We start from the raw sequence: 46,720 nt of genomic DNA, 5'->3' as shown, positions 1-46,720 counted from the left end.
AGCCGCTCCTCGTCAAGGTCCTCCATCCGCACCTGGTCGACGACGAGACGACGCGCGCCGCCCTGGCTCGCGAGATCGCGGCGTCGGCCAAGGTGGACCATCCGGGCGTGGTGAAGGTCCTCGACACCGGGGAGGACGAGGTCGCGGGCGCGACCGTTCCCTGGGTCCTGACCCGCCGGCTTCCCGGCGTCCCCCTCTCCGAGGAGCTGACAGCTGGCGCCGGCCTCCCGTGGCCCGACGCGCTCGCCCTGGTGGCCGGGCTGCTCGAGGATCTCGCGGCCGTGCACGCCGCCGGCCTGGTGCACCGCGACGTGGGGCCGCGCAACGTCGTGGTCGACCGGCGCGACGACGGCACGATGACGGTCGGGCTGCTCGATCTCGGTCTTGCCGCCCCCGGGGGAGGCGACGGCGACGGGGAGCGAGTGGCCGGCTCGGCGGTGTGCATGTCGCCCGAGCAGGCCCAGGGCAGGCCGCTCGACGCGCGCAGCGACCTGTACTCGGTCGGGGCGCTGGCGTACTTCGCCCTCACCGGGCACGCGCCGTACGAACGGGCCCGGCCCGCCGACGTCCTGCTCGCCCACGTCGGGGCGCCCGTGCCGGCGCCGTCGGCGCGGCGGGCCACGGTCCCGGCAGCCGTCGACCGGTTCGTGGCACGGGCGATGGCCAAGAACCCGGCCCGACGGTTCGCGACCGCGGGCGCGATGAGCGCGGCCGTGGCGGCGCTGCTCGGCACGGGTACGACGGCGAGCGAGGGTGGCACGTCGGACGGGCCGGATCCCGACCAGACGATGACGCTGGGCCAGATCGCGGCGGACGATCCCCACCGGACGGCGGTCGTCGGGGTGGCGGGCGCGGCTGTGGCCGGGGCCGCCGCCGCTGCGGCGGCGGCGGCGGACGAGGCCGAGATCCAGCGCACGCGGCAGCTCGGAGCCGTCGACGCGACCCACGAGCTCGCCGACGCAGCAGCGCCGCCGCCCGACGCCGCACCCGGTCCGCCGACGGAGTCGCCCGAGGGGGCGGCCGCCGAGCAGTCCCGGTGGCGCAGGTTCCTCGGCCGGCGTGGGGTGATCGTCGCGCTCGCGCTGGTCCTGGCGGCCGCCGCCGTGGGTGGTGTCGCATGGTGGTCCCTGCGCGACACCGAAGGCGGGACGCCGGTCGCCCCGGTCACGCACAGCCCGTCGCCGTCCCCCACGGCGACGCCGACGACCGAGCCGACGACCGAGCCGACGGAGCGGCCCACCACCGCGCCGACCTCCCGCCCGACGTCGACCTCGACGCCCACGCCGACGCCCACCTCGACACCCACGGCCACGCCAACCCCCACGCCGACCCCCACGCGGACGTCGACGCCCACGCCGTCCAGCGACCCGACGTCGCCGGAGCCGACGCCGACCGACGAACCCACCGACGAACCCACCGACGAGCCGACCTCCGAGCCGACGCCGACCGACGAACCCACCGACGAGCCGACCTCCGAACCGACGCCCACCGGCGAACCGGCCCCGTCGACCGCGCCGACGCCCCCGGGCGACGCGACCGGGGGCGGGGCCGGCACTGCACCCTGACCGGGCAGGCCCTTCTGGGCCGGTCGTCGACCTGCGGTGAGCTGGTACTGCTTCACCAGACCCTCGGGTGAAACGCCCATCGACGTTCCGCAGCGGGTGGCGAACCCAACCCCGCTGACGGCATGATCAAGAACTACCCGCCGACCCGGACCCGGACCCGACTTCTTCAGCAACGTCGACACTTCACCGAACTGATACGCCGGTCGAGCGTCAGTGATCGAGTTTCGAACCCACGTGCCAGCGTCTGCCCGTGGCTCGCGGAATCCCATAGCAGAAGCACGACGGCGAGGGGGTAGCGGTGGTTCAGATCCTCGAACTGGAGATCAGCCGCGGCACCGATCGCCATGCCTACACCGTCCAAGTTCTTCGCTCCCCGGCCGGCGAGGCATCTGCGGAAGTCACACTCGACAGCGGCGAACTCCTCGATCGGCGCCAGAAACTTCAAGAGGCTGTCCTGCTGTCGTCGGTGAGCAGCCGCAGCACAGTATCTTCGTCCCACGAGGGAGTCGTGCGGGCTGTCGGTCGAACCTTGTTCGACGTACTGTTCGGGCCGGCTTCGATCTCCAGCCTCTACGCCGCCAGTCGCGCGTTGGCCGACGCAAATCATGAGGATCTCCGGGTCGTGCTTCGAACCGGCAGCGCGGAACTTGCCGCGCTGCCGTGGGAGGTCATGTACGACACTGACGCGGACGCATACGTGTGCCGTCGCCAGCCGCTCGTTCGACACATTCCCGTGGCCAACGCCCCTTCGCCGCTGCGCGTCCAGGGTGCCTTGCGGATCCTCGGCATCGTCTCGTCACCGCGCGGCATGGAAATGCTCGACGTGGAAAGAGAGAAGGAGAATCTGACCTCGGCACTCGCCCGACCTATCGAACGCGGGCTGGTCGACCTTCGATGGGCGCCCGACGCGACCTGGCGAACACTCCAGGACTTGCTCCTCAGTCAGGAATGGCACGTCGTCCACTTTATCGGACACGGCGATTTCGACTTTGAATGCGAGGAGGGAATCCTCGTGTTGGTCGGCACGGATGGTCGACCAAACCGAGTGGAAGCCCGGCGAATCGTAGACCTGCTCCGCCAGTCTCGCCCCATGCCGCGGTTGGTCGTTCTCAACGCGTGCTCTTCGGCGACGTCGAACTCCGAGAACCTCTTCTCCGGGACCGCGGCGGCGCTCGTGCGGGGCGGTGTCAGTGCCGTCGCGGCGATGCAGTTCGAGATCACGGACCATGCTGCGATCGAGTTCTGTCGAGGCTTCTACAACGCTATAGCCTATGGTCGCGGTATCGACGAAGCCATGGGGAGCGGGCGCGTCGCGATACTCGGATCCGGCAGGGAGACGCTCGAATGGGTCACCCCCGTGCTCTACCTTCGCGGGCTCACCTCGCAGCTCTTTTCGGTCGACCAGACCCCCCGAGCCGGTCACGAAGCCGAAGCGCTGGACAACGTCATGCAACGGGAGCCCACGGAGCATCCTTTGAAGAGGAATCGCAGCGACGAGGGCAGTCATGCTGACGACGTCAAGGGCACCGCGACCAGCGCGGGGAGCACCACTGCCACGCATGGCGCCGCGCGCAAAGGAACAGACTCGGCCGCTTCGGCGGACGCCAACAACAAGAAGAACCTCGAACTACTCAGGGCGAGAGCACGGGAACTCGCCTGGTGGAACCCTAGGCCCTCCCAGGTGGCCCTGGAAGAGATCGGCGATCTGCTCGCTGTCGCCGAGGTACCGCTTGGTGCTGTCGGCGTTCCGGGCGGCTGGGCTTCGGACATCGCTTTGGTCGTCACGGATCGGTGTCTCTACCTATGCGGACCGGCCGATTCCAAGAGGTGGCACGAGTCTTGGAACACCTTTCCCGCGTCTGCGCAGCCCACCAACAACGTCGTAAGGATTCCGATTGAGCGCGTCGAAGCCTGTGAGATTGTTCCGGAAATCAAGATCCTGAGGATCCGCTGGCAAGGCTTCGCCGCCTCCCTCAAGACTCCCGCTGAGCGCTCGGTTCTGCGTCGGTTGGCCGTCCATCTCGAGGTCGTCTTAACGCGAGCGGGCGGGACCGCTGCCTCAAACGGATGAAGCCAGGCACCGATCGTCCAGCCGCCGGCGACGTCCCGCACCGACGAACTGAGCAGCCGATCGAGGGACCTTGTCGAGAGCCACAGGAGCTGGCGCCGGTGATCGAGGGGAGCCGGCTCACCCAGAGCGAGGGAACGGTGACGACCAGCCTCGCGTGGGAGCCGTCTCGGCCAGGTCGGATTGCGGCAAGGCGCTCCGGTCACGCTGAGCCGGCACCGTCACTCGCGGCGTACCTGCGACGGGGCCTTGTCCTCGCGCCATCCTCGCCACCGCGGCTGCCGGAGCCGCCCGTCGTCGGTCCACTCGGCGAACTCGACCTCTCCGACGAGGCGCGGCGTGACCCAGCGCGCGTCCCGGGCGTCCGCCCGGGGCACGTCGTCCAGGGGCGACGTCTTGCGCGCGTCCCGGCCCAGTCGGTCGCGCAGGTCGTCCAGGTCACGGTCGGAGAACCCGGTCCCGACCCGGCCCGCGTAACGGAGCCGACCGTCGTCGTCGCCGACCCCGAGGAGGAGCGACCCGACCGTCCCGGCGCGACGCCCGTTCCCCGGCCGCCAGCCGACGACCACCACCTCCTGCGTGCGGGCGTGCTTGATCTTGATCCACGACCGGGTCCGGCGTCCGGCGGCGTACGGCGAGTCGCGGCGCTTCGCCAGCACCCCTTCGAGGCCGAGCCGCTCGCTGCTCTCCCAGGCCGCGTCGAAGTCGCCGTCGAACGCGGGCGGAACCTTGACGGCATCGTTCTCGGTCACGAGGGCCTCGAGGCGCTCGCGCCGGTCCGTGTAGGGAAGGTCGAGGAGCGGTTCGCCGTCCTGCTCCAGGACGTCGAACAGGAACACCTGCACCGGGACGCGCTTCGCCGCCGCTCCGATCCCCCGCGGATCGGCGAGGTTCATGCGCTGCTGGAGCCGTGCGAAGCTCGGCCTGCCCTGCTCGTCGAGCGCCACGATCTCGCCGTCGAGCACCGCCTCACCGCGGACGGCGCGCCCGAGCCCGTCGACGATCTCGGGATAGCCGGGGCCCTGGTCCTTCTGGTTGCGGCTCCGGAGCGCGACCGCGCTCCGCCCTTCCTGCTCCTCGACGCGAGCCAGGGTGCGGATCCCGTCCCACTTCATCTCGAACGCCCAGCTGCCCGGATCGCCCCCGCCGACGACGTCGTCGCGCTGCCCGAGCGTGGTGAGCATGGCCTCGTAGGTGCGCCGGCCCGACGCGACCTCGGCGGACGACGCGCCGCCACCGGTCGGCGCCGCTGCCGAGCGTGCGCCGACCCCGTCCTGGGACTTGGTCCGATGGATGAGCCACTGCGAGCCGGGCGCCCCGTGCTCGCCCGCACCCTCGCCCTCCTTGGTGCGGATCAGCGCGAGCCTCCGGTCGCCGTGCTCTGACCCGTGCAGGACGACGACCACCTCGTCGTCGTGCCACTTCTCCAGGTCGTAGGAGCCCGCGTCCCAGATCGTCACGGTGCCGGCCCCGTACTCCCCCTTCGCGATGGTCCCCGCGAACCCTCCGTACTCCAACGGATGGTCCTCGGTCTGCACGGCGAGGTGGTTGCGGGCCGGGTCGTCGGGCTCGCCCTTCGGCAGCGCCCAGCTCACGAGGACGCCGTCGCGCTCCAGCCGGAAGTCCCAGTGCAGGCGGCTCGCGTGGTGCTCCTGGATCACGAACGAGCTCCCGTCGGGGCGAGGCTCGGGGGCGGAGTCCGGCACCGGCTCGTCCGTCCGGGCGCGGTCGCGCTTCTCCCGGTAGGTGCTCAGCGCGTCGCGTCGACGGCGAACGCGATCGCCGTCGGCGTCGTCGCCCGCCTCGGCGCCCCGGTCACCTCCACCGGCCTTGACGCGGCCGGCTCCTGCCCCGGCGAGCGGGTCGGGGCGACGACCGATGCGGCTCAGGACCTCCTTGAGATCGAGCTGTCGCAGGTGCGGCGAACCCAGCTCCCGCCAGGTCCTGGGGACGGCGACCCAGGGCCAGGACCTGCCGCGCAGCGAGTACGGGGCGACGGTCGTCTTGCTGCCGTTGTTCTGCGACCAGTCGACGAGCACCTTTCCGCGCCGCAGCGTCTTCTTCATGTCGCTCACCACGAGGTCGCCGTGGTCGGCCTCGAGCGCACGCGCGAGCTCGTGCGCGACCTCGGTGACCTGCTCGGCCGACGCCCGCCCGTCCAGGCGTGCGTAGAGGTGGATCCCCTTGCTCCCGCTCGTCACCGGCACGGGCTCGAGCCCCGTGTCGCGCAGGATCGCGCGCGCGAGCCGGGCCACCTCGACGCACTCCGGCAGTCCCGCGCCCTCCCCCGGGTCGAGATCCAGCACCAGCCGATCGGGGTCGCGGGGCGACCCGTCCTTGCCGGCCGGGCGGGCGAACCTCCACTGCGGGACGTGGATCTCCAGCGCGGCCATCTGCGCGAGCCAGACGAGGGTCGCCGCGTCCTGGACCAGCGGGTACGTCGACGTGCCGGTGCGGTGCTCGAGGCTGCGCCGCACCACCCAGTCGGGCGTTCCTCGACCCAGGTCCTTGTGGAAGAACGGGTCCGCCCCCACACCGTCCGGCCATCGCTTGCGGGTCGCCGGCCGGTCCCGCACGTGCGGCAGCATGGCGTCCGCCACCGCCGCGTAGTATTCGACGACGTCGCGCTTGGTCGTCCCCGTCTCCGGGTACAGGACCTTCGACAGGTGCGTCAGCCGCACGTCGTGGTTCCCCACGCGGACGACCTGGGTGTCCTCGTCATCGCCGGTGAGCATCGCTCCCCTCCCTGCGGACGTCCGCCTCACCGCCCCGCACGTCTGCTCCGCGAACCTCGCGTCACCCCTCGTTCGCGCCCTGGGGCGACGTCGCGGACGTCCCGTGGGGTGCGAGCTCTGCGAGGAACCGATGGCACTGCTGGGCGCGCGCCGAGTCCTCCGCCATCACCTGCTCGAAGAAGCTCGCGATCTCGTCCTTGCCGGCGTTCCGGGCGTCGCGCACGTACTGCCCGTAGTCGTGCCCCGCCTTGAGCGAGTGGTACTGGACCGAGATGAGGTCGTACGTGACGTCGTCGAACCCAGTTTCTCCCGTTGCCATGGTTCAGCCTCCTCATGCCGGAGAACGCCGGCCTGTGCCGGCGGGGCGCACCCGTCGGCGTGGTCGGCCCACTGCTGGACCGACCTCCACCGTGCCAGGTTCGGACCTGCTCGCAAGCGACGTCCTGGCCGACCCGGTGGCGACGAGGGCGATCAGGGCCGACGGTGGACGGGTGCTCGAGAACGGGGCACGGTCGTTCGTCCACGGGAGGTCACCGATGACGGATCAGCCCGACACGCACCGTGAATCGTCCGAGCCCGCCGCGGCGCCGTTGCCGCGTACCGCACCACCTGACCCGCGGAGCCCGACCGGCGTGCCGGAGCCGCCGACAGCCCCGGACGCCCGTCGCCAGAGCGGGGAGCGCCTCACCACGGCCCAGGGGCTGCGCGTCGACGACACGGACCACTCCCTCACCGCGGGCCCTCGCGGGCCGGTCCTGCTCGAGGACCACCATCTGCGCGAGAAGATCACGCACTTCGACCACGAGCGGATCCCGGAGCGTGTCGTGCATGCGCGCGGCGCGGGCGCGCACGGGACGTTCCGCGCCTACGGGAACGCCGCGAGCGTGACCAAGGCTGCGTTCCTCGCCGAGGCGGAGGCCGAGACCGACGTCTTCGTCCGGTTCTCCACGGTGCTGGGCTCTCGCGGATCGGCGGACACCGTGCGGGACGTGCGCGGCTTCGCGACGAAGTTCTACACCTCGCAGGGCACCTTCGACCTGGTCGGCAACAACTTCCCGGTGTTCTTCATCCAGGACGCCGTGAAGTTTCCCGACATCATCCACGCGGGCAAGCCGCACCCCGACCGGGAGATCCCGCAGGCGCAGAGCGCGCACGACACGTTCTGGGACTTCATCTCCTCGCACACCGAGTCCACGCACATGGCGATGTGGGCCATGTCGGACCGCGGGATCCCACGCAGCTACCGCACCATGGAGGGGTTCGGGGTCCACACCTTCCGCCTCGAGGCGGCCGACGGTACGACGTCGCTGGTGAAGTTCCACTGGAAGCCCGCGCTCGGGGTGCACTCCCTCGTCTGGGAGGAGGCGCAGATCGCGCAGGGCGCTGACGCGGACTTCCACCGCCGCGACCTCGCGGACGCCATCGACGCGGGGGCGTTCCCGCAGTGGGAGCTCGGGCTGCAGGTCATGCCCGACACCCCGGACGAGACGTTCGAGGGCATCGACCTGCTCGACCCGACGAAGATCGTGCCGGAGGAGCTGTGCCCGGTGCAGCGGGTCGGCATCATGACCCTGCACGCCAACCCGGAGAACTACTTCGCCGAGACCGAGCAGGTGGCCTTCCACGTCGATCACCTGGTCCCCGGTATCCACGTGACCAACGACCCGCTCATGCAGGGCCGGCTGTTCTCCTACCTCGACACCCAGCTCTCCCGGCTCGGCGGGCCCAACTTCGCCCAGCTGCCGATCAACCGGCCGCACGCGCCCGTGAACGACATGCTGCGCGACGGCATGCACCAGACCGCCGTGCACGACGGCATCGTGGCGTACAAGCCGAACGCGCTCGACGACGACCGGCCCACGGCCTCGCCCGACGACGGTTTCGTCACCGTGGCGACGCCGGTCGAGGGCACCAAGGGGCGCCACCACCCCGTGTCGTTCACCGACCACTTCAGGCAGGCTCGGTTGTTCTGGCTGTCGATGACGCCCGTCGAGCAGGCGCACGTCGCCCAGGCGTACGCCTTCGAGCTCGGCAAGTGCGCCTCGCCCCGGGTCCAGGAGAACATGCTGGCCAGCCTGGCGCGGGTGGACGCCGACCTTGCGTCGCGCGTCGCGACCGGGCTCGGTCTGCCCGTGCCCGCGGGCGACGTGCCCGAGGGCGTCGAGCCGTCCCCCGCCCTGTCCCAGGTGCCGACGGAGCCCGGGCGCGTCGAGGGCCGCGTCGTGGGCGTGCTGGTGGCCGACGGCGCCGACCTCGGCGCGGTCGCGGCGCTGCGCTCCGCGCTCGGCGAGGAGGGCGTGGTGGTGCGGGTCGTCGCACCGCACGGCGGCGAGGTGGCGTCGGGCGACGCGAGCGAGCCGGTGGACCGGACCCTGCTGACGACGCGCTCGGTCGAGTACGACGCCGTCGTGATCGCCGACGGCACGGCCGGCACCCCGCTCGCGGCGGACGGCCGCACGCACGTGCTCCTCCAGGAGGCGTACCGCCACGGCAAGGCGATCGCCGCCGTCGGGGACGGGACCGAGGTGCTGCGGGCCGCCGGCGTGGCGACCGAGGCGCCCGGCGTGCATGTCCTGGACGCCGGGTCCGACGACGCCGCGCGCGTCCTGCGGCACGACCTCGGCATGCACCGGGCCTGGGCCCGTCTGGAGGCGCTGGCAGGCCTGTGACCGGGCCCGCCCGCGGTCGGTCCACGGCCGACCGCGGGGTCAGCGCCCGTCGTCGCCCGGGCGGAACTCGCGCCGGTACGTGGCCTCCGCCTCGTCGACCACCGACCGGTCGATCGACGCGACGGGAGTGGTCCCGACGAGCAGCGGCTCGCAGTCGGGGCCGCGCCCGGCGACCTGGCCCGTGAGCACCCAGGGGAACCGGTGCGGGGTCATGAGGTGGGCGTACTGGCACAGCTGCCGCGCCAGCCAGTGCTCGAGGGGCCGGTCCCACCACGCCTCCGGGGCGAGGGGGTTGACGCTGAGGCCCGGCAGCACGCACCCGCTCTCGTGGTCACGGCTCCCCGCCGCGGCGTCCGCCGCCGGGCCGGCGCTGAAGCGCACGTAGAGCGGGGACACGAGGGTGACCAGCTCCGCCACCTCGGCGAGGGAGCGCAGACGCGGCACGCCCGGGACCACTGCCTCCGCCGCGTCCTGCGCCTCCACGGTCGCCCCCCTCGTCCCGTCAGAACACGGGCTTGCCGCCGGTCACGCCCAGGACGGTGCCCGACACGTAGCTCGCGTCCGACGGCGAGGCGAGGAACACGAACGCCGGCGCGACCTCCGCCGGCTGCCCCGCCCGCCCGAGCGGCGTGTCGGCCCCGAACTTCTCCACCTTCTCCGGCGGCTGCGTGGCCGGCTGCAGCGGCGTCCAGATCGGGCCCGGCGCGACGGCGTTGACCCGGATCCCCCGCGGCCCGAGCTCCGCCGCCAGGTTCACCGTGAGGTTGTTGATCGCCGCCTTCGTGGACGCGTAGTCCACCAGCGACGTCGACGGCTGGAACGCCTGGATCGAGGAGTTGTTGACCACCGCCGACCCCTCACCCAGGTACGGCAACGCCGCCTGCGTGATCCACAGCAGCGCGTACAGGTTCGTCTTGAGCACCCGGTCGATCTCGTCGGTCGTGACGTCCTCGAAGCCCTCCCGCCGGGCCATCTGGAAGCCCGCGTTGTTCACGACGACGTCGAGGCCGCCGAGCTCGTCGGCGGCACGGCCGGGCAGGGCCCGCGCGGTGTCCTCGTCGGTGATGTCCCCGGGCAGGAGAACCGCCTTGCGGCCCGCCTCGCGCACCCAGCGCGCCGTCTCCTCCGCGTCCTCCTGTTCCTCGGGCAGATACCCGAGCGCGACGTCCGCGCCCTCGCGCGCGAACGCGATCGCGACCGCGCGCCCGATACCCGAGTCCCCGCCCGTCACCAGGGCGCGCAGCCCGTCCATCCGGCCGCTGCCGCGGTACGACCGCTCCCCGTGGTCCGGCACGGGGTCCATCGCCCCGGTGAGGCCCGGCGGCTCCTGCTGCTGCGCGGGGAAGCCCTGCTGGTCGTCGCTGCTCGTCATGGTCGTCCTCCTCTGGTCAGGGTTGACGTGGTCCTCGTCGCGGTGACGCTCGCCGGTCATGCAGTCATGCGGTCATGCCGCCGTGCGTCGGCGCGCGAGCTGCGGCTCGTGCACGTGCGGACGCTTGCTCGGCCGCACCCCGGCCAGCACGTCCTGCACCCGCCGATCCGCGACCTCCCCGAAACCCGAGCCGCGCGACAACCCCGCCATGAGCTGCGCCGCCGCCTCCCGCAACCCGCAGCCGGCCGCGCCCGCCGCCTCGGCGAGCACCCGCTCGGCGGCGGCCGCGTCCAGGCCACGGGTCGCCATCAACACACCCTTCGCCTGCTCGATCGACGCCGCCGAGACGAACGCGGAATCGATCGCCCTACGGACCTCCCGGTCCACGGCCTCCCGCTGCAGCGGGGTCGCGTCCACCACATACCCCACCACCTCCGCCGCACGCCCGTCGCGGCCCCGCCGCACCTGGCCCGTGACCAACAGCTCGCGGGTGCGCCCCCGCGCGTCCACCACCCGGTGCGCACACGCGAACGGACGCCCCGTGCGCAACGAGGCCATCGCCTCCCGCACGACCCGGTCCCGGTCGTCCGGATGCTGCCGGGCCCGCATCACCTCGAGACCCGGCTCGACGCCCCCCGGCTCGTAGCCATGCACGAGGAACACCTCGTCCGACCACCACCAACGACCCGAACCGAGGTCGACGCGGTACTGGCCCACCAGCACATGCGTCCCCACGGCGAGCGACGCCGCGAGATCATCAGCAGCCAGAGGCACACCAGGCCCAGCAGGCTCGGCAGGGGCAGCAGGGGCGGCAGGGGTCGGAGTGGTCGGTCGTCCGCTCATGGTTCGGCCTCCGTCAGTCGCTCACGAGGTCCGAAGCCGCTTCCTGACTCCGACCACTCACGCTAGCGCCGCCGCGCCGGACCAGCCACCCGGCCCGGGCGCAGACCGAACCTCAGCCCCAGGTGGTCCATGGTGCACGGCAGGGGGTCGCGCTCCAGGTAGCGGCCGCGGGCGACGTGCAGATCGAGCTCAGCCAGCCGCGCGAGACCGTGCGACGCGACCAGCAGCACAAGGTTGCGGCCCGGGCAGGACGCCGGTCCCCCGCTGAACGGGACGAGACCCCAGTCGGCGTCGTGCCGCCCGTCGAGCCAGCCCTCGGGCACGAAGGAGTCGGCGTCCGGGAGGCGCTCGGTGTCGCGGTGGAAGAAGGAGCTCACGACGACGAATCCGCTGCCCGCGGGGAGCGTGCGGTCGTCCCAGCGGGTCGGCCGGGAGGACTCCCGCAAGATCGCGAGCGTCGTCGGCCACAGCCGGACCGACTCCAGGACGCACGCCCGGGCGTACGGCAGGAGCGCCGGCCCGGCCCCGGCGCGGGCCCACTCGTCCCGCAGGCGATCGCGCACCGCAGGACGGGCGGACGCGACGGCGAGCGCCCGCAGCGTCGCCGCGCCGGCGGCGTCGAACGCGAAGAGCCAGTGCGGGACCTGCCCGGCGGCCGCGGGCCCGCCGAGGGCGACCACCCCGTCCGCCAGGGACCCCGGCGCCGGCTCGTGCAGGTAGCTCTCGACGCGCCGGTCCAGCTCGCGGCGCAGCCACGGGCGCCGCGGCCGCAGCCACGACCAGTTGCCGTCGCGGCGCAGCGCGCCCAGCACGTCGACCAGGCGGCGGTCGTCCCGGGCGCCCGGCCCGAGCACGACCTCGAGCACCACCGACCACCACGCGTCCGCGAAGGACGACGCGTCGAGCCGGCCCGTCGCCCGCGCGGTCTCGGCGAGCCGCCCCGTGGCGCGGGCCACGGCGTCCACGAACGCCGCACCGTCGTCGTGCACGGGCCGGTCGGCCTGGAGCACCGCCTCGTTGAACGGGCGCCGCTCCGAGCGGTCCTCGGGCGGGGAGATCAGGACGCCGTCGGGCTGGAAGTGCGCGAGCGCGCCACGCTTCTCCTCGGACGCCGGGGTGAACGGGTCGGGCGTGCCCGCGAGCAGGCGACGCACGTCGTCCGGATGCGTGACGACGACCAGGCGGCGCGTGCCGACGCGCAGGACGAGCGGCGCTCCGTCGTACCGCTCCCGCAGGCCCGCGAGGATCGTGCGTGCGGTCCGGTCGCTCTGGCGGCGCTCCGCCCACGCCGTCATCCGCGGGCGGCGCACGACAGCGCCCTGGGCGACGAGGGGCGCCAGGACCGACCGGACGACGCGCGCGGCCTCGGCCGGGGTCAGGTCGACGGGCGCGCGGGCGACAGGCGGCGCGGAGGTCATGCCGGCCCCGCCCGGACCGCTCCCCGGCGCCCGTCGCCCATGTCCCGGCGCGTCAACCGTTCGGCGGCGCGTCAGAGATGTCGGCGAGCGCCGAGCTCGGGTCGCGCTCGACGGCCAGGTCGCCGATCGAGACGATGCCCACCACGACGTCGCCGTCCAGCACGGGGACGCGGCGCACGGCGGCGTCGCGCATCACCTGGACGGCGACCTCCACCGGGTCTCCCGGGCCCACGGCGACCAGCCGCCCGCTGGTGACGTCCTGGACGCGCGCGTCGCCGTCGAGGCCCTCGGCGAGCCCGCGGACCACCAGGTCACGGTCGGTCACGATCCCGACGGTCTGCACGCCGGAGCCCACGACGAGCGCCCCGATGTCCTCGGCGGCCATCGCCTGGGCGGCCGTGCGCAGCGTGTCGGAGGCGTCGACCGTGGTCGGCGCTGGAGTCATGCAGTCGGCGACGGTTCTGGCAACCATCCCGGCCTCCTCCCTGCGAAGGATGACGGCGGTCTGCTTCACCGACCCGGCCACCGTGCCCCGCCGGCGTGCTGCTCGCACGCCGTCAGGACCCGGCGCTGTCGGTGAGGTCGGCGCCGGTCGTCGTCCGTGCGCAGTGGCTGCAGCAGAACGTCTGGTCGTCGACCTCGACGCCGTGACCCAGCACGGCGACGCCGCAGTGCGCGCACCGCGGCGCCATCGCGTGCGCGGCGCACTCGAACGAGTCGAAGACCCCGCTCGTGCCGTCGTCCTTCGTGATCGTGAACGTGTGCGGGTAGTCGTTCCCGCACGAGTCGCAGGTCGCCATGTCGTCCTCCGTGGCCGGTGCCGGGCGCGCCCCGTGGCGGCTCGGTCTGTCGCACGGCCCGCTGCTGGACCCGTTCCCAGCGTCAGGTCGACGACGCCGGGTCGCAACGCGCAGGGCGACCGGCGGTACCGTGCCCGGACGTTTGGCGGCTCCATTTTCACCCGGCTAACGTGTGAAGCGACGGTCAAGGAGCGGCCGGCTACAGCTCATCGTCGGAGGCCACGATGACCCCACCGCACCACGATGCTCCCCACTCACAAGTCTCGACAGCTCACCCTCAGGCCTCGGTGACCGGTGACCAGACACCGGTGGGTCAGTACCGGGTCGACCTCGCGACCGGGCGATGGTGGTGGTCCGACGAGACGTACCGCATCCACGGCTTCGAGCCCGGCGAGGTGGTGCCCACCACGGCCGTGGTCCTCGCGCACAAGCATCCGCACGACCGCGACCGCGTGCGCCGCGTGCTGGACGAGGCGCGCCGCGACGGGGCTCCCTTCGCCACCGTGCACCGCATCGTCGACGCCGACGGGAACGAGCACGTCGTGTCGATCGTCGGGCAGGGCCGGCGCGACGACGCGGGCCAGGTGGTCGAGCTCGAGGGCTACGTGCTCGACCTGACCGCGGGGGTCAAGGACCTCGCCGCCGAGCGGGCGAACGTCTCCATCCGCGCGGCTGCGGCGAGCCGTCGGGACATCGAGCAGGCGAAGGGCGTCATCAGGATGGCGCTGGATGTCGGCGACGAGGAGGCGTTCGAGGTGCTGCGGCACTACTCCAACATCACGAACATCCCGGTCCGCGAGCTCGCCGCGCGGCTGGTGGAGCACGCCCGCGGCACGTCGTTGCCGCACGAGCGGCTCGCCCCGCTGCTGGACGCCCTCGAGGACGCGACCGGACGGGTCCGCACCGAGACCACCGACCACGAGACCACCGACCACGAGACGGTCCACCGCGTGGACTGACGCACGGGTCGCTCAGCCGCCGGGCGGCGGCGGGACCGGGCGCGCGGCCAGCGCGGACGCGACGGCGTACAGGTTGTGGGCCATCAGGCGCCCGGTCCGGTGGGACCACTCGTGGCCGTGCTCCGTGTCGGGGTACTCGTCCCCGGGCCCGGGGCCCTGGTTCCAGTAGGTCCACGCCTGGCCCGGGATGGTGTAGCCGAGGTCGGCGAGAGCGCCGCTGACCTCCGAGATGACGTGGTGCGCGCCGTCCTCGTTGCCGGTGACCACGACGCCGGCGACGCGGTTGTAGGCGACGGGTGTGCCCTCGGGCGTCGTCTCGGACAGCATCGCGTCCATCCGCTCGAGCATCCGCTGCGCGAACGACGACGGCCGGCCGAGCCAGGTGGGGGTGACCACCACGAGGATCTCGGCGTCGAGGAGGCGCGCGTGGATCGGTGGCCACTCGTCGCCGTCGCCGAGGTCCGTCACGACGCCCGGCGGGACGTCGTGGTCGGCCAGACGGACGTGACCGACGGTCACGCCGAGCGTCTCGAGCGCCTCCGCGACGACCTGGGCGAGCAGCTCGGTGTTCGAGCGTTCGGGCGACCGCTTGAGGGTGCAGCTGACGAACAGGGCCTTCATGACCTACCTCCCCAGAGGGCGGGCGGGCCGATCCTGGACCCGTGCCACCGTAGCGCGGCGGCGGCTCCCCCACCGGTCGGACGGGGCGACGGTGCCCGGCCGCCGGCCCGCGACGCGCCGGGTCGAGAACCACCGGGTGAACGGCGAGGAAAGGTGCTTCACTGTCGGCGTCCGGTGAAGCAGCCCGCCGACGACGCGCCGGGGTCCCTCGAGGGCCGACCGGCCAGGCGCGGAGGCGACAGGCGATGCGACGACGAGGGCACCACCAGGGCGGGTCGAACGGGGGCCGGGCTCGGACCGGGCGACGGGGCGTGGCGGCGCTCGCCCTCGGGCTCGCCGCGGCGACGGCGGGCTGTGCGCAGGGCACCGGCGACGACGACACGGCCGACTTCTCCGGCGACGAGCAGCTCACGGGCGAGCTGTCGGTGATGGGGTTCGGGCTCGGCGACGAGATCGCACAGGTGCGGCACGACCTGGCCGTGGAGGCGCTCGACGGGCCGGACGTCTCCCTCTCCGAGGGTGAGCTGGACGTCCAGGCCTTCCTGTCCGCCGTCGCGAGCGGCAACCCGCCCGACCTCGTCGTCGCCACCCGCGACCAGATCGGCACGTTCGCGTCCCGCGGTGCCGTCGTCCCCATCGACGACTGCCTCGAGGCGGAGCAGGTCGACACGGGCGTGTTCGACAAGGAGGCGCTCTCCCAGGTGACGTTCGACGGGGCGGTCTACGGGCTGCCCGAGTTCGACACCGTGCAGATCGCCATGGCGAACGGGGATCTCCTCGCGGACGCCGGCCTGTCGATGGCGGACGTCGACGGCTCGGACTGGGACGCGATGGCCGCCGCCTCGCAGGCGCTGACCCGGTCCGAGGGCGGCAAGCTGTCCGTCATCGGCGTCGACTCGAAGCTGCCGGAGTTCCTCCCGCTGTGGGCGCGGGCCAACGGCGCCGACCTGCTCTCCGCAGACGGGCGGACCGCGCAGCTCGACGACCCCCGGGTGCTCGAGGCGCTCGAGTTCGCCCTCGGGATCTACGACGAGCAGGGCGGCTTCGCCACCGTCAAGACCTACCGCGACTCCGCCGACTTCTTCGGCGCGGGCAACCAGTTCGCGACCGGCGTGCTGGGCGCGATGCCGATGGAGACCTGGTACGTCAACGTGCTCAACGAGAGCTCGCCCGACGCGCCGCTGGCGTTCGGGCCGGTGAAGGACCGGCAGGGCGAGCCGCTCGCGTACGCGACGGGCTCGGCGTGGGCCATCCCCAGCGGCGCCGAGAACCCGCAGGCCGCCTGCCGGTACGCCGCGACGATGACCGCCACCGACTCCTGGGTCGCGGCCGCGCAGGAGCGCGCCGACGCGCGGGCCGAGAGCGGGCAGGTCTTCACCGGCATCCTGACCGCGAACACCGAGGCCGACCAGCGCATCCGCACCGAGCTGGTCGATCCGCAGGACGCGCCTGCCCCGTGGGACGCCGCGATCGACGCCAGCTACACCGCCAGCGAGCACACCTTCACGCTTCCCGCGAACCCGGCGGACGCCGCCTTCGAGACGGCTTGGCAGGACGCCGTCAACCGCGTGCTCAACGGGCAGCAGGAGCCGCGCGCCGCTCTCGAGCAGGCGCAGCAGGAGGCGCAGCAGGCTCTCGACGAGGCGTGGGCGGCGTGGGACGAGGGCGAGGGGGCGTCGCAGCGGTGACCTCCACGACGACCGCGTCGCGGGCCCCGGCGAACCCCCGGCGCCGGCGGCCCACGGCAAGCGCCCGGCGCGAGCGCAACGCCGCGTTGCGGTTCATCAGCCCGTGGATCGTCGGGTTCGTGGTCTTCACGGCGTGGCCCATCCTCTACAGCGCCTACCTGTCGCTCACCGACTACGACGTCATCAACGACCCCACGTTCGTCGGGCTGGACAACTACCGCCAGCTGGCCACCGACCCGAAGGTGGCCCTGGCCCTGTGGAACACGCTCGTCTACACGGTGGTGCAGGTGCCGGTGTACGTGCTCCTCGCGCTCGGGCTCGCGCTGCTGCTCGACCGCGCGGGGCGGTCCGCCGGCTTCTTCCGCACCGCGTTCTTCGTGCCCAAGATGACGCCGCCCGTAGCCGTGGGCGTGCTCCTCCTGCTGCTCTTCAACGGCGAGTACGGCGTGGTGAACCAGGTGCTCGGCTGGTTCGGCGTCGACGGGCCCGCGTGGACCACCGATCCCGACTGGATCAAGCCGGGCCTCGTCCTGATCTCGCTGTGGAGCGTCGGGTCCTCGGTGATCATCCTGCTCGCGGCCCTCCGGGGGGTGCCGACCGAGCTGTACGACGCGGCGCGCGTCGACGGGGCCGGGTTCTGGCGGCGGACGCGCACGGTGACGGTCCCGATGATCAGCGGGCCGCTGTTCTTCGTCGTCGTGGTGAACACGATCGCCGCGTTCCAGCTGTTCACCGAGGCGTACACCGCGTATTTCGGGGCCGGGAGCTCGACGTACCGCAACGACGCCGCGCTGTTCTACGTGATCTACCTGTTCCAGCAGGGCTTCGAGTTCCTCCACATGGGCTACGCCTCCGCGCTCGCCTGGCTCCTCTTCGTGGTCATCATGCTCGTCACCGTGGTGCAGCTCCTCGTCTCGCGGCGACTCGTGTACTACGAGGGGGACCGCCGATGAGCACCCTGCCGCGGCCCGAGAGCGCCGCCCGGCCGGACGTCGCGGACCCGGTCGAGCCCGGGGACGTCGTCGCGCCGCCCGTCGCCGAGCGCAGACGGCGCCCGCGCCGCCTCGTGCGGGCGGTCGTCCTCCTCGCCCTGGCGGCGGCCACCGTCGTGTTCGTCTACCCGCTGCTGTGGCTGCTGTCGGCGTCGTTCAAGCCGCGGGCCGACGTCTTCGACAACCGGCTGGTGCCGCGGACGTTCACGGTCGAGAACTACCTCACCGTCTGGGACGCCGCGCCGATCGGCCTGTGGCTGGTGAACACGGTGGTCGTCACCGTGCTCGCGGCGGTGACCGTGACCGTGTCGAGCGCGCTCGTGGCGTGGGGGTTCGCCTTCTTCCGGTTCCGGCTGCGGGGACCGCTGTTCGGGCTCGTGCTCGCCACGATGATGCTGCCGGGCGCCGTCACCCTGATCCCGACGTTCCTCATCTGGAACCAGCTCGGCCTGGTCGGGACGAACGTGCCGCTGTGGGCCGGCAACCTCTTCGGCAGCGCGTTCTACATCTTTCTGCTGCGCCAGTTCTTTCTCGGGCTGCCGCGGGAGCCGTTCGAGGCGGCGCGGCTCGACGGCGCGAACAACTGGGTGATGTTCTGGCGGCTCGCCGTCCCCCTGTGCCGCCCGGCGCTCGTGCTCACGCTGCTGTTCGAGGCGCAGGCCGCGTGGACCGACCTCATGCGGCCCCTCATCTACCTGCAGGACTCCGACACGTTCACCATCCCCCGCGGCCTCAAGGCCCTGGTGGACCAGTTCGGACCGGCCGGCGAGTCGCAGTGGGAGGTGGTGGTGACCGCCAGCGTGCTCACCACCGTCCCGATGATCGTGCTCTTCTTCGTCGGCCAGCGGCATTTCGTGCAGGGCATCACGACCACCGGGACGAAGGGATAGCACCATGCGAGCAGTGACCTGGCAGGGACGGGAGAACGTCTCCGTCGAGGACGTTCCCGACCCCCACGTCCAAGAGCCGACCGACGCCGTGATCCGCGTGACCTCGACGGCGATCTGCGGGTCGGACCTGCACCTGTACGGCGTCCTGGGGATGTTCCTGGACGCCGGTGACGTGCTCGGGCACGAGGCCATGGGCGTCGTCGAGGAGGTCGGGAGCGCCGCCGGGGACCTCGCCGTCGGCGACCGGGTCGTCGTCCCGTTCAACATCTCGTGCGGACGGTGCTGGATGTGCACGCGTGGGTTGCAGACCCAGTGCGAGACGACGCAGGTGCGCAGCCAGGACAAGGGCGCCGCGCTGTTCGGCTACACGCGACTGTACGGCCAGGTCCCCGGCGGCCAGGCGCAGTACCTGCGCGTGCCGCAGGCGCAGTACGGACCCGTGGTCGTGCCCGACGACGGGACCCCCGACGAGCGCTTCCTCTACCTCTCCGACGTGCTGCCCACCGCATGGCAGGCCGTCGAGTACGCCGACGTCCCCGACGGCGGCAGCGTCGTCGTGCTCGGGCTCGGGCCGATCGGCCAGATGTGCGCCCGGATCGCCCGGCACCGCGGCGCCGAGACGGTGATCGCCGTCGACCCGGTCGTCGAGCGTCGCTTCATGATCCAGCGGCACCACGTCATCGCGCTCGACCCGGGCGAGGAGGACGTCCGCGAGGCGGTGCTGGACCTCACGGACGGACGCGGCCCGGACTCCGTCATCGACGCCGTCGGCATGGAGGCCCACGGCTCTCCGCTCGCCCAGACGACCCAGAGGCTGGTCGGCCTGCTGCCCGACGCCGTCGCCACCCCGCTCACCGAACGCGGCGGGTCCGACCGCCTCGCGGCCCTCCTGGCGGCGATCACGCTCGTGCGGCGCGGTGGCACCGTGTCGATCTCCGGCGTCTACGGCGGGGCGAAGGACCCGCTGCCGATGATGCAGCTCTTCGACAAACAGCTCACCCTACGGATGGGGCAGGCGAACGTGCGCCGATGGACGGACTCGCTCCTGCCGCTCGTCCAGGACCCGGCCGACCCGCTCGGGGTGCTCGATCTGCGGACCCATCGCCTGGCCCTCGAGGACGCGCCGCGGGCGTACCGCGCCTTCCAGCGCAAGGAGGACGGCTGCATCAAGGTCGTCCTCGACCCATGGGCGAGCCCGGAGCGGTAGGCCCCCGGCGGCCCCTCCGGCCGCAAGGACGCTCAGCGGGCCGTGATGTCGTCCAGCTTCCAGGACCGGTCGAAGTACGGCTCCAGCGGACCGTAGAACCGGAAGTAGGAGAACCAGTGCTTGCCGGGGATGGTCTGCACCCAGTTCGACTCCCCGGCCTCGGGCGGGTTGGGGCCGAAGTACAGGTCGACCGAGCCGTCGGCGTTCGTCACGAGGTCCGCGTCGCGCGAGCCCCGGTCGCCGCGCTGATGGTCGTTGTCGATCAGGCACCGGGTCGTGACGTCGTACACGGTCGCGGACCAGAAGAGCTTCGCGGGGACGCCGGCCGGGACGTGCAGCGCGTAGTCGCGGCCGCCGTCCAGCCAGTCGCCGTCGGCGTCGGTGTACGCGCCGAGGTAGGCCTGCCCAGCGCCGGGCGTGGTGCTCTTCATTGCTGTGGAGAAGGTGACCGCCTCGTAGAACCACGACGCGCGCTCGAACAGCTCGTCGTGCCCGTCGCCGCGCTGGGACGAGCTGTCGAGCACGATCGCGAGGTCCCACTGCCGGTCGGGCCAGTAGCGCGAGCCCTCGAACCGCTTGGCGAAGGTGTTCGCCTGCGCCATGAGCTCACCGGCCGCGGCCCCCTGCTCGAGTATCCGCGTGAGGCGGTCGTCCGGCGCGAACGGCTTGCCCTTCTCGATGCCGAGCTGGCGCAGCATCGCCAGGTAGAAGCGGTCGCGCTCGTCGACGACCTCCGACTGGTAGATCTCGTGCAGGCGCCGGAAGTACTCGAGGCCCCGAGGCTGGTCGCCGGTCCACGGGCGGCCGTCCGGGGAGAGGATGCGGGTGGCCGGCGGGTTCTCCCGGCGTGCGTAGGGATAGATGCGCACGGCCTCGACCAGCGACTGCGCCCGGGCCGGGTCGGGGTCGAGCGTGCGGAAGCCGAACATGACGTTCATCCCGGTGGACGGCAGCACGTAGTAGCCGGAGTCGTCGGGCACGGGAGACTGCGCGCCGGGCGGCAGCACGAGGTGCTTCCCGCCGCGACCCGCGTCCGGGCCCAGCTCCCCCATGACGCCGATCTCGCGCTGCCAGAAGTCGCTCACCCCGCCGGCCGTCGGCCCGGCCGGGAGCTCGATGACGAGCGGGCCCGTCTCCGCGAGGTCGAAGAAGTTGAGGATGTACGGCGTCGTCGCGTTCGCAGTGATCAGGCCCAGCCGGTCGCGGTACGTCACGTAGTGCACGAGGTCGCTGCTCGTCGCGCCGAACACCTGCTCGTGCTGCTGCTTCCACTGCGCGAACGACACCAGGGGCAGCGCCCAGAGATACACCTGCGTGGCGAGCTGGTGGTCGAGCTCGTCGAACACGAGGCGCACGTCCTCGCGTCGCGGCAGGTCGCCGTCGGTGCGGACTTGGGACAGCCGCCCGGGCAGCTCGGAATACGTCACGCGTCTTCTCCTCAGGACGAGACCAACGGTGGCTCGACGACGCTACGTCCGCGCCCGGCCCGCCGCGAGCGCTGGCGGCGGCGCGGTGGCGGCGCCCGACACCAGGCCATATACAGGAGCGGCCGAACCTGGCGCCCGCGCAGCACGAAGGAGACCCCGTGACGACACCCCTGGACGGCCTCGACCTCACCGACGAGCAGATCACCGAAGCCTGGGTGTACGTGCTGGGCCGCTATCTGGTCTTGCGGCAGGAGCATGTCGACCTGGCCGAGCCGGGCGTCGGGTACAACGTCCTCAAGCACAACCCGCCCGTGCTCGCGGGCACCGGCGCGGGCGCCGCGCCGACGTTCGTCAACCCGAACCTGGACGTCGTCTACTCCGAGGCCTGGGTCGCCGTCGACGAGCGCACCCCCGCCCTGCTCGAGGTCCCCGACGTGCCGGCCGGCACCTACTACACCGCCCAGATCGTCGACGAGTGGGCCGAGATCGTGCAGAACGTCAACGAGCGGACCCTGCCGGAGCACCCACACGGCACCTACGCCCTGTGTCTCGCCGGCAGCAGCCCCCAGATCCCCGACGGCGCCTACCGGATCGACCTGCCCTCCGCCAAGGCGAAGGTGCTCACCCGCGTGCAGATCGTCGACGACGTCGCGAAGGCCGTCGACCTCCAGCACCGCTTCACGGTGCGCTCCACCGGGCACCCGCAGATCGAGCCGGCCGTCGACGTCCCGATGTTCACGAACGCGGAACCGGCCGCGTCCGCGCTGTTCGAGCGACCGCGACTCGACCAGGCCCTGGCCGCCCCCGACCGCAGCGGTCGCCTGCCGGACATGCTCCCGCTGCTCGACGCCCTCTCGTCGTACGTCGCGGCCGACCCGGCCCACGCCGCCGCGCTCGACGCCTTCGTCCGCACGACGTCGTTCCCAGGCTTCCTGTACCTCATGACGCACCTCAGCGAGGCGCACCACGGATGGACCTCCACCGGCGACCGCGACAGCTTCGGGGACGACGTCGGCTTCCGCACCGCCGCGAACTTCGCCGGGATCTGGTGGAACGCCGCCTCCGAGGCGATCTACATGCCCCTTCAGACCGACGCCGCCGGCGTCGAGCCGACGGGCGGAACCGTCTACCGCCAGCGCTTCGCACCGGGCGACGGCCCCGGCGACCACGTCGACGGGTACTGGTCGCTCACCGTCTACGCGTACCCGTCGATGATGCTCGTGCCCAACCCCGCCGGGCGGTACGAGGTCAGCTACCGCAGCAGGCTCGCGCTGGACGACGACGGCGGGTTCACCCTCGTCTTCGCCACCAGGCGGCCGTCAGACGTGGCCGAGGAGAACTGGCTCCCGCTGCCTCCCGACGGCGAGCGGTTCACCGCCATCCTGCGCACCTACCTCCCGCGGCCGGAGGTCCGCAGCGGGGCGTGGACGCCGCCCGCCATCGTCCCCGACGGGCCCGCGTGAGTCGCGACGCGAGCGATCCGGAGGGCCGGCTGTCAGCGGCTCCACGACGCCGACGCGTCGTCCCGGAGCGGCCAGACGTCCACCGAGCCGAATCGAGCGGGACTTGTCGATGATCGGGCTGAACGCCGGCCGGAGCGGCCCTCGTTGCGGGTACGTCGTCCGCCGTTCATGGAGCGACCGGCCCGGACGCGCCCGCTTGGGCTGCGGCCCATGCGGGCAGGAGGGCGAGGCGGTCGGCGTCGGGGGTGCCCGGCTCCGCGCTGTAGGTGACGATGGACAGGCCGTCCTCGCCGGGCATCGCGAAGCCGTCGAAGGTCACATGGATGGGGCCGAGGTCCGGGTGGTTGAAGGTCTTCTCCCCGCTGCGGTGCTCATACACCTCATGCCTGGCCCAGTCCTGGCGGAACTGCGGGCTGCGGGTCGACAGCTCGCCGATGATCGCCGTGAGCTCCTCGTTGAGGGGGTCCCGGCCGGCTTCGAGCCGCAGCATGGCTGCGGTCATCCGGCAGGCCTCGGACCAGTCGCCGTAGAAGGCGCGGGCGCGAGGGTCGAGGAAGATGAACCGCGCGATGTTGGGCTGCCCGTCGGTGTCGAAGTGGAAGTGGTAGAGCGCGCGGCCCATCTCGTTCGCGGCGACGATGTCGTGCGCCGCGTCGTACACGACGGCCGGCACCGCCATGTTGTCCAGCACACGCCGCACCGACGAGCGCACGGCGGTGGGCGCGGGGTCGCCGGGCCGGGTGATCGGCGCTGCCGGACCGCCCTGGACCAGGCGGAACAGATGGTCGCGCTCGAGGTCGTTGAGCCGCAACGCCCGGGCGATGGCGTTCAGGACGCTGTCGGAGGCACCACGAACCGTGCCGCGCTCGAGGCGGATGTAGTAGTCGAGGCTGACCCCGGCGAGCTCGGCGACCTCCTCGCGGCGCAGGCCGGGGACACGTCGGTCCTCGCCGTAGGTCGGAAGTCCGACCTCCTGCGGCGTCACGTGCGCGCGGCGCGAGATCAGGAACTCTCGCACGTCGTCCTTGGTACCCACCCCAGCCAATGTACGTGCACCGCCCTCTGAACCCACACGGGCATCTCCATGCCCTCGTGATGGCGAACCCACGCCTGGGGAGCCCTGTCAGGTCCTCCCACGCCGGCCGCCGGCTGGGCCAGGGTGGAGCCGGGTGGAACGGCGCAACCCCACCCACCGCCGTCTGCAAGGAGAGAGATGCTCACCGTCAACGCCTACGCCGCCACGTCCCCGACCGACCCGCTGGTCCCCACCACGATCCAGCGCCGCGACCTGGGGCCGCACGACGTCCTCATCGACATCGCCTACGCCGGGATCTGCCACTCCGACATCCACACCGTCCGCGGCGACTGGGGTCCCATCACGTACCCGCAGGTCGTGGGGCACGAGATCGTCGGGCACGTCGCCGATGTCGGGTCGGCAGTCACCAAGCACCAGGTCGGCGATCGCGTCGGGGTGGGCTGCGAGTCCGGCTCGTGCGGTGAGTGCGAGCAGTGCCGCAAGGGCGAGGAGGTGTACTGCCTCAACGGCAACGTCCAGACCTACAACGGCCTCGACACGGACGGCTCCGTCACCCAGGGCGGCTACTCGCAGGCGATCGTCGTGCACGAGGACTTCGTGCTGAAGATCCCCGACTCGCTGCCACTGGACAAGGTCGCACCCCTGCTGTGCGCCGGGGTCACACTGTTCTCGCCGCTCAAGCACTGGAACGCGGGTCCGGGCAGCAGGGTCGCCGTCATCGGGATGGGCGGCCTCGGGCACGTCGGCGTGAAGCTGGCCCACTCCCTCGGTGCCGAGGTGACTGTGCTCTCGCGCACGCTCGCGAAGCAGGACGACGGTCTCGCGATGGGCGCGGACCACTACTACGCCACCAGCGACCCGGCCACCTTCGAGAACCTCGCCGGACGCTTCGACCTGATCCTCAACACGGTGTCGGCGGGCCTGGACTACAGCCAGTACGTCGACCTTCTCGCGGTCGACGGCACCTTGGTGATTCTCGGTGCCCCCACCGAGCCGGTCACGGTGGACGCCATGTCGCTGATCGCGTTCCGACGCAGCATCGCCGGGTCGGCCAACGGCGGTATACCGGTCACCCAGGAGATGCTCGACTTCTGCGCCGAGCACGGCATCGTGCCCGAGACCGAGCTCATCGACGCGTCGTCCATCAACGAGGCGTACGAGCGGGTGCTCACGTCCGACGTGCGCTACCGCTTCGTCATCGACATCTCCACGCTGCATACCGCCACGAACTGATGTCCGGGCAGCGCCCGGAAGAGAGGACCGCACATGAAGCAGCGCACACTGGGCCGGCAGGGCCTGACCGTCGCCGAGCTCGGCCTCGGGACGATGGGCATGACCGCGTTCTACGGGACCGACGACGATCGTGACGAGCACGTCGCCGTCATCCGGCGCGCCCACGAGCTCGGCGTCACGATGTTCGACACCGCCGAGCTGTACAACCAGGGCACCGGGGCCAACGAGACCCTCCTGGGCGAGGCCGTCGCGCCGTTCCGGGACGAGATCCAGATCGCCACGAAGTTCGGCTTCACGTTCGACCAGGAGGGCAGCTCCGACGGCCACGACTCCAGCCCGGCGAACATCCGCCGGGTCACCGAGAACAGCCTGCGCTACCTGGGCACGGACGTCATCGACGTGCTCTATCAGCACCGACAGGATCCCGCCGTCCCCGTGGAGGAGGTCGCGGGCACCGTCAAGGAGCTGATCGAGGAGGGCAAGGTCCGCTACTTCGGACTCAGCGAGGTCGGACCGGAGACGCTGCGCCGCGCCGACGCCGTGCACCCCGTGTCGGTGCTGCAGACCGAGTACTCGCTCTTCGAGCGCGGCGTCGAGTCCGACGTGCTCCCGGTCGCGCGGGAGCTCGGGATCGGGTTCGTGCCCTACTCGCCGCTCGGCAGAGGATTCCTGACCTCTGCCGTGAAGCCCGCCGAGGAGTACGAGGAGGGCGACTTCCGGCGGTACGACGCGCGCTGGCAGGGCGACAGCTACACGGCGAACAAGCGCGCCGTCGACCAGCTCCACGAGCTCGCGTCCGCCAAGGGCGTGACCGCCGCGCAGCTCGCGCTCGCGTGGCTGCTCGCACAGGGCCACGACATCGTTCCGATCCCGGGGACCCGGAGCCGCGCACGGCTCGAGGAGAATCTCGCCGCCGCCGACGTCGATCTCACGCAGGCCGACCTGGAGCGGATCGACTCGATCCTCCCCCACGGGGCCGTCGGCGACCGGTACACCCCGGAGCACCTGCCCACGTGGGTGTGACGGCCCGAGGCAGGCCGGCGACGACCTCCGTGAGCTCGTCCGGACCGCTGCCGGTGCCCGCCCCGAGCCTTCGCCCGGGGCGGGCACTTTCTCGTGTCATCGACCTCCGCGACCGGCGGCCAGGGTCCGGGCCCAGATCTTCGACGGCGCGGTGAGCGGCTCGTCGCCTGGCTCGCGGAAGGCCTGCAGCATGTACTCGCCGAACCGCTTCCAGGCGAGGGGTGCGGCCTTCTGGGTGCCGCGCAGCAGCCCGCGGGCGGCGTGCTGCAGCATCAGCAGGTCGCTGTGGTGGAAGTCGGCGCGGATGGCGCCTGCGGAACGGGCGTGCTCCACGAGGCGCACCGAGGCCCGGAACGCCCGCGACAGCTCGTCGCGGAACAGCTCGCTCCCCCTGCGGGCGGAGAGGAGGACGTCGTTGAACGCGGCGTCCGTGGCCTGGAGCTCGAGGATGAACATCACGTACTCACGGAACGCCTCCCACGGCTCGCTCTCGGCCTGCCCCGCGAACTGCTCCGTGCGCTCGGCGTAGCGCCGCATCTTCTCCTCGAGGACGACGCCGAGCAGCTCGTCGAGGGAGGAGAACCGCCGGTAGATCGTGCCGACCCCGACGCCGGCGACGTCGGCGATGTGCTCGAGCGTGACGTCCCTGCCCTCCTGGGCGAGCACCGACCCCGCGGCGCAGATGATCGCCTGTCGGTTGCGCTCGGCGTCCGCCCGCAGGGGCCGCTTCTCGGTGCTCATGCCGCCCATCCTCCCATATCCGGAATACCTGCTCCACTTCTGTGGTTCACTGGAGCACAGAAGCGGAGCGTTTGCTCCGCTTGAGCCCCGGATCAGAAGGAAGTCAGACATGAAGGTCGTGGCACTGCGCGCGTTCGACTCCCAGCCCGAGGTCACCGAGGTGGAGGTGCCGCAGCCGGGCGCCGGCGAGGTGCGCGTGCGCGTGCACGCCGCGTCGGTGAACGGCTTCGACCTGTCGGTCGCCAAGGGGATGCTGCAGGGCATGATGGAGCACCGCTTCCCGGTGGTGCTCGGCAAGGACTTCGCCGGCGTCGTCGACGAGGTCGGCGAGGGCGTGGAGGACTACGCGGTCGGCGACCGCGTGTTCGGCGTCGTGACCAAGGACTTCCTGGGCGACGGGTCGTTCGGCGAGTACGTCGTCGTCCCCACCGCGGTGGGCATTGCGAAGTTGCCGGAGGCGATCGGCTTCACCGAGGCCGCCGGCCTCGGCCTGGCCGGCACGGCCGCCGTGATGGCCTTCGACGGCGCGGGTGTGCGCGAGGGCGACACGGTGCTCGTGGTCGGCGCCACGGGCGGCGTCGGGCAGCAGGCGCTGCAGCTCGCCAAGAACGCCGGCGCGACGGTCATCGCCACCGCGCACACCGACGCGGAGAACGAGGTCGTCACGAGCCTCGGCGCCGCGCACACCGTGGACCACACCCAGGACGTCGCCGCCCAGGTGCGCGGCATCGTGCCCGACGGTGTCGACGCGGTGCTCCACTTCGCCGGCTCGCCCGAGCCCCTGGTGGCGGCCGCCAAGCCGGACGCGGCGTTCGCCTCGACGATGCTGCGCAGCCCGGCGGACGTCCCCTCCGAGACGTTGCGCGTCACCTCCGTCTACGCCCACCCCGCGCCCGAGACGCTCGAGCGCGTCGCCTCCCACCAGGCCGAGGGGCGTACCGCCGTCACGGTCCAGGAGACGTTCGGCCTGGACGACGTCGACGCGGCCTTCGCCCGTTTCGCCGAGGGCACCCTCGGCAAGCTCGTCATCTCGATCGCCTGACCACCTGGCACCGCCGCGCGGCCTCCTCGATCCGGGGTGGCCGCGCGACGCCCGGAAGGACTCCCATGGAACTCGGTGCCTTCTCCCTGAGCGACATCTTCCCCGACTCCCCCGACACGGCCGCCAGCCGGATCGACGACATCGTCGAGTACGGCATCCTGGCCGAGCGGCACGGGCTGGACGCGTACGGCATCGGCGAGCACCACACCCGCCAGTTCGCCGTCTCCTCGCCCGCCGTGGTGCACGCCGCCATCGCCCGTGCCACCCAGCGCATCACGCTCACCACTACCGCGAGCGTGCTGAGCGTGCTCGACCCGGTGCGGGTCTACCAGGACTTCGCCACCCTCGACCAGGTCAGCCACGGCCGTGCGGAGATCATCGCCGGGCGCAGCGCCTTCGCCGAGCCGTTCGCGCTGTTCGGCGAGGACATCTCCCAGCTGGACGACCTGTTCGCCGAGAAGCTCGACCTGCTGCTGCGGTTGCGCGAGCAGAAGCCCGTCACGTGGGAGGGACGCTTCCGCCCCGCCCTGCACGAGGCCGAGGTCAACCCGCCCACCCACGGGGACCTGCCCGTGTGGGTCGCCGTCGGCGGCACCCCCTCCAGCGCGCTGCGCGCCGGACGGCTCGGCGTGCCGATGGCCCTCGGCCTCATCGGCGGTTCCATCGACCACGCCAAGCGCCTGATCGACCTGTACCGGTCCGCGGGCCGGGAGGCCGGTCACCCCGACGAGCAGCTGAAGGTCGGCATCACCAGCCACTTCTACGTCGGGGAAACGCAGGAGCAGGCCCTCGAGGAGCTCTACCCCTACTACCACCGGTACCTGTCGCCCGAGACCAACGGCGGACGCGGCTGGGACGTCGAGCGCGCCCAGATGGACGCCATGGCCGACCGACGCGGCGCCCTCATGGTCGGCGGACCGCGCGAGGTCGCCGCCAAGATCCTCGACCTGGGCAGCGAGCTCGGCGTCGACCGGTTCCTCGGATAGGTCGACCTCGGCGGCATGCCGCCGCAGATGGTCCGCGACTCCATCCGACGCTTCGGCGACGTCGTCGCCCCCGCCGTGCGCCACGTGCTGGCGCCCACCCCGGCCGGCCACGCCACGGACAAGGACCCCGCATGAACGTCACCGTCTTCGGCGCCACCGGCGCCATCGGCTCCCTGACCGTCGCCGAGCTCCTCGAGCGCGGCCACACCGTCACCGCCTACGCCCGCAACCCGCAGAAGGTGCCGGCGTCGTGGGGCGACCAGGTGCGCGTCGTCGTCGGCGAGATGTCCGACGCCGACGCGATCGACTCGGCCGTCGCCGGGGCCGACGCCCGTCGTGAGCGCGCTCGGTCCGAGCATGGACCGCAAGGCCACCGGCACCCCGCTGGTCGAGGGCACCCGGCACATCCTCGACGCCATGCAGCGCCACGGCGTCACCCGGTACATCGGGCAGGCGACCCCGGCGGTGCTCGACCCGCGTGAGACGCCGACGTTCGTCACCCGCCTCATCGCGTTCATGCCGCGCACGTTCATGCGCCGCGCTTACGACGAGATCCGTGGCATGACCGACCCCGTCCATGCCTCCGACCTGGACTGGACGATCGTGCGGTTCATCCGTCCGACGAACGGCCCCAAGAAGGGCACCGCGCGCGCCGGGTTCTACGGCGGCACGGACAAGCTCGGGTTCGCCGTCAGCCGCGCCGACATCGCCGCGTTCACCGCCGCGCAGGTCGACGACCGCACCTACGTCGGCCGCGCCCCCGCCATCAGCAACTGATCCCCGCGACCACTCGGCTCGCGACCACACAGAAGGACGTCATGTTCATCGCCCTCGTCATCGTCACCGCCCTGCTCGCCCTCATGGCCCTCAACTCCGCCGTGATGAAGCTCCGCAAGAACGAGCAGGTCGTCACCACCATCGGCGGCACCGTCGGCGTCCCGGAGCGCTACTTCCCCGTCCTGGCCACCCTCGAGATCGCCGGCGCGCTCGGCATCGTCATCGGCCTGTGGATCGAGCCCCTGGGCATCGCCGCCGCGGCCGGCCTGACCGCCTACTTCGTCGGCGCGATCATCGGCCACCTCCGCGCCGGCGACACCAAGGGCCTGACGATGCCGCTCGTCCCGCTCGTGCTGTCCGTCGCGACCCTCGTGCTGCGCATCGTCACCGCCTGACAGTGACCATCTGACTGCTCGGAACAGAAGGAGAAACTCCCATGACCATCGCGATCATCGGCGCCACCGGCCAGCTCGGCGGCCTCACGATCGACGCCCTGCTCGACCGCGGCGTTCCCGCCGGCGACCTGCTCGCTCTGGGCCGCAACGCCGAGCGCCTTGCCGCCCTCGCCGAGCGCGGCCTGCGCACCGCCATCCTGGACCTCGACGTCCCCGACGCGGTCGACGCCACCGCCGCCCAGCTCGACGGCGTCGAGAAGCTGCTGCTCATCTCCGTCGGTATGCCGGGCCAGGCCCTCGCCCCGCGCGGCACCGCGATCGACGCGGCCCGCAAGGCCGGCGTGAAGCACCTGGTCTACACCTCCGCGCTCGAGGCGCCCACGACGATCCTGGGGCTGGCCGCGGAGCACAAGGCCACCGAGGAACTCGTCACCGCCTCCGGCATCCCCGCGACCTTCCTGCGCAACGGCTGGTACACCGAGAACCACCAGCAGGAATTCGCCGGCGCGCGCGAGCGCGGCGTCATCGCCAACAGCGTGGGCGACGGTCGCCTCGCGAACGCTCCGCGCAGGGACTTCGCCGAGGCCGCCGCCGTCGTGCTCACGACGCCCGGCCACGAGACCCGCGCCTACGAGCTGTCCGGCGACGTCGCGTGGAGCTACGCCGACTTCGCCGCCACCGCCCAGGAGGTGCTCGGCACTCCCGTGCGCTACGAGGCGCTCACCCCCGCCCAGGAGCTCGAGCAGCTCCAGGCGTTCGGCCTCGACGAGGGCATGGCCGGTTTCATGGTCGCGCTCAACGGCAACATGCGCGACAACGCCCTCGCACCCACGCACGGCGACCTCGCCCGCCTCATCGGTCACCCGACCGAGCCGCTCGAGGTCACCATGCGCACCTGGGTCTGATCCGCGCCACGAGCCGGGAGGAGGGGCCCACCGCCCCTCCGGGCCCCTCCTCCCTCCCCACTGACCGCCCGCCCTCCCCGCAGGAGAACCGCGATGAGCACCACCCGCCGACCCGTCATCGGCATCTTCGGCGCCGGCAAGTCCGGCGTCGCGATCGCCCGCCTCGCCCTCGACGCCGGCTACACCGTCCGCATCGCCTCCTCCGGCAACGCCGACGACACCGACCAGCTCCTGCGCTTCGTCGCGCCCGGCGCCGAGGCGGTCGACACCCGCGACCTGCCCGCCCTGGCCGACGTCCTCGTCCTCGCCGTCCCGCTGCGACGCTTCCGCGAGCTCCCCCTCCACGGACTAGCCGGCCACATCGTCATCGACGTCATGAACCACTGGCCGCCGATCGATGGCCTCCTGCCCGAGTTCGCCGACGCCGGACGCCCCTCCAGCACCGTCGTGCGCGACGCGCTGCCCTCGACCGCCCGGCTCGTCAAGACGCTCAACCACCTCGGCTACCACCAGATGGAGGACCTGCCGAGGCCGCCCGCCGACCCCGACCGGGCCGCGCTCGCCATCGCCGGGACGACCCCAACGCCGTCACCACCGTCTCCCGCATCCTCCACGACCTCGGCTTCGACCCCGTCCCCGCCGGCGCGCTCGCCGACAGCGGGCCGCTCGAGCCCGAAGGTCCGGTCTTCGGCCAGCACCTCGACGCGGGCGCCATGCGCCGCGCCATCGGGCTCGACAACCGCGGGCAGGCCGGGGAGTGTCCGATGAACGGTGACCGGGTCCACGCCGTGCCCGAGTAGCGCCTGCACTGCGCCGGCGTGACCGTCATCCCCTGCTGCAGTGCGCCGTCGCCGAGGTGCTCGACGCCTCGGCCCATCACACGCCGGGCGGCGTACCCGCCTGCGTGAAGTACCGCGTGAACGCCGACGCCCGGGGCTCGCTCCCGTCGCCGGTCACGACCGAGCGCAGCAGGTAGGCGTACCCCTGCCCAGCGGAGATCACTCGCAGGGAGACCGTCACACCTGACAGGTGTGGAGCTCGACCCGCCTCGGGTGCCAGAGGTGTGGACGCGACAGACTTCCGGCGAATCGAGCGCCGGAACTTAGCTGCAGACCGACCAGGCGGGCCCTGAACCGAAGCCGGGCTACATGCATTGACAAGTATCGATAGGTTGTCGAGGTGGCCACACCGACGACGACTCTTGTGACCCGGGCCAGTCAGCCGGCCCGCGGCCCACTTGCAACGCTCTGCCTCACACAGGTCGTCAGCTGGGGCGTGCTCTACTACGCCTTCCCCGTGGCACTGCCGGCCATCACCGCGGAGACAGGTTGGACGCGCACGAACACGATGGCCGCGTTCTCCGCGGCACTCATAGCAGCCGCCGCCTCCGGGATCCTCGTCGGACGCCGCATCGACAAGCATGGCCCCCGCGCGGTGATGACCCTGGGATCCGTGCTCGCGGCCCTCTCCATGCTCGGAGTCGCGCTCGCCCCGGCCCTGGGCTGGTTCGTCGCCGCGTGGATCCTGGCCGGCATCGCCCAGTCGATGGTGCTGTACGCACCCGCGTTCACTGCGATCACTCGCTGGTACGGCAACGGTCGAGCCCGCGCACTTCTGGTGCTGACGTTGGTCGGCGGACTCGCCAGCACCGTGTTCGCCCCCGTGACGGCGGCCCTCGTCGAGTACGCCGGCTGGCGGCATGCCTATCTCATCCTTGCCGGCGTACTCGCCGTCACCACGGTCCCCGCCCATGCGATCGGGCTGCGCGCGCCATGGCCGACACTCGAACCCGCCGAGACTCGTTCCGGCCATGAGTGGCGCCCCGTTGCCCTGTCCCGGCCGTTCGTCTGCCTGACCATCGCGACCTCGCTGGGAGCCTTCGCCATGTATGCGGCCACGATCCACCTGGTCCCGATGCTGACCTGGCGCGGCGTAGGTGCCACGGCCGCAGCCTGGGCGCTCGGCCTGTCGGGAGCAGGCCAGCTGCTCGGCCGCTTGGCCTATGGCCCGATCGCCGCCCGCACCGCGCCTGCCGCGCGGGCGAGCATCATTCTGGCGACCGTCGGCCTCGCCATCGCGGGTGTCGGGCTCCTGAGCGGACCACCTGTCGCGCTCGTCGTGGTCGCGATAGTTCTCGGCGTGGGCCGCGGCGCGTACACGCTGCTGCAGTCGACCGCGATCAGCGACCGCTGGGGCGTTGCCGGCTTCGGCATCCTGTTCGGCATCCTCAACGCGCCCGCGACGCTCGCCATGGCGCTCGCTCCGTGGGCGGCCGCCGCCCTCGAAGAAGCGACCGGCTCCTATCCCGCGACGTTCGTGCTCCTGGCGTGCGTCGCCGGGGCCGGGGCCGTGACCGCGCTTGCTACTTCGAACCGGAGTCCGGCGCGACGACTACGCCCGACGTCGCTGACCTGAGGATTCGACAGGGGCATCGACATGGCTCAATATAGAAGCATGTCGATGCAAGAGGTTCACGAGATCGTCATCGTCGGGTCCGGCCCGGCGGGCTACACCGCGGCCGTGTACGCCGCGCGTGCCGGCCTGGCGCCCGTCGTCGTCGCGGGCTCCGTCACCGCGGGCGGCGCGCTCATGAACACCACCGAGGTGGAGAACTTCCCCGGCTTCCCCACCGGCATCCAGGGCCCGGACCTCATGGAGGCCATGCGTGAGCAGGCCGAGAAGTTCGGCGCCCGCGTGCTGTGGGACGACGCGGAGCAGGTCGAGCTCACCGGCGACATCAAGACCGTCGTCACTGGCGGCGGCGAGACGTTCAAGGCCCGTGCCGTGATCCTCGCGACCGGCTCCGCGTATCGCGAGCTCGGCCTGCCCGAGGAGAAGCAGCTCTCCGGCCGCGGTGTCTCCTGGTGCGCCACCTGCGACGGGTTCTTCTTCCGCGACCAGCACATCGCCGTCGTCGGCGGCGGGGACTCCGCGATGGAGGAGGCCACCTTCCTCACGCGTTTCGCGTCGAAGGTGACGATCGTGCACCGCCGCGACTCGCTGCGCGCCTCGAAGATCATGGCCGACCGGGCCCAGGCCGACCCGAAGATCGAGTTCGCCTGGAACAGCGAGGTCGCCGGGATCTCGGGCGAGAACAAGGTCACCGGGATCACGCTGCGCGACACCGTCACCGGCGCCGAGCGCGAGCTCGACACCACCGGGCTGTTCGTCGCCATCGGTCACGACCCGCGCACCGACCTCGTCAAGGGGCAGATCGACCTGGACGACGAGGGCTACATCCTCGTCGAGGGTCGCTCGACCCGGACCAACCTGCCCGGCGTCTTCGCCTGCGGCGACGCCGTCGACCACACGTACCGCCAGGCGATCACCGCCGCCGGCTCGGGCTGCGCCGCCGCGCTCGACGCGCAGTCGTACCTCACCGAGGTCGCCGACGCCGAGGGCGAGAAGGCCCTAGCCGGCACCCCGGCGGCGCCCAACCCGGACGGGCTTCCTGCCGCCCTCGCTGACGCCGACGCGCGGGAGGTGGCTCGGTGAGCGACGCAGCGACCCCGCAGACCGACGCCGTCCGGCGCCTGTCCACCCTGGACCGCTGGCTTCCGGCCTGGATCGGCCTGGCCATGATCGGCGGCCTGCTGGTGGGCCGGTTCATCCCGGGCCTGTCGGACGTCCTGGCCTCGATGGAGGTCGGCGGCATCTCGATCCCGATCGCGCTCGGCCTGCTGGTGATGATGTACCCGGTGCTGGCCAAGGTCCGCTACGACAAGGTCGCCTCGGTCACCGGGGACAAGAAGCTGCTGGTCAGCTCGCTGCTGCTGAACTGGATCGTCGGCCCAGCGCTGATGTTCGCCCTGGCCTGGACGTTCCTGCCCGACCTGCCCGAGTACCGCACCGGCCTGATCATCGTCGGCCTGGCCCGCTGCATCGCGATGGTCGTGATCTGGAACGACCTCGCGTGCGGGGACCGGGAGGCCGCCGCCGTGCTGGTGGCGGTCAACTCCGTGTTCCAGGTCGTGGCGTTCTCGCTGCTCGGCTGGTTCTACCTCACCGTGCTGCCCGGCTGGCTCGGCCTCGACACCCAGGGACTGGACGTCTCGATCGGGCAGATCGCCCTCAACGTGCTGGTCTTCCTCGGCATCCCGCTCGTGGCCGGCTTCGCCTCGCGCTGGATCGGCGAGCGGACCAAGGGCCGCGACTGGTACGAAGAGCGGTTCGTGCCGCGGATCGGGCCGTGGGCCCTGTACGGGCTGCTGTTCACGATCGTGCTGCTGTTCGCCCTGCAGGGCGATGCCGTGATGTCGAACCCGCTCGACGTGGTGCGCATCGCGCTGCCCCTGCTGGTGTACTTCGCGGTCATGTGGGGCCTGGGGATGGTGCTGGGCAAGCTGCTGGGTCTGGGCTATGCACGCACCACCACGCTGGCGTTCACCGCGGCGGGCAACAACTTCGAGCTCGCCATCGCCGTCGCCATCGGCACCTTCGGCGCCACCTCCGGCGAGGCGCTGGCCGGCGTCGTCGGGCCGCTCATCGAGGTCCCCGTGCTGGTGGGCCTGGTCTACGTGTCCCTCTGGGTCGCCCGGCGCTGGTTCGCCGTCGACCCCTACGCCATCGAAACCCCCGCTCGAGAGCTGGACGAGGTGAGGTCATGAGCACCACCGACACGACCGAGGAACGCGTGCCGCTGACCGTGCGCGACCCGGACTGCGGGCCGCGGATCGAGTCGCACGCGATCGGCACCGAGGCCGCGGGCGTCGTCGCCGCCACGCTCAAGGCCCTGGCCGAGCCGCTGCGGCTGCGGATGCTGTCCTTTATCGCCACCGCGCCGGCCGGGGAGGCGTGCGTGTGCGACCTGGCCGAGCTGACCGACGTGTCCCAGCCGACGGTGAGCCACCACCTCAAGGTGCTGCGCGACGTCGGGGTGCTCGCCTCCGAGCGGCGCGGCACCTGGGTCTGGTACCGCATCACCCCCGGCTACAAGTCCGCGATCAGCACACTGCTCGAGTCGTTCGCGCCGGCGGCCCTGGACGCCCTGGGCGAGCACCCGCACCTGACGGGGCTCGAGGACGCCGACGCCGCGCTGGACCGTCTCGCCGCCGACCTCGCGGCCGCGCACCCCGACCTGGGCCCCGATGTCGTCCTGCGCACCGTGCGCGAGTCGTACACGGCGCTGGCCCGCTCGGCGAAGGTCTCGGCGCACCTGCTCACCCTCACCGACCGGTTCGCCCGCCAGCGCCTGGCCGACCTGACCCGCGAGGAATCCAGGAACGCCGACGTTGTTGCTGTGGCCGCACCGCAGGTGTTGTTCGTGTGCGTCGCGAACGCCGGCCGCTCCCAGCTCGCCGCCGCACTCGTGCGGCACTACGCCGGCGACCGCGTTGTCGTCCGCTCCGCCGGGTCCACGCCGGCCGCCGACGTGCACCCCGCCGTCCGCCCCGAGCTCGCCGCCCTGGGCACCGACGAGCCGTTCCCCAAGCCGCTCACCGACGACGCCGTCCGCGCCGCCGACGTCGTGGTCACCATGGGCTGCGGCGACGTGTGCCCGGTCCTGCCCGGCAAGCGGTACGAGGACTGGCTCGTCGGCGACCCCGCGCTGGCCTCGCCCGCCGGCGTCGCCGCCATCCGCGACGAGCTCGACACCCGCGTGCGCGCCCTCCTGGCCGACCTGCTGCCCGACCTCGACCTGCCCACCCCATGAACGACCGACCCTCGGAGACCACCGTGACCGATACCCCCACCACCACGAAGCCGTCCGCCCTGTTCGTCTGCGTGCACAACGCCGGCCGCTCCCAGATGGCCGCCGGCTTCCTGCGCGCGCTGTCGGGCGGCGCCGTCGCGGTCCGGTCCGCCGGCTCGATGCCCGCCGACCTGATCAACCCCGTGGCCGTCGAGGCGATGGCCGAGGTGGGCGTCGACATCACCGCCGAGCAGCCCAAGGTGCTCACCACCGACGCCGTGCAGGCGTCCGACGTCGTGATCACCATGGGCTGCGGCGACGCCTGCCCGATCTTCCCCGGCAAGCGGTACGAGGACTGGCAGCTCGACGACCCCGCCGGCCAGGGCCTCGACGCCGTGCGCCCGATCCGTGACGAGATCGCGCGGCGCGTGCGCGGGCTGCTCGCCTCGCTCGAGGTCGAGCCGGTGGCCTGACTCGCACCGATCACACCGACGCACGACGGGCCGCAACCGGAGGAGGTTGCGGCCCGTCATGGTTGTGGGGTCAGGGTCAGGCAGCGGCTCCGGCGCAGCAGGCCGCCGGCTGCGGCACGGTCGGCTTGGACCACGCTCGAGCCGACCACCACGAACGCAGCGCAGGCCATACTGCTCTCGCTCGCCCGTGCCCGCTGTCGGTCGCCGCCCGCTCCAACGCCACGCGCCGGAACTCGCGCTGTTGCTCCAGCTCGCGTTCACGCTGCCGGTAGGTCACGTCGAACAGCTCGGGGTGCATCATCGGTCCCTCCTTCGTCAGTAGCTCAAGATCTGTACGGCGCCTGATCGGCTCAGGCGCGCCTCACGCGTCGTCGCCGTCGCCCGAACGGCCATGCACGATGCCCGACGCGAACCCGACGACGGCGGGCGCGCCCACGCCGATCGTGACGAGCTGCGGCTCGGCCGGAGCGCTCCCGCAGCACGACCCGGCCGCGGACTCGCCGTCGGCCTCGAGCGCGAGGTCGCTGGAGCAGACGCCGGTCGCGGGCAGGTTCAGCTCGACGGCGTCCGCGGCCGCGCGGTCGCCGGCGAGGGCGGCGGCGACGGAGCGCACCTGCTCGTAGCCGGTGGCCAGCAGGAACGTCGGGGCGCGGCCGTAGGACTTCATCCCCACCAGGTAGAAGCCGTCGTCCGGGTGGGACAGCACCTGCTCGCCGTGCGGCGGCACCGTGCCGCAGGAGTGCTGGTTGGGGTCGATGAGCGGGGCGAGCGCGCTCGGGGCCTCGACGACGGGGTCGAGGTCGAGCCGGACCTCGCGCAGCATGTCCAGGTCGGGGCGGAAACCGGTCGCATTGACGATCGCGTGCACGTCGAGGGCGAGCGGCTCGTCCTTGGCGGTGCCGAGCACCTGCACAGACTCCGCACCGGGGACGAGCTGCTCGATCGAGACCCGGGTCAGCAGGCGCAGGCGGCCGGCGTCGACGGCGCCCTTGAGGCGGGTGCCCAGCAGCCCGCGGGCAGGCAGCTCGTCGTCCGTGCCGCCGCCGAACAGCCGGCGGGCCGAGCCGCCGCGGATCGCCCACGTGATCGTGGTGCCCGGGGTGGCCTCCGACAGCTCGACCAGGCTCAGCAGGGTGTTCGCGGCCGAGTGGCCCATGCCGACCACGAGGGTGTGCCGTCCGGCGAAGCGGTCGCGGTCGGCGCCCAGGACGTCGGGCAGGGGGCCGGTGACGAACGGCGCCGCGTCGGCCTCGCCCGCGGCGGGCAGGCCGCTCACACCGAGGGGGTTCGACGTCGAGAACGTGCCGGAGGCGTCGACCACCGCGCGGGCGAGCACGTCGGTCACCCGGCCGTCGGCGCCCACCGTGCGCACCCGGTAACCGCGTCGCTCACGACCGAGAGACCGCGACTTGTCCGCACCGTCCCGCGCCACCGCGAGCACCCGCGTGCCAGTGCGCAGACGCGAGGCGATCTGGGGCGTCGCCGCCAGCGGCGCGACGTACCCCTCCACGAGTTCGGCGCCCGTGGGGAGCGAGTCCAGGTCCGGCTCGGACCAGCCCGTGGGCTCCAGCAGACGGCGAGCCGCGGCGTCGATGTCGTACCGCCACGGCGAGAACAGCCGGACGTGGCCCCAGGCCGAGATCGTCGCACCGGGCTGCTCGCCAGCCTCCAGCACCAGCGGCTCCAGCCCACGCTCCAGCAGGTGCGCCGCTGCCGCCAGACCCACCGGGCCCGCGCCGATCACGACCACCGGCAGCTCGTTCCGAGCAACCTCGCTCATCACCACTCCTCACATCGAGAACCATCGATACGGCGATCCTGGACCACCTATCGACGGTTGTCAATCTATGCGAAGATGGAGCCATGACCACGACCGCGCCAGCACCCCTGCCTCTCGCCGCACCCGCGGACGGCGGCTGCTGCGCACCCGCGCTGACCCAAGCGGTCGAGCCTGAGGTCGCCCAGGAGCTCGCCCGGTCATTCAAGGCCCTGGCCGACCCCGCCCGCGTCCAACTGCTCGCGATCGTCGCCAACCAGCCCGGCGCCGAGGCGTGCGTCTGCGACCTCACCGAGCCTGTCGGCCTCTCGCAGCCCACCGTCAGCCACCACCTCAAGATCCTCGTCGAGGCAGGTCTGCTCGAGCGCGAACAGCGCGGCCGCTGGGCCTACTTCTCCCTCGCACCCGGCGCCCTCGCCGCACTCATCGGATCCCTGTCTGCCGCAACGCAGGTCAACGCGTAGTCCGCACACCTGGAGGTTTTGAAACCTCCAGAACCCGTTTCTGACGCGCCTCAGAATCGGTCGGTTCTGGAATGGGGTGGTCTCGGCCTCACTTCGCGGCTCGGTTAGGAGGCCATGGCGGCGATCGCAGCGGTCGGGCATGGACCTGGTCGAGTTCAGCCGACTGGTCCTCAGCGAGGTCGAGCGCCGCCCGCGCGGGGCGTGACGCTGTCACACATGAGCGCGCAGGAGCATCATGGTGTACATGACGGACTCCGATGACTCGCTGCGGCTGACCGCGGCGGAGATGGACCAGCTCGAGCAGTCGCTCGACGCGGAGCCGCGCGTGATCCCCGAGCTCGCCGGGCTCCCGGCAGAGCAGAGCATCTTCTGGGAAGACCACGCGGGCGACGGGCAGGACCCGACGTCCGCGCAGGCGCTCACCACGGAGGCGGAGCCGGAGAACGCCGACTGGATCGTCAACCGGCTCGGGCCCGACGACGGCGACTAGCAGACGCCGAGCGTGGCCGACGGGAGAAGGGCGAGGTTTCGAAACATCCAGAACCCGATTCTGAGCGACGTCAGAATCGGTGGTTTCTGAAGCGTCCACTGTGCAGTCGGTCGTCAGGTCGAGGCGACTGCAGGTCACACATTCCAGTAGAGAACTACGGGGAGACGCCGCTGACCTGGCCATACGGCCACATCCCTGAGGGGATACGCATCCAGGGGATACGGAAAATGGGACGCACGCCTGCCAGCGTGGCGGCCATGGACACCCACCTGGCTGCACGGTTGCGCGGCGACGCGCGTCAACCGGTGGCCCTCGGCAGAGGGCGGACATCGCGGACGATTACGGCCTCCCTGATTCCGGGAGGCCGTGCGGCCCGTGGGAGGCGCCACCGGCAGAACGCCGGAGCTGCACAACGAGACTGGGCCGGACGTCCAGGTCGACACTGCGCGACGGGCGTATGGACATCGGCACGGACTCGGGCTTGAACCGGGCAAACAGGACGAAGGTGTTGCGCCCGATTCGGGCTCAACGCCGGGCCACCCCGTTCGTCCCGGCGTGGATGCCAGTTCGGACAATTGGCGCGAAAGCGTTGGTCCCGATTCGGGACCACCGCTGATCTCGCGGTCGGCCGGTCATGAAGGTCGTCGTCGGGCGCCGCGTGCGCGCTCGATGACCCACCCGCACCTCGACAGCGCGTCGCAGGTCCGCTCCCAGCGCGGCTCCCACAGCTCCCCGTCGAGAGCGAGCTTCCGCAGCAGCGCCTCGAGGAGCCTCGTGGTCGCCACCGGCGAGGTGAGCACCGTCGCGATGCAGTCGTCCCGGGCGTGCTGGGTCCCCTCGATGCGTACCCGGTCGACGAACTCCAGCGCCACGGCTCCTGAGCGTGCGGCGCGGCGCTCTTCGTACGCGGCACGCCGGCAGGCCTGGGAGCACCAGGTCGCCGGTCGGCCAGTCTTCCGACGTGGCACGGGGTTCCCGCAGCGCGGACACACGCCGGTGACGACCTCTCGACGCTCCGTGTTCTCCACCGTCGGCTTCCTTCGTCCGGTGTGAGCGGCCATGGCGGACGGCATGTCGATGACGGCCGCCCTGGCCGAGTCGCTCACCGCGCCGACGGCATCTGGACGACGAGCGCGCGGCGCAGCTCGTCGAGGTCGACACGGATCACACGCCCGACCTTGTAGCCGGTGATGTTGCCGCTGGCAATGCGGCGACGGATCGTCTTGGCGCACACGCTGAACTCCTGCGCGGCCTCGACGAGCGGGACGAGCCGGCCGGTGGGCGGTCGGGTGGGCTGTCGTCCTTGCGTGGCCATGTCGACCTCCTGGTCGTTCGGATCGGTGACGGTCACTGGTGAGGTGTGCGAGCGGGTCCTCGTGAGGAACGCGAGGACCCGCTCAGTGCTGCTCACGGCTGTCGTCGCCTTCCGGCTCGCCGCCCTTCCACGCCCGGCGTGCGGCGAGCTCGTCGCCGCGCCGCAGCTCGACCATGCGCTTGGTGATCATGCGGTCACGCTCGGCCGTGGCGTGCTGGTAGATCATCGCGATGCGCGCCTCGGTGTGGCCGCCGCGGTGCATGAGCTCGGCGGTCGTCGCACCGGCCCGGGCCGCCATCGTCAGGCTCGTGTGCCGCAGGTCGTGGGTCTTGACGTCCGGCAGACCGGCCTTCTCCCGCGCCGTGATCCACGCGTACCGCCAGGTGGCCTCAGACAGGACGGTGCCGGTGCGCGAGGGGAAGACGAGTCCGTCACGCCCCGGCTGGGCGAACGTCCTCAGGTGCTCGGCCAGCGATTCGGCGACGACGCGCGGGATCGCGATCGTGCGCGAGCCCGCCTCCGTCTTCGGCCTCCCGACGACGGCCCCGACTCCCCTACCGCCCTGGGAGACGTTCTGCGCCACGGTGATCGCGGCGCCGTCCGGGTCGCGCACGTCGACGTCGCGCCGGCGCAGCGCGCGTACCTCCCCGACGCGAAGCCCGGTCCAGGCCATGACGTCGGCCAGGGCGAGATACTTCTCCGGCAGCGCGCGGGCCAGCGCCTCGATCTCGTCAGGCGTCAACACCACGGGGGTGCGGTGGCGGCGGTACCGGCCGGCGCCGGTGATCCGCACCGGCGAGGCGTCGATCAGGCCCGCGCTGACGGCGGCGCGGAACACCCCGGAGACGAACTTGTAGACCTGTGCGGCCTCCCCCGCGCCGTCCCCGTTGGTGCGGCCCTTGACCTTCGCCCGCTTGCGCAGGTCCGCCTTGAGCTGCGCGTGCCAGGCGGCGACGTCCGTGATCGTGACGTCGTGCAGGTACTGGCGCCCGAGCGTCGGCTCGACGTACACGCGGACCATCCGCGTGTAGTTGCGGTACGTCGACGGCGCCAGCGACCGGGACTCGACATACTCGGTCGCCCACTCGGCCACCGTCAGCCGGCGCACGACGTCGCGCCGGTCCGGCGGGCGCCACTCCCCCCGGTCGATCAGCTTGCGCTCCTCGACGAGCCACATCTGCGCCGAGAGTTTGTCGCCGAACGTCTGGGAGTAGCGCTTGCCGTCCGGACCCCAGTAACGCGCCCTCGCGCTGACGATCCGGTTGCTGGTCTTGCTCCGTCGGGACTCGACGACCCCGAAGCCGCCCCTAGGCATGGTCACCACCGCCTTCATGGCGGTAGGTGTGCGGGGTGGCCCGCGGGACTCTGGCGGGACCGTGGCGGGACTCTAGAGTCCCGCGAGAGTCCATCTCAGTGCTGGACGGTCCACGACGTCGGGCGACGAAGATGCAGGTCAGGGGCGCAAAATCCCTGGTGGTGGGCCCGGAGGGACTCGAACCCCCGACATCCACGGTGTAAGCGTGGCGCTCTGACCAGCTGAGCTACAGGCCCTGGCAGCGCAGGCAAGGATACCGGGCCCGCGCTCCCGCGCGTGACCTGCGCCGTCGCGCGTCAGATCTCGGCGAGCGCGGCGCGGTACGCCTCCAGGTCGCGGCGCTGGCCGCGCGGATTGACCACGGCCCAGCGCACGATCCCGTCGGCGTCGACGAGGAACGACCCGCGCAGCGCGTGCCCGCTGTCGGCGTCGAACACGCCGTAGGCCCGGGCGGCGGCACCGTGCGGCCAGAAGTCGCTGAGCAGGTCGAAGCCGAAGCCCTCCTGCTCGTGCCACGCCTTGAGCGCGAAGACGGGATCGGTCGAGACCGCGAGGAGGCGCACGCCGGCAGCCTCGAAGTCCTCGATGTTGTCGCGCAGCTCGCACAGCTCACCCGTGCAGATCCCCGAGAAGGCGAACGGGAAGAAGACGAGCAGCACCGCTTCGCCGCGCAGGTCGGCAAGGTGCACCGGGGTGCCGTGCGTGTCCGGCAGCGTGAGGTCGGGGGCGGGGTCGCCAGGCTCCAGGGCTCCCCCGGGGGTCGACGAGCCCGTCATCCTCGTCAGCGGCCGCGGCCGCGGTTGGCGAGCTTCGTGGCAGACCAGTCGGACGCGACGGCGAACGTGCTCGTCGCGTGCAGCCCCGCGGTGGTCGCGGCCTCCTGGATCTCGTCGTGCCCCACGTGGCCCGAACGACCCGGCTTGCGTGTGAGCAGCCAGATGAGCCCGCCGGGCTCGAGGACGGTCAGCGCGTCGACCAGCATGTCGGTCAGGTCGCCGTCGTCGTCCCGCCACCAGACCACGACGCCGTCCGTGACGTCGTCGTAGTCCTCGTCCACCAGCTCGCTGCCGACGATGCTCTCGAGATCCGAGCGCAGCGCGTCGTCGACGTCGTCACCCCATCCGAACTCCTGCACCACCTGGCCCTGCTCGAAGCCGAGGCGTGCCGCCGGGGATTCCGCCTGCTTAACCACGTGGTCCTTGGTTCCTCTCTCTGTACGAAAGTCGACGAGTCCCGACGACATCTTCACGACGCTGTGCGGGCCGCTGCCAAGCATGGTGCGGTCCGTGCCCGTCAACGTAGTCCACCGCACTGAGCCACGCCCGGCAACTCCCGCCCCCGCACATCGTGTCCCACCAGGTGGACGTCCGGAGTCGTGGGCGCGCCCGGATCCCAGCGCTGTGGCCAGGCATGACGTAGATCACGGAGTCTTGACCGCCCGATGGTGGGCTCACGCCCCTTTCGGGGGACACAATGAGTAGTGACCACCTGTCCGTGGACCCGCACCGTCGCGACCTGACGATGCGGCGACCCGCGACGGGTCCCGCCTGACACGGGCAGTGACGGCGACCATGCTCCGCCACCGCCTGAAGAAGAGAGAGGTTGCTGGTGGCTTCGTACGACGAGACCGGCCCGTTGATCAACGGCCTGCTCAGCGCCGTCCCGGACATCGACCCTGCCGAGACTTCGGAGTGGGTCGAGTCGTTCGACGGCCTGATCGACGACAAGGGCGGACCGCGCGCCCGCTACGTGATGCTCAACCTGCTGCGCCGCGCGCGCGAGCGCAGCGTGCACATCCCCGCGTCGATGGCGACGCCCTACGTCAACACCATCGCGGTGCACGACGAGCCGTACTTCCCCGGCGACGAGGCCATGGAGCGCAAGTACCGCTCCTGGATCCGCTGGAACGCCGCCGTCATGGTGACGCGCGCGCAGCGCCCCGACGTCTCCGTCGGCGGGCACATCTCCTCGTACGCGTCCGTGGCGACGCTGTACGAGGTCGGCCTCAACCACTTCTTCCGCGGCAAGGACCACCCGGGCGGCGGCGACCAGGTGTACTTCCAGGGCCACTCCTCGCCCGGCCAGTACGCCCGCGGGTTCCTCGAGGGCCGCCTCAGCGCGGACCAGCTCGACGGCTTCCGCCAGGAGAAGTCGCACGCCGGCGGAGGTCTGCCGTCGTACCCGCACCCGCGCATGCTGCCGGACTTCTGGGAGTACCCGACCGTCTCGATGGGCCTCGGCCCGGCGTCGGCGATCTACCAGGCGTGGACCAACAGGTACCTGCACAACCGCGGCATCAAGGACACCAGCCAGCAGGACGTCTGGGCGTTCCTCGGCGACGGCGAGATGGACGAGCCGGAGTCGCGCGGCATGCTGCAGCTCGCGGCGCACCAGGGCCTGGACAACCTGACCTTCGTCGTGAACTGCAACCTGCAGCGCCTCGACGGCCCCGTGCGCGGGAACGGCAAGATCATCCAGGAGCTGGAGGCCCAGTTCAAGGGCGCCGGCTGGAACGTCATCAAGGTGGTCTGGGGCCGCGAGTGGGACGCCCTGCTCAACGCGGACAAGGACCGCGCCCTGGTGAACCTGATGAACGCCACCCCGGACGGCGACTACCAGACCTACCGCGCCGAGTCGGGCGCGTTCATCCGCGAGCACTTCTTCGGGCGCGACCCGCGCACCAAGGCGCTCGTCGAGAACATGACCGACGACGACATCTGGAACCTCAAGCGCGGCGGGCACGACTACCGCAAGATCTTCGCCGCGTACACGGCGGCGCGCTCCCACACGGGCCAGCCGACCGTCATCCTCGCGCAGACGGTCAAGGGCTACGCCCTCGGCTCGAGCTTCGCCGGCCGCAACGCCACGCACCAGATGAAGAAGGTCAAGAACGAGGACCTCAAGGCGCTGCGCGACAACCTGCGGATCCCGCTGACCGACGAGCAGATCGACGCCGACCCGTACCTGCCCCCGTACTTCCACCCGGGCATGGACGACGAGGGCATCCAGTACATGCTCGAGCGTCGCCGCCAGCTCGGCGGCTTCGTGCCCGAGCGCCGGTCGTCGCCCAAGCAGCTCACGCTGCCCGGCGACAAGGCCTACGAGATCCTCAAGAAGGGCTCCGGCCAGCAGCAGGTCGCCACCACCATGGCGTTTGTGCGACTGCTCAAGGACCTCATCAAGGACAAGGAGTTCGGCAAGCGCATCGTGCCGATCATCCCCGACGAGGCCCGCACGTTCGGCCTGGACTCGATCTTCCCGAGCGCGAAGATCTTCAACACCCAGGGGCAGAACTACCTCGCCGTGGACCGCGAGCTCATGCTGAGCTACAAGGAGTCCGAGGCCGGGCAGATCATGCACACCGGCATCAACGAGGCGGGTTCCGCCGCCGCCTTCCAGTCCGTCGGCACGTCGTACGCGACGCACGGCGAGACCATGGTGCCGGTCTACATCTTCTACTCGATGTTCGGCTTCCAGCGCACGGGCGACCAGTTCTGGGCGGCGGGCGACCAGCTCGCGCGCGGCTTCATCATCGGCGCCACCGCCGGCCGCACCACCCTGACCGGCGAGGGCCTGCAGCACGCCGACGGCCACTCGCCGCTCATCGCCGGCACCAACACGGCGATGGTGCAGTACGACCCGGCCTACGGGTACGAGATCCGGCACATCGTCCGCGACGGCGTCCAGCGCATGTTCGGCGACGGATCCGACGGCCGCGACCAGAACGTCATGTACTACCTCACGGTGTACAACGAGCCGATGACCCAGCCGGCCGAGCCGGAGGACGTCGACGTCGAGGGCATCCTGCGCGGCATCCACCGCATCGCGACCGGCTCGGGCGACGGCCCCAAGGCCCAGCTCCTCGCCTCCGGCGTCGGCGTGCCGTGGGCGCTCGAGGCCCAGCAGCTCCTCGCCGAGGACTGGGGCGTGTCGGCCGACGTGTGGTCCGTGACCAGCTGGAACGAGCTGCGTCGCGACGCCCTCGCCGCCGAGCACGACGCCCTCGTCGACCCGACGTCCGAGCCGCGCACGCCGTACGTGACGCAGAAGCTGTCGGGCGCCCAGGGTCCGTTCGTCGCCACGAGCGACTACGACCACCTGGTGCCGGACCAGATCCGCGCCTGGGTGCCGGGCGACTACGCGGTGCTCGGTGCGGACGGCTTCGGCTTCTCCGACACCCGCGCCGCGGCGCGCCGTTTCTTCCTCATCGACGGCCCGTCGATGGTGGTCCGGACGCTTCAGCAGCTCGCCCGCCGCGGCGAGGTCCCCGCGGACGTCGTCGCGAAGGCGGTCGAGAAGTACCGCCTCCTCGACGTCAACGCCGGCACGTCCGGCGCCGTCGGCGGCGACAGCTGACGCCTTCGTAGCGCGCCGAAGGGCCCCGCGCGCCGGTTGAGCC

Annotated in this window: 45 protein-coding genes, 1 tRNA gene and 1 pseudogene; 26 read left to right on the top strand and 21 right to left on the bottom strand. The window is 71.8% G+C overall.

Going from position 1 to position 46,720, the window contains the following annotated elements; translation table 11 throughout:
• On the top strand, window positions 1-1,565 hold a 1,565-nt coding region (locus tag ABD254_RS19130), incomplete at its 5' end, for a serine/threonine-protein kinase (RefSeq protein WP_344250385.1).
• A gap of 298 nt (window positions 1,566-1,863) precedes the next feature.
• The gene (locus ABD254_RS19125) at window positions 1,864-3,636 is read left to right on the top strand and encodes a CHAT domain-containing protein (RefSeq protein ID WP_344250384.1); all 1,773 of its coding nucleotides are present in this window, start codon (window positions 1,864-1,866) and stop codon (window positions 3,634-3,636) included.
• Window positions 3,637-3,854: 218 nt separating this feature from the next.
• Here the strand turns inward: ABD254_RS19125 and ABD254_RS19120 are convergent, their stop codons facing one another.
• Both ABD254_RS19120 and ABD254_RS19115 read right to left on the bottom strand, forming a co-directional pair.
• Entirely contained in the window at window positions 3,855-6,368 is a 2,514-nt protein-coding gene (locus tag ABD254_RS19120; RefSeq protein WP_344250382.1) for an ATP-dependent DNA ligase, read from the bottom strand.
• A gap of 61 nt (window positions 6,369-6,429) precedes the next feature.
• Window positions 6,430-6,687, bottom strand: coding sequence for an acyl carrier protein (locus ABD254_RS19115; RefSeq protein WP_344250381.1), 258 nt, complete (start codon window positions 6,685-6,687; stop codon window positions 6,430-6,432).
• Window positions 6,688-6,904: 217 nt separating this feature from the next.
• Here ABD254_RS19115 and ABD254_RS19110 point away from each other — a divergent pair, with 217 nt between their 5' ends.
• Complete coding sequence (locus ABD254_RS19110) at window positions 6,905-9,037, top strand: catalase (RefSeq protein ID WP_425553865.1); 2,133 nt, start codon at window positions 6,905-6,907, stop codon at window positions 9,035-9,037.
• A 39-nt stretch (window positions 9,038-9,076) separates the two neighbouring features.
• On the opposite strand, the gene ABD254_RS19105 is transcribed toward ABD254_RS19110, so the two are convergent.
• From ABD254_RS19105 to ABD254_RS19080, 6 genes are all read right to left on the bottom strand, one after another.
• Window positions 9,077-9,520 carry a DUF6098 family protein gene (locus tag ABD254_RS19105; RefSeq protein ID WP_344250378.1) on the bottom strand — a complete coding sequence of 148 codons (444 nt, stop codon included), beginning with the start codon at window positions 9,518-9,520 and terminating at the stop codon, window positions 9,077-9,079.
• 19 nt (window positions 9,521-9,539) lie between these two features.
• Entirely contained in the window at window positions 9,540-10,409 is an 870-nt protein-coding gene (locus ABD254_RS19100; RefSeq protein ID WP_344250376.1) for an SDR family oxidoreductase, read from the bottom strand.
• A 72-nt stretch (window positions 10,410-10,481) separates the two neighbouring features.
• Complete coding sequence (locus tag ABD254_RS19095; protein ID WP_344250374.1) at window positions 10,482-11,183, bottom strand: PAS domain-containing protein; 702 nt, start codon at window positions 11,181-11,183, stop codon at window positions 10,482-10,484.
• 131 nt (window positions 11,184-11,314) lie between these two features.
• The gene (locus ABD254_RS19090; RefSeq protein WP_344250372.1) at window positions 11,315-12,670 is read right to left on the bottom strand and encodes a cytochrome P450; all 1,356 of its coding nucleotides are present in this window, start codon (window positions 12,668-12,670) and stop codon (window positions 11,315-11,317) included.
• 52 nt (window positions 12,671-12,722) lie between these two features.
• Window positions 12,723-13,142: a CBS domain-containing protein gene (locus tag ABD254_RS19085; RefSeq protein ID WP_344250370.1), complete on the bottom strand. Its 420-nt coding sequence runs from the start codon at window positions 13,140-13,142 to the stop codon at window positions 12,723-12,725.
• Window positions 13,143-13,227: 85 nt separating this feature from the next.
• Window positions 13,228-13,470 carry a hypothetical protein gene (locus ABD254_RS19080; protein ID WP_344250368.1) on the bottom strand — a complete coding sequence of 81 codons (243 nt, stop codon included), beginning with the start codon at window positions 13,468-13,470 and terminating at the stop codon, window positions 13,228-13,230.
• 287 nt (window positions 13,471-13,757) lie between these two features.
• On the opposite strand from ABD254_RS19080, the gene ABD254_RS19075 reads away from it, so the two are divergent.
• Window positions 13,758-14,429 (top strand): PAS and ANTAR domain-containing protein, encoded by a 672-nt coding sequence (locus ABD254_RS19075; RefSeq protein ID WP_344250367.1) that lies wholly within the window; start codon window positions 13,758-13,760, stop codon window positions 14,427-14,429.
• Window positions 14,430-14,441: 12 nt separating this feature from the next.
• Here ABD254_RS19075 and ABD254_RS19070 read toward each other — a convergent pair whose 3' ends face one another.
• The gene (locus ABD254_RS19070; protein WP_344250365.1) at window positions 14,442-15,050 is read right to left on the bottom strand and encodes a flavodoxin family protein; all 609 of its coding nucleotides are present in this window, start codon (window positions 15,048-15,050) and stop codon (window positions 14,442-14,444) included.
• A 311-nt stretch (window positions 15,051-15,361) separates the two neighbouring features.
• Between ABD254_RS19070 and ABD254_RS19065 the strand changes: the two genes are divergently transcribed.
• From ABD254_RS19065 to ABD254_RS19050, 4 genes are read left to right on the top strand one after another with little or no spacing between them, the layout of a single operon-like run.
• Window positions 15,362-16,738 carry an extracellular solute-binding protein gene (locus ABD254_RS19065; protein ID WP_344250364.1) on the top strand — a complete coding sequence of 459 codons (1,377 nt, stop codon included), beginning with the start codon at window positions 15,362-15,364 and terminating at the stop codon, window positions 16,736-16,738.
• Window positions 16,735-17,691: a carbohydrate ABC transporter permease gene (locus ABD254_RS19060; protein ID WP_344250363.1), complete on the top strand. Its 957-nt coding sequence runs from the start codon at window positions 16,735-16,737 to the stop codon at window positions 17,689-17,691. The genes ABD254_RS19065 and ABD254_RS19060 overlap by 4 nt, the downstream gene beginning before the upstream one ends.
• On the top strand, window positions 17,688-18,620 hold the full coding sequence (locus ABD254_RS19055) for a carbohydrate ABC transporter permease (RefSeq protein ID WP_344250362.1): 933 nt from the start codon (window positions 17,688-17,690) through the stop codon (window positions 18,618-18,620). The genes ABD254_RS19060 and ABD254_RS19055 overlap by 4 nt, the downstream gene beginning before the upstream one ends.
• A 4-nt stretch (window positions 18,621-18,624) precedes the next feature.
• Window positions 18,625-19,827, top strand: a complete 1,203-nt coding sequence (locus ABD254_RS19050; protein WP_344250361.1) for a zinc-dependent alcohol dehydrogenase — start codon at window positions 18,625-18,627, stop codon at window positions 19,825-19,827.
• A 32-nt stretch (window positions 19,828-19,859) separates the two neighbouring features.
• On the opposite strand, the gene ABD254_RS19045 is transcribed toward ABD254_RS19050, so the two are convergent.
• Window positions 19,860-21,254 carry a DUF1254 domain-containing protein gene (locus ABD254_RS19045; protein ID WP_344250359.1) on the bottom strand — a complete coding sequence of 465 codons (1,395 nt, stop codon included), beginning with the start codon at window positions 21,252-21,254 and terminating at the stop codon, window positions 19,860-19,862.
• Between the two features lie 158 nt (window positions 21,255-21,412).
• On the opposite strand from ABD254_RS19045, the gene ABD254_RS19040 reads away from it, so the two are divergent.
• The gene (locus ABD254_RS19040) at window positions 21,413-22,717 is read left to right on the top strand and encodes a DUF1214 domain-containing protein (protein WP_344250357.1); all 1,305 of its coding nucleotides are present in this window, start codon (window positions 21,413-21,415) and stop codon (window positions 22,715-22,717) included.
• A gap of 166 nt (window positions 22,718-22,883) precedes the next feature.
• Here ABD254_RS19040 and ABD254_RS19035 read toward each other — a convergent pair whose 3' ends face one another.
• Window positions 22,884-23,753, bottom strand: a complete 870-nt coding sequence (locus tag ABD254_RS19035) for a helix-turn-helix domain-containing protein (RefSeq protein WP_344250356.1) — start codon at window positions 23,751-23,753, stop codon at window positions 22,884-22,886.
• Window positions 23,754-23,930: 177 nt separating this feature from the next.
• Here ABD254_RS19035 and ABD254_RS19030 point away from each other — a divergent pair, with 177 nt between their 5' ends.
• Together ABD254_RS19030 and ABD254_RS19025 are read left to right on the top strand one after the other, a co-directional pair.
• A complete protein-coding gene (locus ABD254_RS19030) occupies window positions 23,931-24,986 on the top strand; it encodes an NAD(P)-dependent alcohol dehydrogenase (protein WP_344250355.1) in 1,056 nt (351 codons plus the stop codon).
• Between the two features lie 33 nt (window positions 24,987-25,019).
• Entirely contained in the window at window positions 25,020-26,009 is a 990-nt protein-coding gene (locus ABD254_RS19025) for an aldo/keto reductase (RefSeq protein WP_344250354.1), read from the top strand.
• 96 nt (window positions 26,010-26,105) lie between these two features.
• Here the strand turns inward: ABD254_RS19025 and ABD254_RS19020 are convergent, their stop codons facing one another.
• Window positions 26,106-26,750, bottom strand: coding sequence for a TetR/AcrR family transcriptional regulator (locus ABD254_RS19020; RefSeq protein ID WP_344250353.1), 645 nt, complete (start codon window positions 26,748-26,750; stop codon window positions 26,106-26,108).
• A gap of 109 nt (window positions 26,751-26,859) precedes the next feature.
• On the opposite strand from ABD254_RS19020, the gene ABD254_RS19015 reads away from it, so the two are divergent.
• From ABD254_RS19015 to ABD254_RS18990, 7 genes and pseudogenes are all read left to right on the top strand, one after another.
• On the top strand, window positions 26,860-27,792 hold the full coding sequence (locus ABD254_RS19015; protein ID WP_344250352.1) for an NADP-dependent oxidoreductase: 933 nt from the start codon (window positions 26,860-26,862) through the stop codon (window positions 27,790-27,792).
• A 65-nt stretch (window positions 27,793-27,857) separates the two neighbouring features.
• The gene (locus ABD254_RS19010; RefSeq protein WP_344250350.1) at window positions 27,858-28,778 is read left to right on the top strand and encodes an LLM class flavin-dependent oxidoreductase; all 921 of its coding nucleotides are present in this window, start codon (window positions 27,858-27,860) and stop codon (window positions 28,776-28,778) included.
• Between the two features lie 131 nt (window positions 28,779-28,909).
• Window positions 28,910-29,050: pseudogene (locus ABD254_RS21455) on the top strand (NAD(P)H-binding protein); the annotation flags it as partial.
• Between the two features lie 85 nt (window positions 29,051-29,135).
• Entirely contained in the window at window positions 29,136-29,555 is a 420-nt protein-coding gene (locus ABD254_RS19005; protein ID WP_344250348.1) for an NAD(P)-dependent oxidoreductase, read from the top strand.
• 41 nt (window positions 29,556-29,596) lie between these two features.
• Window positions 29,597-29,950, top strand: a complete 354-nt coding sequence (locus tag ABD254_RS19000) for a DoxX family protein (RefSeq protein ID WP_344250347.1) — start codon at window positions 29,597-29,599, stop codon at window positions 29,948-29,950.
• 41 nt (window positions 29,951-29,991) lie between these two features.
• On the top strand, window positions 29,992-30,855 hold the full coding sequence (locus ABD254_RS18995; protein ID WP_344250345.1) for an NAD(P)H-binding protein: 864 nt from the start codon (window positions 29,992-29,994) through the stop codon (window positions 30,853-30,855).
• 93 nt (window positions 30,856-30,948) lie between these two features.
• Window positions 30,949-31,623 (top strand): NADPH-dependent F420 reductase, encoded by a 675-nt coding sequence (locus tag ABD254_RS18990; protein WP_344250343.1) that lies wholly within the window; start codon window positions 30,949-30,951, stop codon window positions 31,621-31,623.
• Window positions 31,624-31,731: 108 nt separating this feature from the next.
• Here the strand turns inward: ABD254_RS18990 and ABD254_RS18985 are convergent, their stop codons facing one another.
• Window positions 31,732-31,857, bottom strand: a complete 126-nt coding sequence (locus ABD254_RS18985; RefSeq protein WP_344250341.1) for a hypothetical protein — start codon at window positions 31,855-31,857, stop codon at window positions 31,732-31,734.
• Window positions 31,858-32,034: 177 nt separating this feature from the next.
• Here ABD254_RS18985 and ABD254_RS18980 point away from each other — a divergent pair, with 177 nt between their 5' ends.
• Genes ABD254_RS18980 through ABD254_RS18960 form a run of 5 tightly spaced genes read left to right on the top strand, consistent with a single transcriptional unit; the run spans window position 32,035 to window position 36,960 of the window.
• On the top strand, window positions 32,035-33,270 hold the full coding sequence (locus tag ABD254_RS18980) for an MFS transporter (RefSeq protein WP_344250339.1): 1,236 nt from the start codon (window positions 32,035-32,037) through the stop codon (window positions 33,268-33,270).
• Window positions 33,271-33,309: 39 nt separating this feature from the next.
• Window positions 33,310-34,350, top strand: a complete 1,041-nt coding sequence (gene trxB, locus ABD254_RS18975; RefSeq protein ID WP_344250337.1) for a thioredoxin-disulfide reductase — start codon at window positions 33,310-33,312, stop codon at window positions 34,348-34,350.
• Complete coding sequence (gene arsB / locus ABD254_RS18970) at window positions 34,347-35,462, top strand: ACR3 family arsenite efflux transporter (RefSeq protein ID WP_344250335.1); 1,116 nt, start codon at window positions 34,347-34,349, stop codon at window positions 35,460-35,462. Before trxB ends, arsB begins: the two co-directional genes overlap by 4 nt.
• A complete protein-coding gene (locus ABD254_RS18965) occupies window positions 35,459-36,508 on the top strand; it encodes a metalloregulator ArsR/SmtB family transcription factor (RefSeq protein ID WP_344250333.1) in 1,050 nt (349 codons plus the stop codon). Before arsB ends, ABD254_RS18965 begins: the two co-directional genes overlap by 4 nt.
• The gene (locus tag ABD254_RS18960; protein ID WP_344250331.1) at window positions 36,505-36,960 is read left to right on the top strand and encodes an arsenate reductase ArsC; all 456 of its coding nucleotides are present in this window, start codon (window positions 36,505-36,507) and stop codon (window positions 36,958-36,960) included. The genes ABD254_RS18965 and ABD254_RS18960 overlap by 4 nt, the downstream gene beginning before the upstream one ends.
• Window positions 36,961-37,036: 76 nt before the next feature.
• On the opposite strand, the gene ABD254_RS18955 is transcribed toward ABD254_RS18960, so the two are convergent.
• Both ABD254_RS18955 and ABD254_RS18950 read right to left on the bottom strand, forming a co-directional pair.
• Window positions 37,037-37,261 (bottom strand): hypothetical protein, encoded by a 225-nt coding sequence (locus ABD254_RS18955; RefSeq protein ID WP_344250329.1) that lies wholly within the window; start codon window positions 37,259-37,261, stop codon window positions 37,037-37,039.
• 60 nt (window positions 37,262-37,321) lie between these two features.
• Window positions 37,322-38,740: an FAD-dependent oxidoreductase gene (locus ABD254_RS18950; protein WP_344250327.1), complete on the bottom strand. Its 1,419-nt coding sequence runs from the start codon at window positions 38,738-38,740 to the stop codon at window positions 37,322-37,324.
• A gap of 83 nt (window positions 38,741-38,823) precedes the next feature.
• Here ABD254_RS18950 and ABD254_RS18945 point away from each other — a divergent pair, with 83 nt between their 5' ends.
• Both ABD254_RS18945 and ABD254_RS18940 read left to right on the top strand, forming a co-directional pair.
• Window positions 38,824-39,201 (top strand): ArsR/SmtB family transcription factor, encoded by a 378-nt coding sequence (locus ABD254_RS18945; RefSeq protein ID WP_344250325.1) that lies wholly within the window; start codon window positions 38,824-38,826, stop codon window positions 39,199-39,201.
• 244 nt (window positions 39,202-39,445) lie between these two features.
• Window positions 39,446-39,691: a hypothetical protein gene (locus tag ABD254_RS18940; RefSeq protein ID WP_344250323.1), complete on the top strand. Its 246-nt coding sequence runs from the start codon at window positions 39,446-39,448 to the stop codon at window positions 39,689-39,691.
• Between the two features lie 632 nt (window positions 39,692-40,323).
• On the opposite strand, the gene ABD254_RS18935 is transcribed toward ABD254_RS18940, so the two are convergent.
• The 6 genes from ABD254_RS18935 to ABD254_RS18910 form a co-directional block, all read right to left on the bottom strand.
• Window positions 40,324-40,563: a hypothetical protein gene (locus tag ABD254_RS18935; protein WP_344250322.1), complete on the bottom strand. Its 240-nt coding sequence runs from the start codon at window positions 40,561-40,563 to the stop codon at window positions 40,324-40,326.
• A 230-nt stretch (window positions 40,564-40,793) separates the two neighbouring features.
• Window positions 40,794-41,102 (bottom strand): helix-turn-helix domain-containing protein, encoded by a 309-nt coding sequence (locus ABD254_RS18930; RefSeq protein WP_344250320.1) that lies wholly within the window; start codon window positions 41,100-41,102, stop codon window positions 40,794-40,796.
• Window positions 41,089-42,321, bottom strand: coding sequence for a tyrosine-type recombinase/integrase (locus ABD254_RS18925; protein WP_344250623.1), 1,233 nt, complete (start codon window positions 42,319-42,321; stop codon window positions 41,089-41,091). The genes ABD254_RS18930 and ABD254_RS18925 overlap by 14 nt, the downstream gene beginning before the upstream one ends.
• Window positions 42,322-42,480: 159 nt before the next feature.
• Window positions 42,481-42,557 (bottom strand) — tRNA-Val (locus ABD254_RS18920).
• A 60-nt stretch (window positions 42,558-42,617) separates the two neighbouring features.
• Window positions 42,618-43,097: a peroxiredoxin gene (locus ABD254_RS18915; RefSeq protein WP_344250318.1), complete on the bottom strand. Its 480-nt coding sequence runs from the start codon at window positions 43,095-43,097 to the stop codon at window positions 42,618-42,620.
• Window positions 43,098-43,102: 5 nt separating this feature from the next.
• Complete coding sequence (locus tag ABD254_RS18910) at window positions 43,103-43,513, bottom strand: DUF3052 domain-containing protein (RefSeq protein WP_425553883.1); 411 nt, start codon at window positions 43,511-43,513, stop codon at window positions 43,103-43,105.
• Window positions 43,514-43,929: 416 nt separating this feature from the next.
• On the opposite strand from ABD254_RS18910, the gene aceE reads away from it, so the two are divergent.
• Window positions 43,930-46,677: a pyruvate dehydrogenase (acetyl-transferring), homodimeric type gene (aceE, locus tag ABD254_RS18905; RefSeq protein ID WP_344250317.1), complete on the top strand. Its 2,748-nt coding sequence runs from the start codon at window positions 43,930-43,932 to the stop codon at window positions 46,675-46,677.
• The last annotated feature ends 43 nt before the right edge of the window (window positions 46,678-46,720 follow it).

Origin of the sequence: Isoptericola hypogeus (assembly GCF_039531145.1) — a bacterium.
Classification (GTDB): domain Bacteria; phylum Actinomycetota; class Actinomycetes; order Actinomycetales; family Cellulomonadaceae; genus Isoptericola; species Isoptericola hypogeus.
Note: the sequence above shows the minus strand (reverse complement) of the source record. Positions and strands in the feature narration are given on the sequence as shown.

Bases quoted from the DNA above. Each gene is read 5' to 3' on its own strand.
- ABD254_RS19020 (WP_344250353.1), bottom strand. From the start codon at position 26,750: ATGAGCACCGAGAAGCGGCCCCTGCGGGCGGACGCCGAGCGCAACCGA.
- ABD254_RS19120 (WP_344250382.1), bottom strand. From the start codon at position 6,368: ATGCTCACCGGCGATGACGAGGACACCCAGGTCGTCCGCGTGGGGAAC.
- trxB (WP_344250337.1), top strand. From the start codon at position 33,310: ATGTCGATGCAAGAGGTTCACGAGATCGTCATCGTCGGGTCCGGCCCG.
- ABD254_RS18945 (WP_344250325.1), top strand. From the start codon at position 38,824: ATGACCACGACCGCGCCAGCACCCCTGCCTCTCGCCGCACCCGCGGAC.
- ABD254_RS18960 (WP_344250331.1), top strand. From the start codon at position 36,505: ATGAACGACCGACCCTCGGAGACCACCGTGACCGATACCCCCACCACC.
- ABD254_RS19080 (WP_344250368.1), bottom strand. From the start codon at position 13,470: ATGGCGACCTGCGACTCGTGCGGGAACGACTACCCGCACACGTTCACG.
- ABD254_RS19070 (WP_344250365.1), bottom strand. From the start codon at position 15,050: ATGAAGGCCCTGTTCGTCAGCTGCACCCTCAAGCGGTCGCCCGAACGC.
- ABD254_RS18940 (WP_344250323.1), top strand. From the start codon at position 39,446: ATGACGGACTCCGATGACTCGCTGCGGCTGACCGCGGCGGAGATGGAC.
- ABD254_RS19115 (WP_344250381.1), bottom strand. From the start codon at position 6,687: ATGGCAACGGGAGAAACTGGGTTCGACGACGTCACGTACGACCTCATC.
- ABD254_RS18995 (WP_344250345.1), top strand. From the start codon at position 29,992: ATGACCATCGCGATCATCGGCGCCACCGGCCAGCTCGGCGGCCTCACG.
- ABD254_RS19015 (WP_344250352.1), top strand. From the start codon at position 26,860: ATGAAGGTCGTGGCACTGCGCGCGTTCGACTCCCAGCCCGAGGTCACC.
- ABD254_RS19090 (WP_344250372.1), bottom strand. From the start codon at position 12,670: ATGACCTCCGCGCCGCCTGTCGCCCGCGCGCCCGTCGACCTGACCCCG.
- ABD254_RS18965 (WP_344250333.1), top strand. From the start codon at position 35,459: ATGAGCACCACCGACACGACCGAGGAACGCGTGCCGCTGACCGTGCGC.
- ABD254_RS18915 (WP_344250318.1), bottom strand. From the start codon at position 43,097: ATGACGGGCTCGTCGACCCCCGGGGGAGCCCTGGAGCCTGGCGACCCC.
- ABD254_RS19010 (WP_344250350.1), top strand. From the start codon at position 27,858: ATGGAACTCGGTGCCTTCTCCCTGAGCGACATCTTCCCCGACTCCCCC.
- ABD254_RS19085 (WP_344250370.1), bottom strand. From the start codon at position 13,142: ATGGTTGCCAGAACCGTCGCCGACTGCATGACTCCAGCGCCGACCACG.
- ABD254_RS19025 (WP_344250354.1), top strand. From the start codon at position 25,020: ATGAAGCAGCGCACACTGGGCCGGCAGGGCCTGACCGTCGCCGAGCTC.
- ABD254_RS18950 (WP_344250327.1), bottom strand. From the start codon at position 38,740: ATGAGCGAGGTTGCTCGGAACGAGCTGCCGGTGGTCGTGATCGGCGCG.
- ABD254_RS19000 (WP_344250347.1), top strand. From the start codon at position 29,597: ATGTTCATCGCCCTCGTCATCGTCACCGCCCTGCTCGCCCTCATGGCC.
- ABD254_RS19055 (WP_344250362.1), top strand. From the start codon at position 17,688: ATGAGCACCCTGCCGCGGCCCGAGAGCGCCGCCCGGCCGGACGTCGCG.
- ABD254_RS19050 (WP_344250361.1), top strand. From the start codon at position 18,625: ATGCGAGCAGTGACCTGGCAGGGACGGGAGAACGTCTCCGTCGAGGAC.
- ABD254_RS18925 (WP_344250623.1), bottom strand. From the start codon at position 42,321: ATGCCTAGGGGCGGCTTCGGGGTCGTCGAGTCCCGACGGAGCAAGACC.
- ABD254_RS19005 (WP_344250348.1), top strand. From the start codon at position 29,136: ATGGACCGCAAGGCCACCGGCACCCCGCTGGTCGAGGGCACCCGGCAC.
- ABD254_RS18955 (WP_344250329.1), bottom strand. From the start codon at position 37,261: ATGATGCACCCCGAGCTGTTCGACGTGACCTACCGGCAGCGTGAACGC.
- ABD254_RS18990 (WP_344250343.1), top strand. From the start codon at position 30,949: ATGAGCACCACCCGCCGACCCGTCATCGGCATCTTCGGCGCCGGCAAG.
- ABD254_RS19030 (WP_344250355.1), top strand. From the start codon at position 23,931: ATGCTCACCGTCAACGCCTACGCCGCCACGTCCCCGACCGACCCGCTG.
- ABD254_RS19100 (WP_344250376.1), bottom strand. From the start codon at position 10,409: ATGACGAGCAGCGACGACCAGCAGGGCTTCCCCGCGCAGCAGCAGGAG.
- ABD254_RS19110 (WP_425553865.1), top strand. From the start codon at position 6,905: ATGACGGATCAGCCCGACACGCACCGTGAATCGTCCGAGCCCGCCGCG.